At 69.8% G+C, this 48,802-nt stretch carries 51 protein-coding genes; 33 read left to right on the plus strand and 18 right to left on the minus strand.

Going from position 1 to position 48,802, the window contains the following annotated elements; genetic code table 11:
* Both GPY60_RS19530 and GPY60_RS19535 read left to right on the plus strand, forming a co-directional pair.
* The coding region (locus GPY60_RS19530; RefSeq protein WP_156689344.1) for an RDD family protein at positions 1–524 on the plus strand (524 nt) is incomplete at its 5' end.
* Between the two features lie 28 nt (positions 525–552).
* Positions 553–1,719 (plus strand): cystathionine gamma-synthase, encoded by a 1,167-nt coding sequence (locus GPY60_RS19535; RefSeq protein ID WP_156689345.1) that lies wholly within the window; start codon positions 553–555, stop codon positions 1,717–1,719.
* A 2-nt stretch (positions 1,720–1,721) separates the two neighbouring features.
* Here GPY60_RS19535 and greA read toward each other — a convergent pair whose 3' ends face one another.
* Positions 1,722–2,216, minus strand: coding sequence for a transcription elongation factor GreA (gene greA / locus GPY60_RS19540; RefSeq protein WP_156689346.1), 495 nt, complete (start codon positions 2,214–2,216; stop codon positions 1,722–1,724).
* Between the two features lie 217 nt (positions 2,217–2,433).
* Positions 2,434–2,868, minus strand: a complete 435-nt coding sequence (locus GPY60_RS19545) for a DUF4307 domain-containing protein (RefSeq protein ID WP_156689347.1) — start codon at positions 2,866–2,868, stop codon at positions 2,434–2,436.
* 122 nt (positions 2,869–2,990) lie between these two features.
* Between GPY60_RS19545 and mca the strand changes: the two genes are divergently transcribed.
* From mca to GPY60_RS19565, 4 genes are read left to right on the plus strand one after another with little or no spacing between them, the layout of a single operon-like run.
* Positions 2,991–3,863, plus strand: a complete 873-nt coding sequence (mca, locus tag GPY60_RS19550) for a mycothiol conjugate amidase Mca (protein WP_156689348.1) — start codon at positions 2,991–2,993, stop codon at positions 3,861–3,863.
* The gene (locus GPY60_RS19555) at positions 3,860–4,162 is read left to right on the plus strand and encodes a hypothetical protein (protein WP_156689349.1); all 303 of its coding nucleotides are present in this window, start codon (positions 3,860–3,862) and stop codon (positions 4,160–4,162) included. The genes mca and GPY60_RS19555 overlap by 4 nt, the downstream gene beginning before the upstream one ends.
* Positions 4,149–6,173: a thioredoxin domain-containing protein gene (locus GPY60_RS19560; RefSeq protein ID WP_156689350.1), complete on the plus strand. Its 2,025-nt coding sequence runs from the start codon at positions 4,149–4,151 to the stop codon at positions 6,171–6,173. Before GPY60_RS19555 ends, GPY60_RS19560 begins: the two co-directional genes overlap by 14 nt.
* Before the next feature lie 10 nt (positions 6,174–6,183).
* Positions 6,184–6,555, plus strand: a complete 372-nt coding sequence (locus GPY60_RS19565) for a nuclear transport factor 2 family protein (RefSeq protein ID WP_156689351.1) — start codon at positions 6,184–6,186, stop codon at positions 6,553–6,555.
* Here the strand turns inward: GPY60_RS19565 and trhA are convergent.
* Complete coding sequence (gene trhA, locus GPY60_RS19570; protein ID WP_156689352.1) at positions 6,552–7,319, minus strand: PAQR family membrane homeostasis protein TrhA; 768 nt, start codon at positions 7,317–7,319, stop codon at positions 6,552–6,554. The genes GPY60_RS19565 and trhA overlap by 4 nt on opposite strands.
* Positions 7,320–7,480: 161 nt before the next feature.
* Here trhA and GPY60_RS19575 point away from each other — a divergent pair, with 161 nt between their 5' ends.
* The 4 genes from GPY60_RS19575 (at position 7,481) to GPY60_RS19590 (ending at position 11,528) form a co-directional block, all read left to right on the plus strand.
* Complete coding sequence (locus tag GPY60_RS19575; protein WP_156689353.1) at positions 7,481–8,269, plus strand: (2Z,6E)-farnesyl diphosphate synthase; 789 nt, start codon at positions 7,481–7,483, stop codon at positions 8,267–8,269.
* Between the two features lie 42 nt (positions 8,270–8,311).
* Positions 8,312–9,685, plus strand: coding sequence for a hypothetical protein (locus GPY60_RS19580; RefSeq protein WP_156689354.1), 1,374 nt, complete (start codon positions 8,312–8,314; stop codon positions 9,683–9,685).
* A 145-nt stretch (positions 9,686–9,830) separates the two neighbouring features.
* Complete coding sequence (locus GPY60_RS19585) at positions 9,831–10,925, plus strand: methyltransferase (RefSeq protein ID WP_156689355.1); 1,095 nt, start codon at positions 9,831–9,833, stop codon at positions 10,923–10,925.
* 189 nt (positions 10,926–11,114) lie between these two features.
* A complete protein-coding gene (locus GPY60_RS19590; protein ID WP_156689356.1) occupies positions 11,115–11,528 on the plus strand; it encodes a hypothetical protein in 414 nt (137 codons plus the stop codon).
* Positions 11,529–11,687: 159 nt separating this feature from the next.
* On the opposite strand, the gene coaA is transcribed toward GPY60_RS19590, so the two are convergent.
* Positions 11,688–12,626, minus strand: a complete 939-nt coding sequence (coaA, locus tag GPY60_RS19595) for a type I pantothenate kinase (RefSeq protein ID WP_156689357.1) — start codon at positions 12,624–12,626, stop codon at positions 11,688–11,690.
* A 127-nt stretch (positions 12,627–12,753) separates the two neighbouring features.
* Between coaA and glyA the strand changes: the two genes are divergently transcribed.
* The 5 genes from glyA (at position 12,754) to GPY60_RS19620 (ending at position 19,019) form a co-directional block, all read left to right on the plus strand.
* A complete protein-coding gene (glyA, locus tag GPY60_RS19600; protein ID WP_156689392.1) occupies positions 12,754–14,034 on the plus strand; it encodes a serine hydroxymethyltransferase in 1,281 nt (426 codons plus the stop codon).
* A 120-nt stretch (positions 14,035–14,154) separates the two neighbouring features.
* A complete protein-coding gene (locus tag GPY60_RS19605; RefSeq protein ID WP_156689358.1) occupies positions 14,155–14,982 on the plus strand; it encodes an acyl-ACP desaturase in 828 nt (275 codons plus the stop codon).
* 213 nt (positions 14,983–15,195) lie between these two features.
* On the plus strand, positions 15,196–16,497 hold the full coding sequence (locus GPY60_RS19610; protein WP_156689359.1) for a PhoH family protein: 1,302 nt from the start codon (positions 15,196–15,198) through the stop codon (positions 16,495–16,497).
* 57 nt (positions 16,498–16,554) lie between these two features.
* Complete coding sequence (locus GPY60_RS19615; RefSeq protein WP_156689360.1) at positions 16,555–17,430, plus strand: polysaccharide deacetylase family protein; 876 nt, start codon at positions 16,555–16,557, stop codon at positions 17,428–17,430.
* A gap of 143 nt (positions 17,431–17,573) precedes the next feature.
* The gene (locus GPY60_RS19620; protein WP_197283748.1) at positions 17,574–19,019 is read left to right on the plus strand and encodes an adenylate/guanylate cyclase domain-containing protein; all 1,446 of its coding nucleotides are present in this window, start codon (positions 17,574–17,576) and stop codon (positions 19,017–19,019) included.
* Here GPY60_RS19620 and GPY60_RS19625 read toward each other — a convergent pair.
* From GPY60_RS19625 to glpX, 3 genes are read right to left on the minus strand one after another with little or no spacing between them, the layout of a single operon-like run.
* On the minus strand, positions 19,009–20,052 hold the full coding sequence (locus tag GPY60_RS19625) for a hypothetical protein (protein ID WP_156689361.1): 1,044 nt from the start codon (positions 20,050–20,052) through the stop codon (positions 19,009–19,011). The two genes, GPY60_RS19620 and GPY60_RS19625, sit on opposite strands and share 11 nt — an antisense overlap.
* Positions 20,053–20,083: 31 nt before the next feature.
* Positions 20,084–21,496 (minus strand): class II fumarate hydratase, encoded by a 1,413-nt coding sequence (locus GPY60_RS19630; RefSeq protein ID WP_156689362.1) that lies wholly within the window; start codon positions 21,494–21,496, stop codon positions 20,084–20,086.
* 28 nt (positions 21,497–21,524) lie between these two features.
* A complete protein-coding gene (glpX, locus tag GPY60_RS19635) occupies positions 21,525–22,601 on the minus strand; it encodes a class II fructose-bisphosphatase (RefSeq protein ID WP_156689363.1) in 1,077 nt (358 codons plus the stop codon).
* A gap of 55 nt (positions 22,602–22,656) precedes the next feature.
* Here glpX and GPY60_RS19640 point away from each other — a divergent pair, with 55 nt between their 5' ends.
* From GPY60_RS19640 to GPY60_RS19660, 5 genes are read left to right on the plus strand one after another with little or no spacing between them, the layout of a single operon-like run.
* Positions 22,657–23,370, plus strand: a complete 714-nt coding sequence (locus GPY60_RS19640; protein ID WP_370462769.1) for a DUF4245 domain-containing protein — start codon at positions 22,657–22,659, stop codon at positions 23,368–23,370.
* An 18-nt stretch (positions 23,371–23,388) separates the two neighbouring features.
* Positions 23,389–24,186: a dienelactone hydrolase family protein gene (locus tag GPY60_RS19645; protein ID WP_156689365.1), complete on the plus strand. Its 798-nt coding sequence runs from the start codon at positions 23,389–23,391 to the stop codon at positions 24,184–24,186.
* Between the two features lie 23 nt (positions 24,187–24,209).
* The gene (locus GPY60_RS19650; protein WP_231639735.1) at positions 24,210–25,637 is read left to right on the plus strand and encodes a sensor histidine kinase; all 1,428 of its coding nucleotides are present in this window, start codon (positions 24,210–24,212) and stop codon (positions 25,635–25,637) included.
* 53 nt (positions 25,638–25,690) lie between these two features.
* Positions 25,691–27,226, plus strand: a complete 1,536-nt coding sequence (locus GPY60_RS19655) for a carboxylesterase/lipase family protein (RefSeq protein WP_156689367.1) — start codon at positions 25,691–25,693, stop codon at positions 27,224–27,226.
* A gap of 15 nt (positions 27,227–27,241) precedes the next feature.
* A complete protein-coding gene (locus GPY60_RS19660) occupies positions 27,242–27,793 on the plus strand; it encodes a hypothetical protein (RefSeq protein WP_156689368.1) in 552 nt (183 codons plus the stop codon).
* Positions 27,794–27,818: 25 nt separating this feature from the next.
* Here the strand turns inward: GPY60_RS19660 and GPY60_RS19665 are convergent, their stop codons facing one another.
* The 4 genes from GPY60_RS19665 to GPY60_RS19680 all read right to left on the minus strand — a co-directional run bounded on the left by GPY60_RS19665 (position 27,819) and on the right by GPY60_RS19680 (position 31,062).
* Positions 27,819–28,925, minus strand: coding sequence for a 3-beta-hydroxysteroid dehydrogenase (locus tag GPY60_RS19665; protein WP_156689369.1), 1,107 nt, complete (start codon positions 28,923–28,925; stop codon positions 27,819–27,821).
* A gap of 61 nt (positions 28,926–28,986) precedes the next feature.
* Positions 28,987–29,220 carry an exodeoxyribonuclease VII small subunit gene (locus GPY60_RS19670; RefSeq protein WP_156689370.1) on the minus strand — a complete coding sequence of 78 codons (234 nt, stop codon included), beginning with the start codon at positions 29,218–29,220 and terminating at the stop codon, positions 28,987–28,989.
* Positions 29,210–30,460, minus strand: coding sequence for an exodeoxyribonuclease VII large subunit (gene xseA / locus GPY60_RS19675; protein WP_156689371.1), 1,251 nt, complete (start codon positions 30,458–30,460; stop codon positions 29,210–29,212). Before xseA ends, GPY60_RS19670 begins: the two co-directional genes overlap by 11 nt.
* Entirely contained in the window at positions 30,457–31,062 is a 606-nt protein-coding gene (locus GPY60_RS19680) for a lipid droplet-associated protein (protein WP_156689372.1), read from the minus strand. Before GPY60_RS19680 ends, xseA begins: the two co-directional genes overlap by 4 nt.
* A gap of 89 nt (positions 31,063–31,151) precedes the next feature.
* Here GPY60_RS19680 and GPY60_RS19685 point away from each other — a divergent pair, with 89 nt between their 5' ends.
* The gene (locus tag GPY60_RS19685; protein ID WP_156689373.1) at positions 31,152–32,150 is read left to right on the plus strand and encodes a 4-hydroxy-3-methylbut-2-enyl diphosphate reductase; all 999 of its coding nucleotides are present in this window, start codon (positions 31,152–31,154) and stop codon (positions 32,148–32,150) included.
* 35 nt (positions 32,151–32,185) lie between these two features.
* Here GPY60_RS19685 and GPY60_RS19690 read toward each other — a convergent pair whose 3' ends face one another.
* Positions 32,186–33,352 carry a sulfite exporter TauE/SafE family protein gene (locus GPY60_RS19690; protein WP_156689374.1) on the minus strand — a complete coding sequence of 389 codons (1,167 nt, stop codon included), beginning with the start codon at positions 33,350–33,352 and terminating at the stop codon, positions 32,186–32,188.
* A 217-nt stretch (positions 33,353–33,569) separates the two neighbouring features.
* On the opposite strand from GPY60_RS19690, the gene ychF reads away from it, so the two are divergent.
* The 3 genes from ychF (at position 33,570) to GPY60_RS19705 (ending at position 35,957) form a co-directional block, all read left to right on the plus strand.
* The gene (gene ychF, locus GPY60_RS19695) at positions 33,570–34,640 is read left to right on the plus strand and encodes a redox-regulated ATPase YchF (RefSeq protein ID WP_156689375.1); all 1,071 of its coding nucleotides are present in this window, start codon (positions 33,570–33,572) and stop codon (positions 34,638–34,640) included.
* A 96-nt stretch (positions 34,641–34,736) separates the two neighbouring features.
* Entirely contained in the window at positions 34,737–35,165 is a 429-nt protein-coding gene (locus GPY60_RS19700) for a hypothetical protein (RefSeq protein ID WP_156689376.1), read from the plus strand.
* 228 nt (positions 35,166–35,393) lie between these two features.
* Positions 35,394–35,957, plus strand: a complete 564-nt coding sequence (locus tag GPY60_RS19705; protein WP_156689377.1) for a dihydrofolate reductase family protein — start codon at positions 35,394–35,396, stop codon at positions 35,955–35,957.
* Positions 35,958–36,011: 54 nt separating this feature from the next.
* On the opposite strand, the gene GPY60_RS19710 is transcribed toward GPY60_RS19705, so the two are convergent.
* Positions 36,012–36,266, minus strand: a complete 255-nt coding sequence (locus tag GPY60_RS19710) for a DUF2510 domain-containing protein (RefSeq protein ID WP_156689378.1) — start codon at positions 36,264–36,266, stop codon at positions 36,012–36,014.
* A gap of 221 nt (positions 36,267–36,487) precedes the next feature.
* On the opposite strand from GPY60_RS19710, the gene GPY60_RS19715 reads away from it, so the two are divergent.
* Positions 36,488–37,015, plus strand: coding sequence for a peptidoglycan endopeptidase (locus tag GPY60_RS19715; RefSeq protein ID WP_156689379.1), 528 nt, complete (start codon positions 36,488–36,490; stop codon positions 37,013–37,015).
* A 234-nt stretch (positions 37,016–37,249) separates the two neighbouring features.
* Positions 37,250–37,573 (plus strand): putative quinol monooxygenase, encoded by a 324-nt coding sequence (locus tag GPY60_RS19720; protein WP_156689380.1) that lies wholly within the window; start codon positions 37,250–37,252, stop codon positions 37,571–37,573.
* Here GPY60_RS19720 and GPY60_RS19725 read toward each other — a convergent pair.
* Positions 37,570–38,250: a guanylate cyclase gene (locus GPY60_RS19725; RefSeq protein WP_156689381.1), complete on the minus strand. Its 681-nt coding sequence runs from the start codon at positions 38,248–38,250 to the stop codon at positions 37,570–37,572. The two genes, GPY60_RS19720 and GPY60_RS19725, sit on opposite strands and share 4 nt — an antisense overlap.
* Positions 38,251–38,334: 84 nt before the next feature.
* Here GPY60_RS19725 and GPY60_RS19730 point away from each other — a divergent pair, with 84 nt between their 5' ends.
* A complete protein-coding gene (locus GPY60_RS19730) occupies positions 38,335–38,544 on the plus strand; it encodes a hypothetical protein (protein ID WP_156689382.1) in 210 nt (69 codons plus the stop codon).
* Here the strand turns inward: GPY60_RS19730 and GPY60_RS19735 are convergent.
* Positions 38,496–39,329 carry an adenylate/guanylate cyclase domain-containing protein gene (locus tag GPY60_RS19735; RefSeq protein WP_156689394.1) on the minus strand — a complete coding sequence of 278 codons (834 nt, stop codon included), beginning with the start codon at positions 39,327–39,329 and terminating at the stop codon, positions 38,496–38,498. The two genes, GPY60_RS19730 and GPY60_RS19735, sit on opposite strands and share 49 nt — an antisense overlap.
* A 119-nt stretch (positions 39,330–39,448) precedes the next feature.
* Between GPY60_RS19735 and GPY60_RS27195 the strand changes: the two genes are divergently transcribed.
* Both GPY60_RS27195 and gnd read left to right on the plus strand, forming a co-directional pair.
* A complete protein-coding gene (locus GPY60_RS27195) occupies positions 39,449–40,840 on the plus strand; it encodes a glucose-6-phosphate dehydrogenase (RefSeq protein WP_231639732.1) in 1,392 nt (463 codons plus the stop codon).
* Positions 40,841–40,865: 25 nt separating this feature from the next.
* Positions 40,866–41,888, plus strand: a complete 1,023-nt coding sequence (gene gnd / locus GPY60_RS19745) for a phosphogluconate dehydrogenase (NAD(+)-dependent, decarboxylating) (RefSeq protein WP_231639733.1) — start codon at positions 40,866–40,868, stop codon at positions 41,886–41,888.
* An 81-nt stretch (positions 41,889–41,969) separates the two neighbouring features.
* Here gnd and GPY60_RS19750 read toward each other — a convergent pair whose 3' ends face one another.
* Positions 41,970–42,830 (minus strand): alpha/beta fold hydrolase, encoded by an 861-nt coding sequence (locus GPY60_RS19750; RefSeq protein ID WP_156689385.1) that lies wholly within the window; start codon positions 42,828–42,830, stop codon positions 41,970–41,972.
* A 151-nt stretch (positions 42,831–42,981) separates the two neighbouring features.
* Here GPY60_RS19750 and GPY60_RS19755 point away from each other — a divergent pair, with 151 nt between their 5' ends.
* The 3 genes from GPY60_RS19755 (at position 42,982) to GPY60_RS19765 (ending at position 45,818) form a co-directional block, all read left to right on the plus strand.
* Entirely contained in the window at positions 42,982–43,464 is a 483-nt protein-coding gene (locus GPY60_RS19755; RefSeq protein ID WP_156689386.1) for a VOC family protein, read from the plus strand.
* A gap of 186 nt (positions 43,465–43,650) precedes the next feature.
* Positions 43,651–44,559 carry an alpha/beta fold hydrolase gene (locus GPY60_RS19760; RefSeq protein WP_156689387.1) on the plus strand — a complete coding sequence of 303 codons (909 nt, stop codon included), beginning with the start codon at positions 43,651–43,653 and terminating at the stop codon, positions 44,557–44,559.
* 32 nt (positions 44,560–44,591) lie between these two features.
* A complete protein-coding gene (locus GPY60_RS19765; RefSeq protein WP_156689388.1) occupies positions 44,592–45,818 on the plus strand; it encodes a WS/DGAT domain-containing protein in 1,227 nt (408 codons plus the stop codon).
* Between the two features lie 16 nt (positions 45,819–45,834).
* Here the strand turns inward: GPY60_RS19765 and GPY60_RS19770 are convergent, their stop codons facing one another.
* Positions 45,835–46,449 (minus strand): MarR family transcriptional regulator, encoded by a 615-nt coding sequence (locus GPY60_RS19770; protein WP_156689389.1) that lies wholly within the window; start codon positions 46,447–46,449, stop codon positions 45,835–45,837.
* On the minus strand, positions 46,446–48,056 hold the full coding sequence (locus GPY60_RS19775; protein WP_156689390.1) for a pyruvate, phosphate dikinase: 1,611 nt from the start codon (positions 48,054–48,056) through the stop codon (positions 46,446–46,448). The genes GPY60_RS19770 and GPY60_RS19775 overlap by 4 nt, the downstream gene beginning before the upstream one ends.
* 124 nt (positions 48,057–48,180) lie before the next feature.
* Here GPY60_RS19775 and GPY60_RS19780 point away from each other — a divergent pair, with 124 nt between their 5' ends.
* Positions 48,181–48,690 (plus strand): DoxX family protein, encoded by a 510-nt coding sequence (locus GPY60_RS19780; RefSeq protein WP_156689391.1) that lies wholly within the window; start codon positions 48,181–48,183, stop codon positions 48,688–48,690.
* The last annotated feature ends 112 nt before the right edge of the window (positions 48,691–48,802 follow it).

Consider the following 48,802-nt stretch of genomic DNA (forward strand, 5'->3'; position numbering starts at 1 on the left):
GGTACGCCCCGCCGCCGCCCGAACCCGCGATCCGGACCCTGCCCACCGAGTCCTACGCGCCGTGGCTGACGCGCGCCCTGGCGTTCGTGATCGACTACCTGCCCTACGTCGTCATACTCGGCATCGGCTCCGCCATCTACTTCAGCACCATGCAGTCGACGTGCGTCACCGACATCACCCAGTACGACGTCAACCAGTACTGCGCGCAGCAGCCGTCGGTGATCGGCCAGCTGCTGCAATGGCTTTCGAACCTGGTCGGCCTGGCCTACCTCGTCTGGAACTACGGCTACCGCCAGGGCACCACCGGGTCGAGCCTCGGCAAGTCCGTCATGAAGATCAAGGTGGTCAGCGAGGTCACCGGCCAGCCCATCGGTTTCGGGATGTCGGTCGTCCGCCAGATCGCGCACTTCGTCGACGCGATCGTCTGCTTCATCGGATTCCTTTTCCCGCTGTGGGATTCCAAACGGCAGACGTTCGCCGACAAGATCATGACGACGGTCGTCCTGCCCATCGAACAGGGCTGACCCTCCGCCGGTCACTAGGCTGGCGTGGATGAGCCAGCACCGCGAGTTCTCCGGACTAGCCACCAAAGCCATCCACGCCGGCTACCGGCCGGACCCGGCGACGGGCGCGGTCAACGCCCCGATCTACGCCAGCAGCACCTTCGCCCAGGACGGCGTCGGGGGCCTGCGCGGCGGCTTCGAGTACGCGCGCACCGGCAACCCGACCCGGGCCGCGCTCGAGGCGTCGCTCGCGGCCGTCGAGGAGGGCTCCTTCGGACGGGCCTTCGGCTCCGGGATGGCCGCCACCGACTGCGCCCTGCGGGCCATGCTGCGGCCCGGCGAGCACGTCGTCATCCCCAACGACGCCTACGGCGGCACCTTCCGGCTGATCGACAAGGTCTTCACCCGGTGGAACGTCGACTACACGCCGGTCGCGCTGTCCGACCTGGACGCCGTCCGCGGCGCCATCACCCCCCGGACCCGGCTGGTCTGGGTCGAGACGCCGACCAACCCGCTGCTGACCATCGCCGACATCGCGGGCATCGCCGAGCTGGCGGCTCAGAGCTCGGCGAAAGTGTTGGTGGACAACACCTTTGCCTCGCCCGCGCTGCAGCGGCCGCTGACGCTGGGCGCCGACGTCGTGCTGCACTCGACCACCAAGTACATCGGCGGCCACTCCGACGTGGTGGGCGGCGCGCTGGTCACCAACGACGAGGAGCTCGACGAGGCGTTCGGCTTCCTGCAGAACGGCGCCGGCGCGGTGCCGGGTCCCTTCGACGCCTACCTGACGATGCGCGGGCTGAAGACGCTGGTGCTGCGCATGCAGCGGCACAGCGAGAACGCGATGGCCGTCGCGGAGTTCCTCGCCGGGCATCCGGCGGTCGGCGCGGTGCTGTATCCCGGTCTGCCCGGCCATCCCGGACACGACGTCGCGGCGCGGCAGATGAGCGACTTCGGCGGCATGGTGTCGGTGCGCCTGCGCGGCGGCCGCCCGGCCGCCGAGGCGCTGTGCGCGGGCACCGAGGTGTTCATCCTGGCGGAATCGCTGGGTGGGGTCGAGTCGCTGATCGAGCTGCCGAGCGCCATGACGCACGCGTCGACGGCCGGTTCGCAGCTCGAGGTGCCCGACGACCTCGTGCGGCTGTCCGTCGGGATCGAGGACGTCGCCGACCTGCTGGCCGACCTGGAAGGAGCGCTATCGCGCGTCGGGCAGTGAGCCTACGAGTGGTACGGCTCCGCGCTGACCAGCGTGACCTCGATGGTGCTGCCGTTGGGCACGGTGTAGCTGCGCGTCTCGCCGACCTTCGCGTCGATCAGCGCGCCGCCCAGGGGTGAATTGGGCGAGTACACCTCGAGCTTGCCGTCGTTGACGCCCTCCTGGCGGGTGGCGATCAGGAACGTCTCGCTGTCCGACTTGTCGCCGTTGTAGTACACCTTCACCACCGAACCGGGCAGCGCCACACCGGACTGCTTGGGCGCCTCGCCGACCTTGGCGTTGTTGAGCAGGTCCTGCAGCTGACGGATGCGGGCCTCCTGCTGGCCCTGCTCCTCGCGGGCCGCGTGGTAGCCGCCGTTCTCGCGCAGGTCGCCCTCCTCGCGGCGGTCGTTGATCTCCGCGGCGATGATCGGACGGTTGGCGATCAGCTGGTCGAGCTCGGCCTTGAGTCGGTCATGGGACTCCTGGGTCAGCCAAGTCACCGAAGTGTCCGTCATCTCGTCGTGCTCCTTGTTGTCGTTCCGCGCGTCCGCGCAAGCCTGTCAGCCCCGCTGCCGGGGTGCCCCCGGGTTTCCTCCCCGTCTGCTGCGCCCGGTCGTGCTCACGGCCTTTAATGCAGCAATACACGGTCCCAGCAGGAACCGTGCATTCATCCATGTTACCACCGTGCAAACAAATGATGACCCAATTCGGGCGGTTCCGCTTACCCGGGCGTCAGGCCGGGCGCAGGTAGGCGGGCACTTCGGTGCCGCAGCCGTAGATGTCGGCCATCGCCGGCGGCTTGCTCGACTTCACCGTCGTCGTCACCTGGACGGTCGCCTGCGCCGCGGGCGGGACCAGCACCTCGCGCCGGCCCGTCTCGCTGCCGTCCTTCGCGCGGACCCGCACGATGCAGTCCACGGGGCGCGACGGGTCGGATCGCGTCACGCTGATCGTTACCGACGCCGTCTCGTCGTCGACCACCCGGTAGCCCGCCAGCGACCCGGACACGTCGCTCGTGCCCAGCCGTCGGTAGCCGATGACGGCCACGACCAGTCCGGCCGCGGCGGCCAGGATCGCGAGCGTGATGACGACGCGACGCGTGGACACCGGGGCCGAACGCGAGCGGCCGTAGCGGGCCTCGGGGGGCTGAATGGGAGCTTCGGTCATGCCTGGGTATGCCTGGATTCTGTGTCGCCGGCGGTTCGCCGGGCACCTGCCGGCGGCGCGCAACGATCACCGAACTGGAATTATAGGGTCGAACAGGCGACCGGCGGACAGACAGGGGGCACGTGAGCGAGCTGCGGTTGATGGCGGTGCACGCCCACCCCGACGACGAGTCCAGCAAGGGAGCGGCCACCCTCGCCCGCTACGCGGCCGAGGGGCACCGCGTGATGGTGGTGACCCTGACCGGCGGCGAGCGCGGCGACATCCTCAACCCCGCGATGGACCTGCCCGACGTGCTCGAGCACATGGCCGAGATTCGCCGCGACGAGATGGCCAAGGCCGCCGAGATCCTCGGCGTGGAGCACACCTGGCTGGGCTTCGTCGACTCGGGGCTGCCGCAGGGCGACCCGCCGCCGCCGCTGCCCGACGACTGCTTCGCCCTGGTGCCGCTGGAGGTGTCCGTCGAGGCGCTGGTGCGGGTGGTGCGCGAGTTCCGCCCGCACGTGATGACGACCTACGACGAGAACGGCGGCTACCCCCACCCCGACCACATCCGCTGCCACCAAGTGTCGATCGGCGCCTTCGAGGCGGCCGGGGACCACCGCCTGTATCCGGACGCCGGCGAGCCCTGGACGGTCTCGAAGCTGTATTACATCCACGGGTTCCTGCGGGCGCGCATGCAACTGCTGCACGACGAGGCCGTCAAACACGGTCACGAGCCGCCGTTCAAGAAGTGGCTCGAGCACTGGGCCGCCGACCGCGACCCGTTCGAAACGCGGGTGACCACCCGGGTGGAATGCTCCGAGTATTTCGGCCAGCGCGACGACGCGCTGCGCGCCCACGCCACCCAGATCGACCCCAACCACGACTTCTTCGCCGCGCCGATCGAATGGCAGCAACGGCTCTGGCCCACCGAGGAATTCGAGCTGGCCCGGTCGCGCGTTCCGGTCCGGCTGCCCGAGGACGACCTGTTTGCCGGAATCGAGGACAACGGGTGAACCAGCTGCTCATCGCGGTGCTCGCCGACGACGCACCGCGCCACACGGGACCGGACTTCGGCAAGGCCAGCCCCGTCGGGCTGCTGATCGTCGTGCTGCTGCTGATCGCCACGCTGTTTCTGCTGCGGTCGATGAACCGGCAGCTCAAGAAGGTGCCCGAGTCGTTCGACCCCGTACACCCCGAGCCGGACCAGGCCGCCGACGAGGGCACCGACACGGTCGAGGATGGCCCGGGGCACGCGCCGGGCCCGGCCGACGGATCGCCGCGCAAGCCGGGGTCCGGTGATGGACCCGGCTGACCCCGCGGGGGCCAACACGCTCGGGCTGGCGACCAGCCCTTACCTGCGCCAGCACGCCGACAACCCGGTGCATTGGCAGCAGTGGACGCCGCAGGCGCTGGCGGCCGCCACCGAGCGCGACGTGCCGATCCTGCTGTCCATCGGCTACGCCGCCTGCCACTGGTGCCACGTCATGGCCCACGAGTCGTTCGAGGACGACCGGGTGGCCGCGGTGATGAACGCCGACTTCGTCTGCATCAAGGTCGACCGCGAGGAGCGGCCCGACATCGACGCGGTCTACATGAACGCGACCGTCGCGCTCAACGGGCACGGCGGCTGGCCGATGACCTGCTTCCTCACCCCCGACGGCCGCCCCTTCTTCTGCGGCACCTACTACCCGAAAGACGGCTTCCTGCAATTGCTTTCGGCCGTCAGCGCCACCTGGCGGGACCGCCGTGGCGAGGTCGAGGAGGCGTCCGACCGCATCGCTGGGGAGCTGCGCCGGATGGCGGACGGGCTGCCTTCGGGCGGCCCCGACGTGGCGCCCGCGCTGTGCGACCAAGCCGCCGCGGGCGTGCTGCGCGACGAGGACACCGCCCGCGGCGGGTTCGGCGGCGCCCCCAAGTTCCCGCCGTCGGCGCTGCTGGAGGCGCTGCTGCGCCACCACGAGCGCACCGGGTCGACGGCCGCCTTGGAGGCGGTGGAGCGCACCGGCAACGCGATGGCCCGCGGCGGCATCTACGACCAGCTCGCCGGCGGGTTCGCGCGCTACAGCGTCGACAACGCCTGGGTGGTGCCGCATTTCGAGAAGATGCTCTATGACAACGCCCTGCTGCTGCGCGCGTACGCGCACTGGGCGCGCCGCACCGGGGACCCGCTGGCGCGCCGCGTCGCCGCCGAGACCGCGCGGTTCCTGCTCGACGGGCTGGCCGACGGCGACATGTTCACCTCGTCGCTCGACGCCGACACCGAGGGGAGCGAGGGCTCGACCTACGTCTGGACGCCGGGTCAACTGACTGACGTCCTCGGAGACGACGATAGCGCCTGGGCCGCAACCACATTCGCGGTCAGCGCGTCCGGAACGTTCGAGCACGGCACCTCGGTGCTGCAACTACCGGTCGATCCGGATGACCCCGAGCGGCTGCGGCGCGTGCGGGCGGCGCTGCTGGCGGCGCGGCTCACCCGGGCGCAGCCCGGCCGCGACGACAAGGTCGTCACGTCCTGGAACGGCCTGGCGATCACGGCGCTGGCCGAGGCAGGGGTGGCGCTCGACGACCCGGGGCTGATCGACGCCGCGCGGCGCTGCGCGACCGCGCTGCTGGGGCTGCACCTGGTCGACGACCGGCTGCGGCGCGCCAGCCTGGGCGGCATCGTCGGTGACACCGCGGGCATCCTCGAGGACTACGCCATGCTGGCGACCGGCCTGCTGACGCTGCACCAGCTGACCGGCGACGAGTCCTGGCTCGCGGCGGCGATCGACCTGCTGGACACCGCCCTGCGGCACTTCGCCGACCCGCAGCGCCCCGGACGCTGGTTCGACACCGCCGACGACGCCGAGGCGCTGGTGCTGCGACCCGCCGACCCCCTGGACGGGGCGACCCCGTCGGGCGCGTCGTCGGTCACCGAGGCGCTGCTCACCGCCGCGCACCTGGCCGGCGGCGACCGTGCCGAGCGGTACCTGCGGGCGGCGGCCGACGCGCTGAAGGAGCACTCGCTGCTGCTGGAGCGGGCGCCGCGCTCGGCGGGACACTGGCTGGCCGTCGCGGAGGCGGCGGTCCGTGGGCCGCTGCAGATCGCGGTCGCCTGCGACCCGGCCCGTTCGCCGCTGCTGGCCGACGCGCGCCGCCTGGCGCCGGGCGGGGCGATCGTCGTCGGCGGCGAGAAGAACTCCTCGGCCCTGCTGGCGGATCGGGATCGCGTGGCCGGCGCCGACGCCGCCTACGTGTGCCGGGGACGCGTCTGCGACCTGCCGGTCACCACCGCCGAAGACCTGGCGGAGGCGCTGGCCGCGGGCCCGTCCGGGCCACGGTAGCGTCTGATCCATGCCCAGCGCCGAACACATCGCGGACACCGTCAAGCGCTACATCGACCTGGTCGCCAACGGCGGCGCCGACGACCTGGTCGAGCTGTACGCCGACGACGCGACCGTCGAGGACCCGGTCGGGGGAGAGGTGCACATCGGGCGGCAGGCGATCCACGGCTTCTACTCCGCGGTCGACAACGTCGAGCGCGCATGCGAATTGGTGACGCTGCGCGTGTGCGGCAACGAGGCGGCGTTCCACTTCCGCCTGACCGTTACCGCGGGCGAGCACCGGATGGTGATCGAGCCGATCGACGTCATGGTGTTCGACGAAGAGGGCAAGGTCGCGTCGATGAAGGCCTACTGGTCGCCGGCGGACGTCACGCAGCTCTAGCCGCCGAGCCAGGCCCCGGTCCCCGTGTAGAAGACCGCGAACCACATGGCGATGTAGTGCAGGATCGCCGCGACCACGGTGAACGCGTGGAAGATCTCGTGGTAGCCGAAGGTGCTGGGCCATGGATCGGGCCAGCGCAGCGCGTAGAAGATGCCGCCGAGGCTGTAGAAGACGCCGCCGGTGGCCAGCAGCACCATCGCGGCGACGCCCGCCTCGTGCAGGATCGTCGGGCAGAACCAGACGGCGACCCAGCCGAGCAGGATGTAGAGCGGCACGCCCAGCCAGCGCGGCGACGTCGGCCAGAACACCTTGAGCAGGATGCCCGCCGCCGCACCGCCCCAGACGATGCACTCCACGAACATCCCGGTGTTCTGCGGCATCGCCAGGCGGGCGAACGGCGTGTAGCTGCCGGCGATGAACACGAAGATCATCGAGTGGTCGAGCCGCTTCATCAGGTTGCGGGCGGCCGCGGACTTCCATTGCACCCGGTGGTAGGTGGCGCTGACGGCGAACATCGCCACCGTGGACGCGGCGTACACCAGCGTCGAGTGCCCGGCCCGGGGCGAGGACACCGCCCAGGACACCGAGACGAGCGTCGCGCCGGTGACGACGGCCAGCCACGCCGAATAGAAGTGGATCCAGCCGCGCATGCGCGGCTTGCTCAGGACGTGGGCGGCACCCTCGACGAGTTGGTCGACGGTATTGCCGGGCGCGATGGTCTCGTCGGGCTCTCTACCGGTGGCCGTGTCGATCTGGCTGCTCATGTCTGTTTTGGCCTTCTCCTGTGCGTGTCGTGGCAGTGGGCTTGCCAGTTTGATACCCGTCAACAGTAAAGGGGAACCGTCACGGAAGGGTCTCGACGTGCGGTGAGATTGGCGAGATTGCGGACCGGAATTTGGCGTCGCTCACAGTAGGGTGGTTGTTCGTGGAGATCATCCCGCCGCGTCTCAAAGATCCGCTGTATCGGGTCTACGAGCTGCGGTTGAGGCAGGAACTGGCGGCCGCCAAATCCCACCTTCCCCGCCACATCGCGGTGCTGTGCGACGGCAATCGGCGGTGGGCGCGCAACGCCGGCTATCACGACGTGAGCTACGGCTACCGCATGGGGGCGATCAAGATCGCCGAGATGCTGCGGTGGTGCCAGGAGGCGGGCATCGAGATGACCACCGTCTACCTGCTTTCCACGGAGAACCTGCAACGCGACCCGGACGAATTGGCCGGGCTCATCGAGATCATCACCGACGTGGTCGAGGAGATCTGCGCGCCGGCCAATCGCTGGAGCGTGCGCACGGTCGGCGACCTGTCGTTGCTCGGCGACGAACCGGCCCAGCGCCTGCGCACCGCGGTGGGATCGACACCGGGCGTCGCCACGTTCCACGTCAACGTCGCCGTCGGCTACGGCGGCCGCCGGGAGATCGTCGACGCGGTGCGCGCGCTGTTGAGCAAGGAGCTCGCCAACGGCGCGACCGCCGAGGAGTTGATCGACGCGGTGACGGTCGACGGCATCTCCGAGAACCTGTACACCTCGGGGCAGCCCGATCCCGACCTGGTGATCCGCACGTCGGGGGAGCAGCGCCTGTCCGGGTTCCTGCTCTGGCAGAGCGCGTACTCGGAGATGTGGTTCACCGAGGCGCACTGGCCCGCGTTCCGCCGGGTCGACTTTCTGCGCGCCCTTCGCGACTACAGCCAGCGACACCGGCGCTACGGCAAGTAACGACCCTCCCGAGGTGGGCATCTCGCGTGCCAGACTGGACGCATGGCTGCGCTGTCGGCGGTGGTGTTCACGCTGAGCGGCTGGCTGGGGTTGTACCTGCTGGCCCGCGACCCGCGTAAGCCGGTGCTCGCGTTGGCCGCGACCGGGCTCTGCGGTTTCGCGCTCGTCGTGGCCCTGGACGCCGTGCGCACCGCCGGGCCGCACACGCTCGCCGGCGTGCTCAGCCGCGTCGAGATCTATCTGGTTGCCGTCCCCAGCGTCGCCTGGTTCGCCGTCTTGATCGAGCTGTCCCGCCCGAGCGACCACTGGCGGACGCGCACCCGGGAGGCGCTGCTGGTGGGCGGGGTCGCCGCGCTGACGCTGCTGGGCGCCGCCGTGGCGGGCAGCGTCGACGGCCCGCTGCGCCCGGGCCATCTGCTGATGTTCGCGGTCATCTCGGTGTCCACGCTCGGCGCGATGGTGGCCGCGCTGCGGCGCCCGGCTCAGCCGGTGTCGGTGGCCGGCGTCGTGGTGGTGGCGACGCTGTTCTTCGCGCTGGCCAACGCCATCCTGATCATTCCCCTGGGGCTGGTGCCCAGCTGGCTGGCGCTGGCGTCCACCGGCTTCGACGTGCTGATGCTCGGTGTGGCGGTCGCCCTGTGGGACGCCTTCGACGAAGGGCAGGCGTTGCGCGCCGACATGCTGCGCTCGTTCGCCGGCACCAGCCTGGTGGCGGCGCTGTTGGGGGCGCAGGCGCTGATCGGGCTGGCGGCGACGCGCAGGGAGCCCTCCGCGCAGACGGTGCTGACAGTGCTTTTGTTCACCACGCTGGCGATCGCGCTGACGGTTCAGGTGCTGGCCGATCCGCTCGCCGGCCTCCTCGACCGGCTGGCCTTTTCGAAATCCCCCGCGCTGCGGGCGGATCGGGCAGCGCTGCGGCACACGGAGGCCGCGTTGCCGCTGCGCGCGGCCGATCCGTTGCACGACGTCGACGACGACACGTTCGCCCGGCTCACCCGCCGGGCGCTGGGCCACTACGGCGATCTGACGAAGCTGGTCGCCAGCCCGCTGACGGCGCTGCCGTGCATCGACGAGCGGCTGGCGGCGCGCGGTGCCCCCGACCACCCCCTGGAGCGCGCCAACGAGCTCAAGGCCGTGCTCGCCGACGCCATCGGGCGGCTCAAGCCCCGCGACGCAGGCGATTTCGGCACCACCGAGCAGTGGCGCCACTACAACTCGCTCTACTTCCCCTACGTCGTCGGCGTGCGGGCGTACGCGCAGAACGCCACGGCCGCCGGTCTCGACCCGACCGCGCGGCAGGCCTGGCAGTGGCTCGTCACCGAGGTCCCGCAGCGCTCGCTGCACAACTGGCAGAACGCCGCGGCGCGGCTCGTCGCCGCCGACCTGCGCGGTCGGGTGCCGGTGCCCAGCAAGTAAGCGTGGCGACAACGCGGGTCGTGAGGCGTCCGGCCGCGCACTGTCGCGGTGACGGTTGATTGCGTGATTCCCGCGCCGATGAATCGCGGGCTTCTCGCCGCGACGCTACGCTCGCGCCCGGGGGGATACCACCGAAAGGCGTTCGATGGCTTTGTCGACAATCCCGCCCGCAAAGGTCGTCCGGGCGATAGAACGGACCCGGCATCACCTTGGACGGCTGTACCGCCGATCGATTCCCGCCCCGGCGGGTCTGCTCGAGATGCTGATGGACGCGTTCGTCGCCCAGGCCATTACGACGGCGGCCGATCTCGGCATCGCGGACGCACTGGCGAACGGACCGCTTTCGCCCGAGGACTTGGCGCGCGCGGTCGACGCGGACACCGACGCGCTTCGCCGTCTCATGCGGGCCCTTATCTCCCGCGGCGTCTTCCGGCTACGCCGCGACGGCCGCTACGACCTCACCCCCTTGGCGCAGCCGCTGCGTCGCGACGCCGATGTCTCACTGGCCGCCTGGGCCCGCTGGGCGGGTTCGCCCCAGCTGCGCGAGCGGTGGAGCCACCTCACCGAGGGCATCCGGGCGGGCCGGTGCACCGCGGCGGAGATGCGGGATCAGAACATGTTCGACTACCTGGCCGAGCAGCCGGAGCTGCAGGACATCTTCAACGAGGCCATGACCAACGTCTCCGAGCTGTCGATCGCGCCGCTCATGGCCGCCTATGACTTCGGGCGCTTCGGCCCGACGATCGTCGACGTCGGCGGCGGGCACGGCCGCCTCCTTTCGGCCATCCTCACGGCCACACCGCACGCCTGCGGTGTGCTCTTCGACCAGCCGCAAGTGGTGGCGGGCGCCCCGGACGAACTGCGCAAGTACCGGGTCGACGACCGAGTCGAGATAGCCGAGGGATCGTTCTTCGACGCCGTCATTCCGACCGGGGGCGACGTCTACGTGCTCAAGAACGTGATTCACGACTGGCTCGACGACGACGCCGAACGCATCCTGCGCAACGTCCGCGCGGCATGCGGCACGGGCAAGCATGTGGTGCTCGTCGAACTGGTGATCCCCGCGCACAACCGGGACAACCCGGGCAAGTGGCTGGACCTGGACATGTTCGTCAGCGCCGCCGCCCGGGAACGCACCGCCGACGAATACGCGCGGTTGCTCGAGCGCGCGGGCTTCCGCTTGACGCGGGTGGTCGAGACGGCGTCGCCATTCAGCCTCGTCGAGGCGCAGGCGGTCTGACGGCGCCCGCCATTCCGGCCAACGGCCCCACCTTCCGGGACGTGCGGCGGCGACGCCGGAATAGCGAGACGAAATCCCTGGTCATGCCCGACGTGGCAGTGACTGGCAGTGCCACGGGTCGATATGGCAGTACTCCGGCGGAACGCTCGACACTGTTCGACCCAACCCGCTACCGCGAGGAGTAATCACATGACCGCCATCCCGGGTCAGACCACCCGACCCCTCTACGACTCGACCGACTCGCTGCTGCGTTTCGCCATGCGCGCCGATGCCACGCTGACCGGCCTGTGTGGTTTGGCCGTCGCGTTCGTCGCCGACCCGGTGTCGAAGCTGACGGGCCTCACGTCCCTGCAGGAGTACGCGCTCGGCGCGGCCTTCGTGCTGTACGGGCTCGTCGTGTTCAGCCTGGCCGCGCTGCCGAACCTGCGTCGTGTCGGTGTCGGCATCGTCGTCGCCAACGTCGCCTGCACCCTGGCCACCGTCGTGGCCGCGGAAGCCGTGCCGATGACGGCGACCGGGGTCGCCGCCACGCTGGCGACCGGCGTGTACACGGCGGCGTTCGGCGCGCTGCAGTACGTCGGCGTGCGCCGGCTCGCCGTCTAGCTTCCAGCCTGGTGCGGGGCCTCCGTTCGGGCGGGGCCCCGCTCACGGGTGTGTATCCACGGCTTTGTGCGTGTATCCAGGGCGACGACACGCCGACGGGCCCCGCCGCCTCTACACAGTCGACGCGGTCAGTTCGCACTCAACGGCCGCCGGCCCCGCTCAGAGCTTGCGCAGCCTCAGGCGGTTGATGGAGTGGTCGGCGTCCTTGCGCAGCACCAGGGTGGCGCGCGGTCGCGTCGGCAGGATGTTCTCCACCAGGTTCGGCCGGTTGATGGACCGCCAGATCTCGCGCGCGGCGGCGACGGCCTTGGCGTCGTTGAGCGCGGAGTAGTGGTGGAAGTGCGATTCGGGGTCGGCGAACGCCGTGCCGCGCAGGGACAGGAACCGCGACACGTACCACTGCTCGATGTCCTCGATCCGGGCGTCGACGTAGAGCGAGAAGTCGAACAGGTCCGACACCATCAGCGTCGGACCGGTCTGCAGAACGTTGAGCCCCTCGAGGATCAGGATGTCGGGATGGCGGACCACGTGCTTGGCACCCGGGATGATGTCGTACTTGAGGTGCGAATACACCGGCGCGCAGGCGTAGTCGGAACCCGACTTCACCGAGGTGACGAACCGCATCAGCGCCCGCCGATTGTAGCTCTCGGGAAAACCCTTGCGGTGCATCAGGTTTCGCCGGTCCAGCTCGGCGTTGGGGTAGAGGAACCCGTCCGTGGTCACCAGGTCGACGCGGGGGTGGTGGTCCCAGCGCGCCAGCAACGCCTGCAGGACGCGGGCGGTCGTCGACTTCCCGACGGCCACGCTGCCGGCCACCCCGATGATGAACGGCACCGGCCGGTCCGGATTTTGCTGGGGTTCGCCGAGGAACTCCGCTGTCGCGGCGAACAGGCGCTGCCGGGCGGCGACCTGAAGGTGGATGAGCCGGGCGAGCGGCAAATACACCTCTTCAACCTCGAGCAGGTCGATCTGCTCGCCCAGACCGCGCAGCCCGACCAGCTCTTCTTCGGTCAGCGGCAGCGGCGTCGACATGCGCAGCGCGCGCCATTGCTTCCGGTCGAACTCCACGTAAGGGCTCGGCTCGCTAAGCCGCGGCATGCAGCCAGTGTCGCAGGGGTCGGCGTGCCGCCGACGCTTGGGCCGGGCAAAACGGCCGCTCGATAGACTTGCCCGCGTGACCGCCGCACCTCATGCCCGCACCGCCGCCCCCGAAACCGCGTCCGTGATGTCCGCCCCGCTGTCCGAGGTGGACCCCGACATCGCCGAACTTCTGGACAAGGAGCTCGGCCGCCAGCGCGACACCCTCGAGATGATCGCCTCGGAGAACTTCGTGCCCCGCTCGGTGCTGCAGGCGCAGGGCAGCGTGCTCACCAACAAGTACGCCGAAGGCCTGCCCGGGCGGCGCTATTACGGCGGTTGCGAATACGTCGACGTGGTCGAGAACATCGCCCGCGACCGCGCCAAGGCGCTGTTCGGAGCCGAGTTCGCCAACGTCCAGCCGCATTCGGGCGCCCAGGCCAACGCCGCGGTGCTGCACGCGCTGATGACGCCGGGGGAGCGGCTCCTGGGCCTCGACCTCGCCAACGGCGGCCACCTGACGCACGGCATGAAGCTGAACTTCTCCGGGCGGCTCTACGAGGCCGGCTTCTACGGCGTCGACCCCACCACGCATCTGGTCGACATGGACGCGGTGCGGGCCAAGGCGCTGGAATTCCGTCCCAAGGTGATCATCGCGGGATGGTCGGCCTACCCGCGGATCCTCGACTTCGCGGCGTTCCGGTCGATCGCCGACGAGGTGGACGCCAAGCTGTGGGTGGACATGGCGCACTTCGCCGGCCTGGTCGCCGTCGGCCTGCACCCGTCGCCGGTGCCGCACGCGGACGTCGTCTCCACCACCGTGCACAAGACGCTCGGCGGGGCGCGCTCGGGCATGATCCTGGGCAAGCAGGAGTACGCCAAGGCCATCAACTCGGCGGTGTTCCCCGGCCAGCAGGGCGGCCCGCTGATGCACGTCGTCGCCGGCAAGGCTGTCGCCCTGAAGATCGCGACGACGCCCGAGTTCGCCGACCGCCAGCAACGCACGCTGTCCGGCGCGCGCATCGTCGCCGATCGCCTGACGGCCGCCGACGTGGCCAAGGCGGGGGTGTCGGTGGTCAGCGGCGGCACCGACGTCCACCTGGTGCTCGTCGACCTGCGCGACTCCCCGCTCGACGGCAAGGCCGCCGAAGACCTGCTCCACGAGATCGGCATCACCGTCAACCGCAACGCGGTCCCCAATGACCCGCGGCCGCCGATGGTGACGTCGGGCCTGCGGGTGGGCACGCCGGCGCTGGCGACCCGCGGTTTCGGGGACGCGGAATTCACCGAGGTCGCCGACATCATCGCCACCGCGCTGGCGGCGGGAACGTCGGCTGACGTGCCGGCCCTGCGGCAGCGCGTCACCCGCCTGGCCAGCGAGTTCCCCTTGTACGACGGCATCGAGGACTGGACGCTGGTCGACCGCTGACGGCGGAAAAAAGCGGGACAGCTTCCTCCGGAAAAGCCCGGGAAGGACCAAAGTCACAACTTGTCCCGACACGCTTCGGGAAATTTTACGACACCTGTACCCGGAGGTTACAGTAACCGCATGGCACAGAAACCTGTCGCTAATGCGCTGACCCTTGAACTCGAGCCCGTGGTCGAGCTGAACATGGACCGCCACCTCAACACCGAGGACCTGTGGTTCGCCCACGACTACGTGCCCTTCGAGCGCGGCGAGAACTTCGCCTTCCTCGGCGGCCGGGACTGGGATCCGTCCCAGGCGACGCTGCCCCGGCAGTTCACCGACGCGTGCGAGATTCTGCTGCTGCTCAAGGACAACCTCGCCGGTCATCACCGCGAGCTCGTCGAGCACTTCATCCTCGAAGAGTGGTGGGGCCGATGGCTGGGCCGGTGGACCGCCGAAGAACACCTGCACGCCATCGCCCTGCGCGAGTACCTCGTCGTCACCCGCGAGGTCGACCCGACCGCCAACGAGGAGGCGCGGGTCCAGTACGTGATGCGGGGCTACCGCGCCGACCACTACTCGCAGATCGAGACCCTGGTGTACATGGCGTTCACCGAGCGCACCCACGCCGTGTTCTGCCGTAACCTTGCCGCGCAGCTCGAAGAGCCGATCCTGGCCGGCCTGATCGACCGGATCGCCCGGGACGAGGCACGCCACGAGCTGTTCTTCTCCAACCTCGTCGCGCACTGCCTCGAGACCCACCGCGACGAGACGATCGCCGCGATTGCCGCGCGGGCCGCCGAGCTCCAGGTCGTCGGCGCCGACATCCTCGAGTACAAGGACAAGGTCCAGCACGTCGCCGAGGCCGGCATCTTCGGCGAGGCGGAGCTGCGCCAGGCCATCTCAGACCGCATCAAGGACTGGGGCGTCGCGGACGAGCCTGCGCTGCAACAGTTCGTCATCGCCTGACGCGGTAGGTCTCGGCGCGCGTCCGGCGCGCCTGCACGGCGGGCACGCGGCCACGAGAGTAGCGTCGTGGGCGATGGCCAGCGACATGCTCTGCTGCCAGGGCGGCACCTCCCGTCACGAGTACGGCAGGACCGGCCCCGGTCCTGGTGCCGCGGTTCCCGCCGACATGCCTGTGCGGGTCCGCGCGGGCTCATCCCGCTCGAGGAGCGCTACGTGACCGAAATCCGGACCTACGTGATCGATACGTCCGTGCTGCTGTCCGACCCGTGGGCGTGCAGCCGGTTCGCCGAGCACGAGGTGGTGGTCCCGTTGGTGGTGATCAGCGAATTGGAGGCCAAGCGCCACCACCACGAGCTGGGGTGGTTCGCCCGGCAGGCGCTGCGCCTGTTCGACGACCTGCGGCTCGAGCACGGACGGCTGGATCAACCGATTCCCGTTGGCGCACAAGGCGGTACGCTTCACGTCGAGCTCAACCACACCGATCCGGCGGTGTTGCCCGCGGGCTTCCGCACCGACAGCAACGACTCCCGCATCCTGAGCTGCGCCGCCAACCTGGCCGCCGAGGGCAAGCGAGTCACGTTGGTGAGCAAGGACATTCCGCTGCGGGTGAAGGCCGCCGCGGTGGGCCTGGCCGCCGACGAGTACCACGCCCAGGACGTGGTGGCCTCCGGATGGTCGGGGATGGCCGAGATCGAGACGGCCGTCGACGACATCGACGCGCTGTTCGCCGATGGCGAGATCGACCTGGTCGAGGCGCGAGACCTGCCCTGCCACACGGGAGTTCGGCTGCTGGGCGGCAGCTCGCACGCACTGGGCCGCGTCACCGCGGCCAAGCGCGTGCAGCTGGTGCGCGGCGACCGCGAGGTGTTCGGGCTGCGCGGCCGGTCGGCCGAGCAGCGGGTGGCGCTCGACCTGCTGCTCGACGAGTCGGTGGGCATCGTGTCGCTGGGCGGGAAGGCCGGCACGGGCAAGTCCGCGCTCGCGCTGTGCGCCGGCCTGGAGGCGGTGCTGGAACGGCGGACCCACCGCAAGGTCGTGGTCTTCCGTCCGCTGTACGCCGTCGGCGGCCAGGAGCTGGGCTACCTGCCCGGCAGCGAGAGCGAGAAGATGGGACCCTGGGCGCAGGCGGTGTTCGACACGCTCGAGGGGCTCGCCAGCCCGGCGGTGCTGGACGAGGTGCTCTCGCGGGGCATGCTCGAGGTGCTGCCGCTGACCCACATCCGCGGCCGCTCGCTGCACGACTCGTTCGTGATCGTCGACGAGGCGCAGTCGCTGGAGCGCAACGTGCTGCTGACCGTGCTGTCGCGGCTGGGCACCGGATCGCGCGTGGTGCTGACCCACGACATCGCGCAGCGGGACAACCTGCGGGTCGGGCGCCACGACGGCGTCGCGGCGGTGATCGAGAAACTCAAGGGTCACCCCCTGTTCGCCCACATCACGCTGCTGCGCAGCGAGCGATCGCCGATCGCGGCGCTGGTCACCGAGATGCTCGAGGAGATCGCGGGCCCGCACTGACGGTACGTAGGGGCGCAGTGGCGCCGGGTATGGTCGGCGCCTCGGTAAACTTCCTACGTGCCGAAACGACCCGACAGCCAGGCCTGGCGTTACTGGCGGACCGTCGCCGGTGTGGTGGCCGCCGCCGCGGTGCTGGTGATCGGCGCGCTGACCGGCCACGTGACGCGTGCCGACAACCTGAGTTGCTCGGTGGTCAAGTGCGTCGCGCTGACGTTCGACGACGGGCCCAGCCCGTTCGACGGCCGCCTCCTGCAGGTGCTCAAGGACAACGACGCCAAGGCCACGTTCTTCGAGATCGGCAACAAGGTGGCCGCCAATCCCGCCGGGGCCAGACAGGTCGCCGACGCCGGGATGGAGATCGGCAACCACACGTGGGAGCACCCCAACATGACGACGATCCCGGCCGACGACGTCGCGGGTCAGTTCTCCCGGTCCAACGAGGCGATCACCGCGGCCACCGGGCGGACGCCGACGCTGTGGCGCCCCGCCGGCGGCCTGTCCAACGACGCCGTCCGCCAGGTCGCCGGGAAGTACGGCCTTGCCGAAATTCTCTGGGACGTGATCCCTTTCGACTGGATCAACGACTCCAACACGGGCGCGACACGCTACATGCTGATGACCTACATCAAGCCGGGCTCGGTGGTGTTGTTCCACGACACCTACTCGAGCACCGTCGATCTGGTGTACCAGTTCATCCCGGTGCTCAAGGCCAACGGCTACCGCCTGGTGACGGTGAGCGAACTGCTGGGACCGCGGGCGCCCGGCAGCAGTTACGGCGGTCGCGACAACGGACCGCCGGTGAACGGCCTGCACGACATCCCGGCCAGCGAGATTCCCCCGCTGCCGAACACGTCGTCGCCGAAGCCGATGCCCAACTTCCCGATCACCGACATCCCGGGCCAGAACTCGGGCGGCCCGAACAACGGCGCCTGAGGGCGCCTGGCAGGACGCGCCGTTACCGTTAGAGCGTGATGACCGCGGGCTGGCTTCGGGCACGGCTTCCGTCGCGATCGGCCGGGGTGGACACAACGCGGCGAAAGTCCGCCCGCCGGTTGTCGATTCAGTACGGGTTCGACCTGGCCCTGGCGTACGTGTTGGCCGTCGTCGAGGCCGCCGCAATCTTGATCCCCCTGCGCGGGCACACCTCCACCCCGACCAACACCGACTTCATCGAGAACACCACGGTGGCGCTGCTGGTGCTCATCGCGGTCGCGATCGTCGGCGTCGCTGCGGCCGGAGCGGCGAGCCTCGCTCCCACGCTGCGGTGGTTCGTCGCCGGCGACGAACCGACGGCTGAGCAACGCGAAGCCGCCATGAAAATGCCCGGGCGGCAGTCCGTGATCCTGTTGGCGGCATGGGCCATCAGCGGTGGGATCTTCATGCTGCTCAACCTCCGCGGCGGCGCTCAGTTCCTGCTGCCGATCGCGCTCGGCGCGCTGTTGGGCGGACCGGCCGCCGCGGGAACGGGAATGCTGCTCTCGCAACGCATCCTGCGACCCATCATGGGGGCCGCCACGAGGGGTGGCGAGCCCCGGCTGACGGTGCCCGGCGTGTATGCCCGCCTGGTCCTGGTGTGGTTCATGGGCAGCGCGTTTCCGATCGGGGTGATCGCGGCCCTGGTGGTGCTGCGCTCGTACGGTTGGCTGATCGAGCGGTCGGCATCCCTGGACGTGCCGATCCTGGTGGTCTCGCTGGCGGCGCTGATCCTCGGGCTACCGACGATGATCCTGACCTCCCGGTCCATCTCCGACCCGCTCGCCGAGGTCGTCGATGCGATGGCCCAGGTGGAGCACGGGCAGATGGACACGCACGTGGGCGCCTACGAGCGCTCCCAAATCGGGCGTCTGCAAACGGGATTCAACCGGATGGTCACCGGCCTGGCCGAGCGGGACCGGGTGCGTGACCTGTTCGGGCGTTACGTCGGGGCCGACGTCGCGCACCGCGCGATCGAGGAGGGCGTGTCGCTGTCGGGTGACGTGGTCGACGCGGCGGTCCTCTTCATCGACCTGGTGGGATCGACGCACCTGGCGGAAAGCCGGCCACCGCAGGAGGTCGCCGAGGTGCTCAACGACTTCTTCCGCATCGTCGTGCGCGCCGTCGACGAGCAGGGCGGACTGATCAACAAGTTCGCCGGTGACGCGGCGCTCGCCGTCTTCGGGGCGCCCCTGCCGGCCGACGATCCGGCGTCGGCGGCGTTGGCGACGGCGCGCGCGCTGGGCACTCAATTGCGCACGCTCCCGGTCGATTTCGGGATCGGCGTGTCGGCGGGCCGGGTGTTCGCCGGCAACATCGGCGCCGAGAACCGTTACGAATACACGGTGATCGGCGACGCGGTCAACGAGGCCGCGCGCCTGGCCGATCTCGCCAAGACCGCCGACCGGCGCATCCTGTGCGCCGCGGGCGCGATCGACCGGGCCGGCGAGGCCGAGCGCCGGCACTGGGCCGAGTGCTACTCCACCGTGCTGCGCGGTCGCTCCGAGGCCACCCACGTCTCGGCCCCGACGGTGACGGCTACTTCCTGACCTTCAGCGCCGCGATCACCTTGCCGATGATGCCGGCCGAGCCGGCGTCGCCGATCGGGGTGGCGCCCATGAAGACGGTGACCGGCTTGGTGTCGACCGCGATGATCACGACCGAGTCGCCCTTCACGTTGCGCGCCGGGTCGGCGATCGTGATGTCGGCGTCGACGCGAGCCGCCTTGGTGCCGTCCACCGTGAGGGTCGACGTCTTGGTCGGGCCCAGAGTGGGCTGCGCGTTCGCGTAACCGGGGCCGCTGGCCACGCAGTCCATCAACTTCGATGCCTGCGCCGCGACGTCCATGCTCGTGACGAAGTTGGTGACGGCGACCTCGGCCTGCATCATCCACTGGTTCGCGCCGGGCACCTCCTGGCCGACGCCCACCGCGCCGATCAGGTTGGGGCTCTGATCATCCGAGAAGGGACCCCACCCCGGTGTCGCGCTGGCCGGGAAGGAGAGCTTGCCCGCGCTGATCGTGTCGCCGGTCGGCTTGTCGCCCCCGGAGACGTTCGGGGTGCATCCGGTCGCGGTCTGCTCACCGCTGCCCGGCGCCGACGTCGGGGCGGAGGTCGGCTGCGAGGTCGACGCCTTGTTCGACTTGCTTCCGCCGCCGCCGCTCAGCCCGACCACGAGGATGACGACGAGGGCGATGACGCCCACGAGCGCGACGCCGCCGAGGATCAGCCAGGGCAGCTTCGAGCGGGGGCCGCCGGGCGGAGGGCCGGGCTGGTACGGGCCGCCCCATCCCGGGCCCGGTTGGCCGGGGTACTGCTGGCCCGGATAGGGCTGGCCGGGCGGCGGGTACTGCTGGCCCGGCGGCGGGTATTGCTGCCCCGGTGGTGGCGGCGGATAGCCACCGGCCGCGTACGGATCGGTCCCGCCCTGCGGACTGGGGTACGCCCCGCCGGGCGGCGGGTACGGGTACGAACCCTCCTGCGGTTGGCCGCCCTGCGGCTGACCACCCCAATAGGGTTGCTGCCCATAGGGGTTCGACCCGTAGGGATCCTGACCGTAGGGACCCCCGGGAGGAGCCGTCATAAAAGAACCACCCTCACTCGCATCAACTTTTTCAGTCTTCCGGCTGAACCCGGGCCATCGCCAGGACGTCCAGGCGGCGGTCGAGTTCTTCTTCCGACAGCTTGTCGCCGATCAGGCCCCGATCGATGACGGTCTGCCGAATCGTCTTGCGCTCCTTGAGCGCCTGCTTGGCCACCGCGGCTGCCTCCTCGTAGCCGATGGCCGAGTTCAGCGGCGTCACGATGGACGGCGACGACTCGGCCAGCTCGCGCAGGTGCTCGACGTTGGCGGCCAGCCCGACGATGCAGCGCTCCGCGAACAGCCGGGACACGTTGGTCAGCAGCTTGAACGACTCGAGGATGTTGCGGGCCATCATCGGGATGTACACGTTGAGCTCGAAGGCGCCGTTCGCTCCGCCCCAGGCCACCGCGGCGTCGTTGCCGATCACCTGCGCCGCGACCTGCGTGACCGCCTCGGGCAGAACGGGATTCACCTTGCCGGGCATGATCGAGCTGCCCGGCTGCAGGTCCGGCAAGCGGATCTCGGCCAGGCCGGTCAGCGGGCCCGACCCCATCCAGCGGATGTCGTTGGCGATCTTGGTCAACGACACCGCGATCGTGCGCAACGCTCCGGACGCCTCGACGAGCCCGTCACGGGCGGCCTGCGCCTCGAACGAGTTCTTCGCCGGGCGCAGTTCGCTCAGGCCCGTCGAGGCGATCAGCGTCTCGACCACCTTGGCGCCGAACCCGTCCGGCGCGTTGAGGCCGGTGCCGACCGCCGTCCCGCCGATGGCCAGCTCGCCCAGGCGCGGCAGCGTGGCGCGGACCCGTTCGATGCCGGCCTCGACCTGCCGGGCGTAGCCGCTGAACTCCTGGCCGAGCGTCACCGGGACGGCGTCCATGAGGTGGGTGCGTCCCGACTTGACCACCGTGTGCCACTCGCGGGCCTTGCTCGCCAGGGCGTCGTGCAGGATCTCGAGCGCCGGAATGAGGTGGCGCACCGCGGCCTCGGTGGCCGCGATGTGGGTGGCGGTGGGGAAGGTGTCGTTGGACGACTGCGACATGTTGACGTCGTCGTTGGGGTGCACCGTCACGCCGGCCTTGGCGGCGACGGACGCGATCACCTCGTTGGTGTTCATGTTCGAGCTTGTGCCCGAACCGGTTTGGAACACGTCGATGGGGAACTGGTCGTCGTGTTGCCCGTCGGCGATCTCGGCCGCGGCCGCGATGATCGCGTCGGCCTTTTCGGGCGCGAGCAGGCCCAGGTCCTTGTTCACCTGGGCGCAGGCGCCCTTGAGCAGGCCGAGCGCGCGGATCTGCGTGCGCTCCAGGCCCCGCCCGGAGATCGGGAAGTTCTCCACGGCGCGCTGAGTCTGCGCGCGCCACAACGCCTTGACGGGGACGCGGACCTCGCCCATGGTGTCGTGCTCGATGCGGTACTCGGTGTCGTCGACTTCAGCGGCCATAGATGAGGCTTCCTCGCTTCGGATTCGGTCAGGGCAGGGGATAGGCGGCGGTGCTGTCGCCGGTGAAGTCGATGGCGGAGTACTCGTTGAGCTTCGAGAGCCGGTGGTAGGCGTCGACCATGCGCACGGTGCCCGACTTCGACCGCATGACGATCGACTGGGTGGTGCAGCCGCCGGGGTAGTACTGCACGCCCTTGAGCAGGTCGCCGTTGGTGACCCCGGTGGCGCAGAAGAAGACGTTCTCCCCGGACACCAAATCCTCGGTGGTCAGCACCCGGTCGACGTCGTGGCCCGCGTCGATGGCCTTCTGCCGTTCCTCGTCGTCCTTGGGCGCGAGCTGGGCCTGGATGGCGCCGCCCATGCAGCGGATGGCCGCGGCGGCGATGATTCCCTCCGGGGTGCCGCCGATCCCGGCGAGCATGTCGGTGCCCGACAGGTACCGGCACGCCGAAATGGCGCCCGCGACGTCGCCGTCGGTGATCAGCCGGATGCGGGCCCCGGTCGCGCGGACATCCTCGATGAGCTGGGCGTGGCGGGGCCGGTCGAGGATGCACACCGTCATGTCCCGCACCGACAGGCTCTTCGCCTTGGCGACCGCCCGGATGTTCTCGGCGATCGGGGCGGTGATGTCGAGGACGTCGGCCGCGTCGGGGCCGACCGCGATCTTGTTCATGTAGAACACCGCGGACGGGTCGAACATCGCCCCCCGCTCGGCCACCGCGAGCACCGAGATGGCGTTGGGCATGCCCTTGCTCATCAGCGTGGTGCCGTCGATGGGGTCGACGGCGAAGTCGCATTCCGGGCCGTCGCCGTTGCCGACTTCCTCGCCGTTGTAGAGCATCGGCGCGTTGTCCTTCTCGCCCTCGCCGATCACGACGACGCCGCGCATGGACACCGAGTTGACCAGTTCGCGCATGGCGTCGACGGCCGCGCCGTCGCCGCCCTCCTTGTCGCCGCGGCCGACCCAGCGGCCGGCGGCCATGGCGCCGGCCTCGGTCACGCGCACCAGTTCCAGGGCCAGGTTGCGGTCCGGCGCTTCCCGGCGCGGGCGGCCCTGCGACGAACCCGGGCCGGCGGCGGCCGAGTTGTCACCCTCAGCTGTCATGGTTCGAGATTGTCCCAGAAGCGGATCCCTTCCCTGGAACTGGGATACTCGGGGGGTGACCCAGGAGCCGCAGGGGAATCCCCGCTCGGACGCCGGGCCGTCCCCCGGTGTGGCCGACGAGCCGGCGGCGGCCGCCCGGCCCGTTCCGAAGCCGCCCAAACCGCGGCTGTTGCAGGACGGCCGCGACATGTTCTGGTCGCTGATTCCGCTGGTCATAGCGTGCATCGTGCTGGCGGGGCTGGTCGGCATGTGCTCGTTTTCCCCCGGCGGCGCCAACAAGGGGACGGTGCCGTCCTACGACGCGGCGGCGGCCCTGCGCGCCGACGCGCAGACGCTGGGGTTCCCGATCCGGTTGCCTGTGCTGCCCGCCGGCTGGCGGCCCAACTCCGGCAGCCGGGGCGGCATCGCGGACGGGCGGACCGACCCCCCGACCGGTCAGCGGCTCAACGCGGCGACCTCGACCGTCGGGTACATCAGCCCGACGGGCATGTACGTCGGCCTGACTCAGAGCAACGCCGACGAGGACAAGCTCGTCGGCTCCATTCACCACTCGGCATACCCGACCGGCGCCGTCGCGGTCGACGGCGTCAACTGGGTCGTCTACCACGGCACCGGCCAGAGCGGCGCCGACGCCGAGCCGGTGTGGACCACCCGGCTCGCCGGGCCCGGGGGCGCCACCCAGCTCGCCATCACCGGTGCCGGAGGCGACGATCAATTTCGTACGCTGGCCGCGGCGACGCAATCACAACCGCCGCTGCCAGCACGCTGAAACAACGAGGGAGGCCGCGTGACCGCACCCGCAGCAGACCTGTCCGGCTGGGCGGTGGCGCCCTTCACCGGCGGCGGTTTCACCCACGACGTCTACCGCAGGGGAGCAGGCCCCGGTGTGGTGCTCATCCCCGAGATACCCGGGATTCATCCCGGGGTGCTCGCCCTGGGAAACCACCTGGTCGACAACGGCTTCACCGTCGCCATCCCGTCGCTGTTCGGCGAGCCGGGCAAGCCCAAGACCGCCGGCTACATCGCCGCCTCGCTCAGCCGCGCTTGCGTCGCAAGGGAATTCGCGGCGTTCGCCACCAACAAACAGCGGCCGGTGTCGATGTTCCTGCGCGCGCTGGCCCGCGACCTCAACGCATCGACTCCCGGCAAGGGCGTCGGCGTCATCGGCCAGTGCTTCACCGGGGGTTTCGCGTTGGCCGCCGCCGTCGACGACAGCGTGCTGGCGCCGGTACTCAGCCAGCCGTCGGTGCCGCTGCCGTTGGGACGGGCCCGTCGGGCGGATCCGGGACTGAGCGAGGCCGAGCTTTCCGCGGTGGCAGGTCGCTGCGCGGACGAGGGCCTGTGCGCCATGGGGCTGCGGTTCAGCGAGGACAAGACCGCGCCGTCCGAACGATTCGCCACCCTCAAGGAGCGGCTCGGCGACTCCTTCGAGGTGATCGAAATCGACTCGCGCCCCGGCAATGCCGGGGGCTTCGGCAAGATGGCGCACTCGGTGCTCACCGACGAGGTCCGCGAACGCGACGGCCACCCCGCCTACGAGGCCCGTAAGCGGGTGGTCGAGTTCCTCACCCAGAGGCTCACCTAGCGTCCCGCCTACCCGTGAGCCACATGATGTCCGGCCAACGCCCCGCCCCCAGATTGTCGCTTCGGCAGCTCATCTGGATCTGCCTCGGCGCCATCACCGTCGTGTTCGTCGTCTCGACGGTGTTCTCGGTGTTCGGGCGCGTCAACGTGGCGCAGGCGATGGACCGGCTCAGCCAGCGCATGCTGCCCGCCCAGGAGCGCGTCGCGGCGCTGGGCAAGGCATATGTGGATCAAGAAACCGGGCAGCGCGGGTTCATGCTGACCGGGGATCCGTCGTTCCTCGAGCCGTATGCGGCCGGCAAGGCCGACGCCGATCGACTGCTCGCCGACCTCCACGGGGACCTGGCCGGCGATGCCGAGGCGAGCCGTCGGCTCGATGCCGTCGTCGCCGCCGCCGACGACTGGATCGTCGCGGCCGCCGACCCCCAGATCGCCGCCCGGCGGACGGGGCCGATCGGGCCGGAGCAGATCGAGGCCATGACGCTGTCGGGCAAGCGGTTATTCGACGAGCTTCGGGTGCGGTTGTCCGCCCTGCAGGCACGTACCGGCGAGCTGATCAGCCAGGAGCTGGCGAAAGTCCATGCCGCGCAACGGCTGGCCAACGTCGCGCAGGCGATCGCCGCGGCCCTGCTGCTGGCGGTGGTGATCGGGGCGGTGTGGCTGTTGCACCAGGTGCTGACGCGCCCGGTGAATCGTGTGCTGAGCGACGTGACCGCGGTGGCCGAGGGCGACCATGACCGGGCGATCCGCCGAGCCGGCGTGCGCGAGGTGGCCGTGCTGGCCGACGCGGCCGAAACGATGCGCGACAACCTGCGCACCAGCACCACCCGCCTGCTGGACGCCGAGCGCCGCGACGAACAGGCGAGGGTGGCCGCCGACCTCAACGGCCGCACCATCCAACGCGTGTTCGCCCTGGGTCTCGGGCTCACGTCGGCGGCGCAACGCCGCTCCCCGGACCTCAAACCGTTCGTGGACGAGACCGACAGGATCATCGCCGACCTCCGCAAGATCGTGTTCAACCTCGACGTCGCGGCCGCCGAGGATGACAGGACCGGACTGACCGGTGAGGTGATCGACGTGGTGAACCGCAGCGCGACGGCCCTGGGCTTCGCACCGGACCTGGAATTCGACGGGCGGATCGACTCGCGTGCCGCGCCGACCGCCGTGCGGGCCGCCGTCACGGAGGTGTTGCGCGATTCGCTGAGCGCCATCGCCCGCCACGGCCGGGCGACCGCCGTCGCGGTGCGCTTGGCCGCAACCGACGGCCAGCTCGTTCTGGCCTTGCGGGACAACGCAGTTGGCGGCTCGGAAGCCGACCCCGACGGCGAGTTGCTCCGGAGCATCCGGCAGCGGGCCGAACGGCTCGGCGGATACGCGACGAGGCGGGAAGCCGGCGACGGCGAAGGGAGCCTGATCGAGTGGGCAGTCCCGTTGGCGTCGGTCGCAGATTAGCCGCCCGTTCGTCGTTAACCTGAGGTGGAGCAGCGAAGGGAAGCGCACAACGCATGGCGATCGACGACCTCGTGGTCGACACCACCCACGGCCCCGTCCGCGGCGCCGACCTGGGCCGGGCCAAGGCGTGGAAGGGCATTCGCTACGCCGCCCCGCCCGTCGGCGACCTGCGCTTCCGCGCGCCGCAACCACCGCGGCGGTGGACGGAGGTCGCCGATGCCACCCGCTACGGGCCGGCCTGCCCGCAGCCGGTGTTTCCCAACATGCCGCTCGACCTGGGCGCTCCGCAAGGCGAAGACTGCCTGCGGCTGAACGTCTGGGCGTCGCCCGGCACCCGACCGGGCGACCGCAAGCCGGTGATGGTCTGGCTGCACGGCGGGGCCTACGTCCTCGGCGCGGCCAGCCAGGCGCTGTACGACGGGCGGCGGTTGGCCGGCGGCGGCGAAGTCGTCGTGGTCACGGTCAACTACCGGGTCGGGGCGCTCGGCTTCATGGATTTGTCGTCGTTCTCGTCCTCGCGGCGGCGGTTCGATTCCAACGTCGGCCTGCGCGACGTGCTGGCGGCGCTGGCCTGGGTCCGCGACAACATCGCGGCGTTCGGCGGCGACCCGGGACGGGTCACGCTGTTCGGGGAGTCCGCCGGCGCGGGGATCGTGACGACGTTGCTGGCCTGCCCGGCGGCCGAGGGCTTGTTCGCCCGCGCGATCGCCCAGAGCTCGCCCGCCACGTCGGTCTACGACCGGCGCAGGGCGGAGCGCGTGGCCGAGACCGTCCTCGAACGGCTCGACGTCGACGCCGACCGATTGCCGGACGTGCCCACCGCGGTGCTGCTGGCCGCGTCCCAAGAGGTGTTCGACGAAGTGCCCGTGCGCAATCCCGGCATCCTGGCGTTCGTCCCGATCATCGACGGAGAGTTGCTGGACGACTACCCCGTCAAGCGGGTGCAGGAGGGTCGCTCGCTGGCCGTGCCGCTGATCATCGGAACAAACAAGCACGAGGCGGCCCTCTTCCGGTTGATGCGGTCACGGCTGATGCCGATCACCCCCCGCGCGATCACGTCGATGTTCGACCAGATCGCCGCCGAACAACCCGACCTGGAGCTGCCCAGCGAGGAGCAGATCGGGTCGGCGTACTCCCGATTGGGGCGCAGGTCAAGGAGTTTGAGCATCGCGACCGACGTCGGGTTCCGGATGCCGTCGGTGTGGCTGGCCGAGGGGCAGGCGCGCGTGGCGCCGGTGTACCTGTACCGGTTCGACTACGCCACCCCGCTGCTCAAGCTGTTGTTGGTGAACGCCGCCCACGCGACCGAATTGCCTTACGTGTGGGGCAATCTCGGCGGTCCGAAGGACCCGACGCTGAAGCTCGGCGGGGCCAAGACGGCCAGGGCGGTCTCCCGGAGGATGCGGACGCGGTGGATCAACTTCGCCGCGCACGGCAATCCCGCGGGCCCGCCCGGCGAGCCCGACTGGGCGCCGTACCGGGCGCCCGAGCGCGCCTGCCTGGTGGTCGACAAGCGCGACACCGTCGTTCACGACGTCGACGCCCGCATCCGTGCCGCGTGGGGCAGCGAGATGGTGAGCTTCCGTTAGCCCCCGGCGATGGACTTGATTCCGGTCGACTCTGCGTTGGACCCGGCGCTCACGCCGCCGGCCCTGACCCTGCAGTTCGCGGCCGACGGTGCGATCGAAGTCTCCGATCCCAGCACCGCGGCCATCGTCGCCTCGGTGGGGCCCAACCAGGTCACCGCCACACCGGCGACGTACAAATGCATCCTGGACGAGGGGTTCGAAAGCCCACCGAAAAAGCTGTACACGCAAGCTCTGTTACTCCTGCAGGTTCCCGGCATGCCGAGCCTCAGGATCGGAACGTCGCCCCTGCGGGATGCCGTGTGGAGCGGCCAGCAGTTTCGCTACGCCTGGCGCGGTCGCCCAACTCGTTCGTCGACCCAAGGTCCCACCCACCTGGTCATCGAGGCCGACTGGATCGCCCTTGTCGAGAGGCTCGGGCTCGGCGCCCGCATCGCCGACGAGTATGCCTCCGGGGCGCTCGACCGAAGGGAACGATTGGCGAAGGTCTACGGGCTCGCCTTGATAGCCGTGTTTCTCGCCGTGGTCGCCGCGTTGCTGGTGTGGCTGATCGTCTATCTGACGCGCTGAATCCGCGGCCACACGCCTCGCCGAATTACTTCGTCCCGCCGCCCGTCGGCTTGGCGGCACGGGCCCTGTGCTCGTTCTTCATCCGGTGGAACATGTCCACGTAGTACGGCAGGCACTCCGACATCGCCTTCTCGGTGGTGAACAGCGGCTCGTAGCCGAGGTCGCGGCGCGCCTTGGCGATCGAGAAGTAGTTGTCCAGGTACAGCCGCTCGACGGCCAGGGGCTCGAGCAGCGGAGCCGGGATCCCGAACCGGAAGTGCAGGCGCTGCCAGCCCGTCATCGCCGCGCGCACCATGGGACCGTTCACCCGTGCCCGCGGCCAGTTCTCGCCGCACGCCTCGATCACCGGCCGGGCGAACTCGAACATGTTGATCGGGTCGTCGTCGTTGATGAAATACGCCTGACCGGGCGCGGTCCCGCCGGGCACCAGGTGCTGCGCGGCCAGGATGAAACCATGAATCAGGTTGTGCACGTAGGAGTTGTCGAGCCTGGCCGACTTGCGGCCGATCAAGACCTTGACGTGTCCGGCGACGACGCTTTCGAACAGTCGGCGGAACATCGTCTGGTCGCCGCGGCCCCAGATGCCGCTGGGCCGGATCGCACACGTCAGCATTTCCCCGACGCCGTTCTGCTCCAACACGAAGCGTTCTGCGACCACCTTGGTCTCGGTGTAGAGGTCGTTGAAGCGGGTGGTGTAGGGAAGGGTCTCGTCGCCACCGGCGATGTTCTGGCCCCCCATCACCACGCTGTTCGACGAGGTGTAGACGAACCGCTTGACGCCCGCCGCCTGACCCGCGTGCACCAGGTTCTGGGTCCCGCCGACGTTGACGGCGAAGCTGCGTTGGCGGTACTCGTCGGAGACCGACGCGCCGCCCATCAGTTCGATGATCGCCGCCGTGTGAAAGACGGTGTCGACGCCGTCGACGGCGGCGGCGCAGACCTCCGGGTCGGTGATGTCGCCCTGCAGCACCTCGAGCTTCGGGTGCTGCGGCAACGGCGACGGGGCCCGGTCGAAGGAGCGCACCCGGTAACCGCGGTCGAGCAGCGTGGTGACCAGGTTGGCGCCGACGAATCCCGAGCCGCCGGTGACGAGGGCGTGGCAGATGTCGGTTGTCAGTGATGGATCACCCATCGGCGAAGCATAACTGAAACGTGTTCCAGTTCGGGAGTGCCTTCACGGGACCGCTGCCGGCTCAGTCGTCGTCGGCCTGCCCCGACGCCAGCGCGTCCTCGATGCGCTTGCGGGCCCCAGCTAAGTGCTCCTCGCACCTTCGGGCCAGCTGCTCGCCCCTTTCCCACAGTTGCAGCGACGCATCGAGGTCCAGGCCCCCCTGCTCGAGCAGGCGCACGACCTCCATCAGTTCGTCGCGGCACGCCTCGTAGCCAAGCTGACTAATGGGAGTAACGGAGTCGTCGCTACGCGCCATCGGTGTGCCCCTCGCTCACGGCCGTCACGGCGCCGTCGGCCACTCGCACCCGCAGGCGGGTGCCCGCCGGGGCGTCGTCGACCGACCGCAGCACCGCGGCGGGCCCCTGGTCGGGGACCGTCTGCACGACGGCGTACCCGCGGGCCAGCGTCGCCGCCGGGCCCAGCGTCGCCAGGCGTGCCCCCAGGTGGCCGATCCGGTCGCTCTCGCCCGCCACCAGCCGGGTGACGTCGCGGCGCACCGCCGAGCGGGCGCGGTGGATCTCGTCGGCCCGCGCGGTGAGCGCCCGCAGCGGCTCGGCCAGCACGGGGCGGCTGCGCAGCTGGGCCAGGGCCCGTTCCTCGCGACCGACCCAGCTGCGCAGCGCCCGGGCGCTGCGCCGGCGCAGGTCGTCGACCAGCCGTTGCTCGGCGGCGGTGTCGGGCACCACCTTCTTGGCGGCGTCGGTGGGGGTGGCGGCGCGCAGGTCGGCCACCAGGTCGCACAGCGGGTTGTCGGGCTCGTGACCGACGGCGGTGACCACCGGGGTGCGGCACGCCGCGATCGCCCGGCACAGCGTCTCGTCGGAGAACGGCAGCAGATCCTCGACGCTGCCGCCGCCGCGGGCCAGCACGATCACGTCGACCTCATCGTGGCGGTCGAGCTCGCGCAGCGCCTCCACGATCTGCGCGACCGCGTTCGGCCCCTGGACCGCGGTGTTGCGCACCGCGAAGCGCACCGCCGGCCATCGCGCACCGGCCACCGTCCGCACGTCGTGCTCGGCGGCGCTGGCCCGCCCGGTGATCAGGCCGATCATGTTGGGCAGGAACGGGATTGGCCTCTTCAGCCGCGGGTCGAAGAGGCCCTCGGCGTCCAGCAGCCGGCGCAGCCGGTCGATGCGGGCCAGCAACTCGCCGACGCCGACCGCACGAATCTCGCTGAGCCGCAACGAAAACGTGCCGCGCCCGGTGTAGAACGAGGGCTTGCCGCACACCACCACCTGGGTGCCCTCCGTCAGCTTGACGGGCGCTCCCAACACCAGGTCACGCGGGCAGGTCACCGTCAGCGACATGTCGGCCGCCGGGTCGCGGAGCACCATGAACACCGTTTTGGAATCGGGCCGCATCGAGATCTGCGCAAGCTGGCCCTCCACCCACACCGTGCCCAGCCTGTCGATCCAGCCCGCCACCCGGATCGCCACCGCGCGAACCGGAAACGGGTTCTCGGCGGAATTGGGTTCCGAATTCGCCGCTGGCGTCACTTCGCGTTCGCGCGGGTGATCCTGTTGGCGAGCAGCGTCTGAAACGGCGCGCGCGCCTTGGTGGCCTGCTCGTAGGCGAGCAGGGCCTCGAGCTCGTCGACGCTCAGCGATTGCAGCCGGGCGCGCAGCTGGGCCAGCGTCAGCGTCGGGTAGTCCAGCTCGGCGACCACCTCGGGTTGTGGGGCGTCGGGCGTCACCTTCTTGGACCGCTTGGCCGGCCCCTTGCCGGGCGCCGCCGCGATGCCCTTGGCGTCGGCCGCGTCGGCCACCGAGTACAGGGCGAACCGGCCCTCGGTCAGGCGGTCACCGTCCTCGGCGGAGCCGGCAGGGATCGCCGGCGCCTCGGCCGCCTCGGGCAGGTCTTCGTCGAAGGTGGCCCACTCCGGCTTCTCGTCCTTGGGCGGGAAGATCGACTCCAGGGTGCTGTCGCCCTTGTTCACCAGCTCGGCGAGGTTCTGCTGGAACCGCATGACGATCTGCGCCGCCTGGCTGGCCAGCGTCATCGGGTACATCAGGATGGTCTTCGGCAGCCGCATCGTCTCCTCGACGGCGACCGTCGCCGCGCCGACCAGCAGGCGAACTCCGTACGGTGCAGTAGCCATGGCACCAAGACTGCCTCACGCGGCGGCTCACGCCAAGCTGACTGCCGCGAGCTGGCGGCCCCGTGTCGGCAGTCAGTACCCTGGACGGCATGGCGCCGACCGTAGACATGGGAATTCCCGGCGCGTCCAGATCGGTGGCCACCGACCCCACCCGCAAGCGGGTGCTCCTGGCGGAGCCGCGCGGCTACTGCGCGGGCGTGGACCGGGCCGTCGAGACCGTGGAACGCGCGCTGGAGAAGCATGGCGCCCCGGTGTACGTGCGGCACGAGATCGTGCACAACCGGCACGTCGTCGACACCCTGCAGAAGGCGGGCGCGGTGTTCGTCGAGGAAACCGACGAGGTTCCCGAAGGCTCCATCGTGGTCTTCTCCGCGCACGGCGTGGCGCCGACGGTGTACGCGTCCGCCGCCGAACGCAACCTGCACACCATCGACGCCACCTGCCCGCTGGTCACCAAGGTGCACAACGAGGCCAGGCGCTTCGCCCGCAACGACTACGACATCCTGCTCATCGGGCACGAGGGCCACGAGGAGGTGATCGGGACCTCCGGTGAGGCCCCCGACCACGTCCAGCTGGTCGACGGCATCGCGTCCGTGGCCAACGTCACCGTCCGCGACGAGGACAAGGTGGTCTGGCTGTCACAGACCACGCTCTCGGTCGACGAGACGATGGAGATCGTCGAGGCGCTGCGGCGGCGGTTTCCCAAGCTGCAGGATCCGCCCAGCGACGACATCTGCTACGCGACGCAGAACCGGCAGGTGGCCGTCAAGGCGATGGCGCCCGAGTGCGAGCTGGTGATCGTGGTGGGGTCGCGCAACTCGTCGAACTCGGTGCGACTGGTCGAGGTGGCGCTGGGCGCCGGCGCGCGGGCCGCTCACCTGGTCGACTGGGCCGACGACATCGACGCGGCGTGGCTGGAGGGCGTCACCACCGTGGGCGTCACGTCCGGTGCGTCCGTTCCCGAGGTGCTGGTCCGGGGCGTGCTCGAACGGCTCGCCGACTGCGGTTACGGCGTGGTGCAGCCCGTCACGACGGCGCAGGAGACGCTGGTGTTCGCCTTGCCGCGGGAGATCCGCTCGGTTCTTTAGACGGGCTCAGCCATATGGCGGCGCCCCGCTAGCCGCTAGCCGTCGTACTCCCACGGGCGGCCGTTGCCGCGGCCCGGAGCCCGCGATCGGCTCGGCCGCTCGGCCCGCAGTTCGTCGCGCGGGGGCGCCCCGCGGTAGCGAACCTGCGAGATGGGATGGTGCGTCGGGTCGGCGCCGTTGGCCCCGCGCGGTGCCCGGCGGCGCGGGGGCTCGTACGCGTCGTAGGGCTCGTACCGGTCGTACCGGTCGAAACGCTCGGGCGGCCCCGGCGGGTCGTACCTGTCGTACCCGTCGAAGCGGCCGCCGCGCGGCGCCGGGCGCTCGTACGGGCTGCGGCGCGGGCGCGGCTCGCCGCGGGGCGCCTGGTCGCGGTCGGAATCCGGCTGCGGCCTGGGCCGGCGCGAGCGACGGGGCGGATCGGCGGGGTCGAAGTCGCGGGGCGCCGGCTGGCCCCTGCGGCCGGGACGCCGGGGGCGTTCGGTCTCCGGTTCGTACGCGTCGTTCGGCGAGGGCCGGCTGTGCCGCGAATGCGTCCGGGCGGCGCGGGCGCTCGACCGGGCGCGCGCCTTCTCGCGGGCCTTCTCGGCCCGTCGGGCGACGCGGTCGCGTTTGGCGTCGACGGGGGGCTCACTGCCGGCGTCCTCGGCCTCCCCGTCAGAGGGATCGCGGTGCACGATCGACGTCAGCTTGCCCACGATGCCGCCGACGAAGGAGGTCCGTTCGCCGGCCTCGTCGGCATCGGCCTTCGGGGTGGCCACCGTCGTCCGGTGCGAGGCGCCGAAGTACCACCGGATCAGCCCGATCAGCAGCACGCCGCCCGCCGTTCCCAGCATCAGCGGGAACCGTTCGATCAGGGGATATCCGCAGTTGATCAGGAGGTCCTTGAGGTGGCCGACCTTGCGTCCGTGGAACATCCAATAGGCGCCAGGCACGGCGCAGAACAGGATCAGCGGGGGCTGGATGACCGCGGTGAAGATGCCGTCCTGGCGCACGGCCAGCACGCCGGCCACGCACCCCGCGATGTAGAGGCCGGCGAAGACGTGTGTCAGCTCCTTGTGACCGGAACCGGCGTCGATGGCGTAGCCGATGGCGGTCGCGCTGACGGCGATGAGCAAAGCGGCCCACCATGGCACGCCCGGGATATTCGGGTGAACCGATCGGTGGGAAGCCTCGACCGTCGACCTTCCCCGCTGTGGTGACACATGTAGACCGTACCGGGAATCGGCCGCGAGGCCCGTATATAGGCGGGCGCGTGCCCCGCCGTCGAGGCGGTGTTGGCCACATCCGCCACATTGGTACCGCCTCGGTACGACTATGTGACTCTGCAAAGCGATAGCGCCGGCGCTAGCGGATTGCGGGACCGCCGAGGGACCCGGCGCGAAACGTCCGCCGGCCCGGCGCGCCTAGACTTGATTCCCCGTGAGCTTGAGCCTGGGAATCGTGGGGCTGCCCAACGTCGGCAAGTCGACCCTCTTCAACGCCTTGACCCGCAACGACGTGGTGGCGGCCAACTACCCGTTCGCGACGATCGAGCCCAACGAGGGCGTCGTGTCGCTGCCGGACCCGCGACTGGACAAGCTGGCCGAGCTTTTCGCCTCCGAGCGCGTCGTTCCGGCGCCGGTCACCTTCGTCGACATCGCCGGCCTGGTCCAGGGCGCGTCGGAGGGGGCGGGGCTTGGCAACAAGTTCCTGGCACACATCCGCGAGTGCGATGCCATCTGCCAGGTGGTGCGCGTGTTCTCCGACGACGACGTCACCCACGTCGCCGGGCGGGTGGATCCCAAGTCGGACATCGAGGTCGTCGAGACCGAGCTGATCTTGGCCGACCTGCAAACGCTCGAGCGGGCGCTGCCGCGCCTCGAGAAGGAGGCGCGCACCAACAAGGAGCGCAGGCCCACCTACGATGCGGCAGTGAGCGCCCAGCAGGTGCTCGACGGCGGCAAGACGCTCTTCTCCGCCGGGGTCGACGTCTCGCTGCTGAGGGAGCTGAACCTGTTGACCACCAAGCCGTTTCTGTATGTCTTCAACGCCGACGAGTCGGTGCTGACCGACGCCGCCCGGGTGGCCGAGCTGCGCGAGCTCGTCGCGCCCGCCGACGCGGTGTTCCTCGACGCGGCCATCGAATCGGAGTTGGCCGAACTCGACGAGGAGTCGGCCGCCGAGCTTCTGGAGTCGATCGGGCAGAGTGAACGCGGGCTCGACGCGTTGGCGCGGGCCGGGTTTCACACGCTCAAGCTGCAAACCTTCCTGACGGCGGGCCCAAAGGAGGCGCGCGCGTGGGTGATTCACCAGGGTGACACCGCTCCGAAGGCCGCCGGGGTGATCCACAGCGACTTCGAGAAGCGCTTCATCAAGGCCGAGATCGTGTCCTACGACGACCTGATCGCGGCCGGGTCGATGGCGGCGGCCAAGGCGGCCGGCAAGGTCCGCATGGAGGGCAAGGACTACGTCATGGCCGACGGCGACGTGGTCGAGTTCCGGCACGGATAAACGTCTACATCGCAAGCCAAGGCGTAGACCCTTTCCGCCTGGACAGGTGTCCAGTTATTGTGGTCATCACGTTGGCGGGAACGGAGATGGCCAGAGATGAGCAAGGTTCCGAGCCGGAAGGCCCGCTTGGCGCACGCAGCCAAGCACGCCGAGCTGTGGAATGCGGGCAAGAAGGACGAGTGGGTGGAGTCCTGGCGCACCATTTGTCCTGGCGAGGTTCGCATGTTCGACCCGGTCGGCACAGAGGAGAAGCACGGTTTCGCCGCCGCCACCTCGGACGCCTTCGACATGTTCCAGTCGATTCTGAAGATCAAGATGATCACGGTTCAGGTCAACGGCAATGAGATGGCGTGGGTATGTGAGAACCACTTTGGCACGGAGCCGAACGTCGGGGTTGCGCACAGTATCGAGACCTTCGCCTGGGATGACGACGGCAACCTTCTCATTAAGACCTACTATCCGATGCCGGAATCTGTTGGCGGCGATGCCGACCCGTATGCCCACCTGCTTGAGGGGCAGGCATAGTCAGCGTGGACCGGGGCCGTTGTCGAGTTCCGTTTCAGCGTCAGCCGGCAACAACCTCACCGAGCAGGTCGGCGGACACCGATGTCAACTCGGTGTGATCCACGGCGCGATGAGTTCCGGCGAGTCCGCGGGTCCTTATATCGAAGTAGCCACGTTGTCGGGGAGGAGAACCGTGAGCGACGATAGCCAAACCAGGTGGGCCGCAAAAGAATTCGAGGGAAGGTCAGCATGGGAATTCTGACTTTCACCGCGACGGTGTCCCTGGATGGCTACGTCGCGGACGCCGATGGCGACTTCCAGTGGTCGGCCCCGGGTACGGAGGTCTTCGACGTCCACGTCGACCGGATGGCCGAGGTGTCGACCGAGGTGCTGGGGCGCAGGACCTATGCGTTGATGGACTACTGGGAGACCTACCCGGACGACGAGAACAGCTCGCCCGCCGAACGGGAGTTCGCCCGGCGCTGGCAAGGAATCGACAAGGTGGTGGTGTCGTCGACACTGACCGCCGACGAACTCGGGTCGAAACGCGCCCGCCTCGTCCCTCGACTGAGCCTGGACGAGTTGCGGCGCATTGTGGACGAGGCGGCGGGCGTGGTCGAGATCTTCGGTCCCACGGTCGCGGCCGCGCCGATCCGGGCGGGCCTGGTCGAGGACTTCCGATTCTTTGTGGTTTCCAAGGTGGTCGGCGGCGGTCTGCGCGCACTGCCCGACGGGGTGCGCCTCGACCTGAGACTCGTCGAGCACAGGGTGTTCGACGAGGGGACCGCGCTCCTGCGCTATTCGTCCCGCTAGGGGAGTTGCCCGGCGACCCAGGGTGGTCGGGTTCCGGGCCGACGGGCAGTCAGCTCACGTGTGGGGCTGGGTCTGCGCTGTCCACACCCGCCCGTCGTAGTAGCGCATCAAACTCGGATCTTGTTGGTCCGGGTACCACCCCGGTGCCAGGCCACTGGTCGCCACCGGCGGGGCCTGGCGGACGACGGGCTGCTCGACGACGGTGGACTCACGGGGCCGCGCCGCGGCCCGGACGACGGCGACCACCACCGCGATGACCGCGATGAGGATGAGAATCCAGACGAGGGAGTTGATGGCGCCGGACAACATCGGGCATGCACCTCCGTAGGTGGGAACTGCGCAACGGCGGCTAATTACCCGGCGCAGATCGTGGCGAAACGCGGCGGAACTCCGCCGACTGCTCGGCCCTTGACGGTTCCGGACCCGGTAAGAAATTTGCTGGTATGCGATCCACGCCATTGTCCGCATTACGAATGAACTAGTTCACAAAATTTTGTCGGGCAATTAATCCATTGCTAGCCTCGCTGCCCATGGTTGTTCTTGCTACACTCGTGTCGCTCATCAATCAGGTTTCCGGCACGCCCTATATCCCGGGCGGGGATTCTCCTGCCGGGACCGATTGCTCCGGCCTCGCCTCGTGGGTCGCGAATGCGGCAACTGACAGGCCGATCTTCGGCAGCCGCTTCAACACGGGCAACGAGGAAGCCGCACTGCTGGCGCGGGGATTCCAGTACGGAACCGCTCCCAACGCCGTGGTGATCGGCTGGAACGGCGGGCACACGGCGGTAACCCTGCCCGACGGCACCTCGGTGTCCAGCGGCGAGCATGGCGGCGTCCACATCGGCGGAGCCGGCGCCTACCAGGCGGGATTCACTCACCACATGTTCCTGCCGATGCCGCCCGACGGCGACGGCGCGCTTCCTCCGCCGCCCGACGCGCCGCCCCCGCCGCCCGACGCACCGGTCCCGCCGCCGGTCCTCGTCGACGCTTCGGTGCCGGCGCCACCGCCGGCTCCCGATGCGCCGCCGCCGGGCGATCCCGCGAATCCGAACCCGTAGATCGAATTGCGCCGCGCGGCCGTATCTCGAATTGATCGCAATTCGAATTCTTTTACAATTGTGATGTGAATCGAATCGACCGCGATTGTGGTGCGCGTCACTTGTGGCATTAGCTGGACTGGCGCACGTCCAATAACAAATTTCGCCTGAGCGTCAAAGGAGACGCTCAGGCGAAATTTGCTGAGTCGGCGTCATCGTCTGGGCCCAGCGTCGACGGGGACGTATCCTGCGGCCATGATCTTCATCGTCGTCAAGTTCGAAACGAAGCCCGACTGGACCGATCGGTGGCCCGGCTTGGTGGCGCCGTTCACCGAGGCCACCCGCGCCGAGGAGGGCAACCTCTGGTTCGAGTGGTCGCGGAGCCTGGACAACCCGGCCGAGTACGTCTTGGTGGAAGCGTTCCGCGACGGCGAGGCGGGCGGCGTCCACGTCAACAGCGAGCACTTCAAGCGGGCGATGCGGGAACTGCCGCAGGCGCTGCGGTCCACCCCCAAGATCATCAGCCAGACCATCGAGGCGACGGGGTGGTCGGAGATGGGGGAGATGTCGGTCGGCTAGCCGACCACCACCTCGATCTCGCCGCCGAGCCGATAGCCCGGTGCGAGCGGCAGCTTGTCACCGCTCCAGAACGAGCCGGGGTCGAACCAGTTGGAGTACTTCTCCGTGGTGAGCAGGCCCATCTCCTCATACGTGATCGCGACCGTCTCGGCGCAGTAGGCGGCTTCCACGCCTACGCGCCGCTGGGCCTTCCGCTGCCGCGTCGTCTCGCGAACCTTGTTGTCCAGCACGGGGATTCCCCGGATCCAGTCATAGGCGGTCGGCAACCGGCCCCGCAGCCACCGGCCGGTGAGGCGCGCGGTGGCGGGGAACGGCGTGCCGTCCAGCCGCGCGATCACCCGCAGCAACGCATTCTCCTGGGTCCGGTTCGCGTACGGTTCCAGCTGTCGCAGCCAGCACCGCTGGTGGTAGCGCTCCATCCACTGCCGAACCCCGTCGCGAAGGTCGTTGAGCTGGACCCCGCGGTGATTCGTGCCGGTCCACACGTCGACGAGCTTGTCGCCCAACTCGGCATGCCAGATCAGCGGCGGCAGATCGTCGATGGCGACGGTCATCCCCACATGATTGACGGGGCTGTTGGTCAGCGTTTGAATGGCGCGGTCGGGACCGGAACCGCCGCGGAACAACCAGAGGTCGCCCGTGCGGGTCTCGTCCAGCGCTTGGTCCAGGGTGAGCATCGCCGTAACCGTGAAAAGTTGTCAGGGCACACAAGTTAACCACAACGCCGCACGGCGGCCCCCGATCGCGAATAGCCTGTCGACGTGCGCAGCATCTGGAAGTGGCTCGGGCTGGCCGGGATTGCCGGCGTCGTAGCGGGTGGAGCCCTGGTGGTCCGCGACCAACGCAAACGCCGCGCCTACACGGCCGACGAGGTGCGGGCCCGCCTGCACCAGCGGTTGGCCGAGGCCGACGGCGAGGGGTTTCAGTCGAGGTCCGGGTCGGGCTCGGCGTCGACGCGATACAAGCGGTAGCTGCCCGAAAAGCCTTTCAGGTCAACGTCGCGTCCGTCATCGCAGCGGATGTCGTCACACCCGCGCACCGCGTCCCGCACCGTTTCGCTCACCAGGATCTCGCCGCCGGTGGCCTGGGCGGCCACGCGGGCGGCCATCGCGACGTTGCGCCCGAACAAATCGTCACCCCGTCGCACCGAGCGGCCCATATGGATGCCGATTCGAACGCGAATTTCGTTGTGGCGCTTACGTTTGGCGTCCTTTTGCAACTCGTCTTGGAGGTCGATCGCGCAGCGCACCGCCTCCTCGGCGCGCGAGAACGCGATCATGAAGCCGTCGCCCTGGCTTTTCACCACATGCCCCTCGTGCCGGTGCACGAGCCTTTGCACCAGCTTGTCGTGCGAGCTGATGAGCTTGACCCACGCCCGGTCGCCGATCTTCTCGTTGAGGGCGGTCGACTCCTCGATGTCGGAGAACAGGATCACCACCCGGCCGTCGGGTGTGACGCGCGCGAGGTCCGGCCGCTCCACCTCGGCCCAGTCGGCGAGGTCCTCGATGGAGCTGCGCACCACCGCGCCGAAGCCCTCCTTGCGCATCAGGTTGGCGGTGTTCCAGACCCGTTTGACGGCCTCGCGGCCGCCCGACAGGAGCTGATTGCGGGTGTCGGTCCGTTGTTTCAGCTCTTCGATCTCCTCGCGGCTGCGCACAAGCAGCCTCGACAGCACCACGATCGCGCCGGCCTCGGTCACCGCCACCGCGGCCGCGACATAGACCGCGATGTGCAGCGCAGAATCCACGCCGACCATCCTTCCAAGGAGGTGCCGTCGCGCGGTTGTCGCCCCCATCGGCAGTGTCTAGTGTTGGAACCGGCCGCCGCGGGTAGTGGATCTCGTGAGCCCATTGGATGACTTCCGGGAGGTGCGGTTTGGCCGACGGCGGCGATAGCGCCTCAGACTTGCTGGTCATCTTCGGTATCACCGGCGATCTCGCCCGCAAGATGACATACCGGGCGCTGTACCGGCTCGAACGCCGCGGCCTGCTGGACTGCCCGATCGTGGGAGTGGCCGGCGATGACATGACCCTGGACCAGTTGGTCGACCGGGCCCGGAACGCCGTCAAGGACTCCGGCGAAGACTTCGACGACGCGGTGTTCGACCGGCTGGCCGGCCGGCTGTCCTACCTGCACGGCGACGTCACGGACGCCGCGCTGTATTCGGACCTGGCCGACCGCATCCCCAAGGAGGCCCGCCCCCTCTACTACCTCGAGATGCCACCGGCACTGTTCGCCCCCATCGTCGAGAGCCTCGCCAAGGCCGACCTGCTCGAGCGGGCGCGCGTGGCCATCGAGAAGCCGTTCGGCCACGACCTGGCCTCGGCGCGCGACCTCAACTCCCGGCTGCGGGCCGTGCTCGACGAGGGCCAGATCCTGCGCGTCGACCACTTCCTGGGCAAGCAACCCGTCGAGGAACTGGAGTACCTGCGGTTCGCCAACCTGGGGCTGGCCAAGCTGTGGGACCGCAACAGCATCTCCGAAATCCACGTCACGATGGCCGAGAACTTCGGGGTCGAGGACCGCGGGAAGTTCTATGACGCGGTGGGCGCCCTGCGTGACGTCGTGCAGAACCATCTGCTGCAGGTCCTCGCGCTGGTCGCGATGGATCCGCCGGTCGGCCCGGGCGCCGACGACCTGAATGACAAGAAGGCCGAGGTGTTCCGCGCGATGCCCGCGCTGGACCCCGAGCGCTGCGTGCGCGGCCAGTACCGCGGGTACACCGACGTCCCCGGCGTCGCGAAGGACTCGCAGACCGAGACCTACATCGCGCTGCGCACCGAGATCGACAACTGGCGCTGGGCCGGGGTGCCGATCTTCCTGCGCGCCGGCAAGGCGTTGCCGCAGAAGGTCACCGAGGTCCGGATGTTCCTGCACCACGTGCCGGGCCTGGCGTTCCTGCCCAACCGCCGCCCCAGCGAGCCCAACCAGATCGTGCTGCGCATCGACCCCGATCCCGGCATGCGCCTCCAGCTTTCGGCCCAGGTGGACGATTGCTGGCAGGACGTGCACCTCGACTCGTCGTTCGCCAAGGATCTCGGCGAACCGGTCCGGCCCTACGAACGTCTGCTCTACGCCGGATTGACCGGCGACCACCAGCTTTTCGCCCGCGAGGATGGGATCGAGGAGACGTGGCGGATCGTGCAGCCGGTGCTCGACCGGCCCGGACGGATCCACCACTACGAGCCCGGCTCCTGGGGACCCGACGCCGCGCAGTCACTCCTGCACGGCCACCGCAGTTGGCAACAGCCGTGGCTGCCGCAGTAATCGCCAAGTGAGGAGAACAGGACACATGCAGCTAGGGATGATCGGCCTGGGCCGGATGGGCGCCAACATCGTCCGCCGGGTGGTCACGGGGGGACACGAATGCGTGGTGTACGACCACAACCCCGACGCGGTCAAGGCGATGGCGGGGGAGGACCACATCACGGGGGTGGGGTCGCTCAAGGAGCTCGCCGAGAAGCTGACGCAGCCGCGGGTGGTCTGGGTCATGGTGCCGGCCGGGACCATCACCACGGGCGTGATCGACGAACTGGCCACCACGCTCGATTCGGGTGACATCGTGATCGACGGCGGCAACTCCTACTACCGCGACGACATCACTCATTGCAAAACGTTGTCCGAGAACGGCATTCGCCTGCTGGACTGCGGCACCAGCGGCGGCGTCTGGGGACGCGAACGCGGCTACTGCCTGATGATCGGCGGCGACGACGACGCCTTCGCGCACGCCGAGCCGATCTTTGCCACCGTCGCGCCCGGCGTCGACGCCGCGCCGCGCACGCCGGGCCGCGACGGCGAGATCGCCCAGCCGGAGAAGGGCTACCTGCACTGCGGGCCGTCCGGCGCGGGGCACTTCGTCAAGATGGTGCACAACGGCATCGAGTACGGGATGATGGCCTCGCTCGCCGAGGGGCTGAACATCCTGCGCGGCGCCGACATCGGCAAGGAGATCCAGCAGGGTGACGCCGAAACCGCGCCGCTGGCCAACCCCGAGTTCTACCAGTACACCTTCGACATCCCCGACGTCGCCGAGGTGTGGCGCCGGGGCAGCGTCATCGGGTCGTGGCTGCTGGACCTGACCGCGATCGCTTTGCAGGAATCACCTGACCTGGAGGAGTTCTCGGGCCGGGTGTCCGACTCCGGGGAGGGCCGGTGGACGTCGATCGCGGCGATCGACGAGGGAGTCCCCACGCCGGTGCTGACGACGGCGCTGCAATCCCGCTTCGCGTCGCGCCAGCTCGACGACTTCGCCAATAAAGCCCTGTCGGCGATGCGCAAGCAGTTCGGCGGACACGCGGAGAAGCCGGCGAACTAGGAGCGATCGCGGCGAGAGTGCACTTTGCGACGCATCGGCGGCCTGTCGCGTCGTGGAACGCACAGTCGGCGCGCGATCGGGCTAGATCCGCCTGACGAAGCCGACGACGACGTCGCTGAACGCGTCGTTGTCGTCGCCGGCCGCGGTGTGCCCCGCGTTCGACAGCTCGACGAACTCGGCGCCCGGCACCGTCTCCAGGAAGTGCTGGACACCCTCGGGGCTGACGACGTCGGAGAGCTTCCCGCGGATCAGCAGGACCGGGATCGTCAGGTTGCGGGCGGCGTGCTCGAACTTCTCGGTGCGAAGTTCGGGGTCGTCGCCCGGCTTGGTCATGAATGCCGGGTCCCAGTGCCAGTACCAGCGGCCGTCACGCAGGCGCAGGTTCTTCTTCAGCCCCTCCGGGCTGCGCGGCTTGGTGCGGTACGGCAGGTAGGCCGCGACGGCGTCGGCGGCCTCGTCGAGCGAGTCGAAACCGTCGAGGTTGCCCATCATGAACTCGCGGATGCGCGCGCTGCCGTTCTTCTCGAACCGGGGTACCACGTCGACGAGGACCAGCTGGGTCACCCTGTCGGGCCCGGCCTGGTCGGCGGCGAGGATTCCGGTCAGGCCACCCATGCTCGCCCCGATGATCATCACCGGGCGGCCGATGGCGTCGAGGACGCGCATCACGTCGGCGGTGAGGGTGTCGACGTCGTAGTCGGCGTCGGGGGCGCGGTCGCTGTCGCCGTGCCCGCGGCTGTCCAGCGCGACGACGTGGAACCCCGCGTCGGCCAGCACCTGACCCGTGTTCTTCCAGGAGAACCGGTTCTGGCCCCCGCCGTGCAACATCAGGACGCTCGGGTGCGAGGAGTCAACCCCGCGGTTCCACTCGTCGGCGACCAGCGTGATTCCGTCCTTGCCGGAGAAGTGGACCGTCTGGGGGATGCTGGTCACGGCGCTCACGGGGGTCCTCTCGGTAGATCGTTCCCCGACGTTACCTAGGTTGTCTATTGATTGGGGCGCTGACCCCCCGATGGCCCCGATGAGTTTTGGCCGTCGCCGCGGTCTGTCTCTTCGGAACAGACGCGCAACCCCAACTCGAGGAGGCCCCGGAATGCCATCCATCACGCCCACGCTGTGGTTCGACCACGACCTGGAGGACGCCGCCACCTTCTACACCTCGGTGTTCCCCAATTCCCGCATCGAGGGCTTCAACCGAACCACCGACGCGGGGCCGGGCGAGCCGGGCACCGTGTTGTCGGGCAGCTTCGTGCTGGACGGCACCCGGTTCCTCGGCATCAACGGCGGCCCGATGTTCCCGTTCAGCGAGGCCGTGTCGTTCACCGTGCACTGCAAAGACCAGGGCGAGGTCGACTATTACTGGGACCGGCTGACCGACGGCGGCGAGGAGTCGCAGTGCGGCTGGCTCAAGGACCGCTTCGGGCTGAGCTGGCAGATCGTGCCGGACCGGCTCTACGAGTTGATCAGCGACCCCGACCGGGATCGGGCGGCCGCGGCCACCAGGGCGATGTACGGCATGCGCAAGATTGTGATCGCCGATCTCGAAAGGGCGGCCGCCGGCGAGCATGCCCACTGAGGCGCTCGCCGAAGGCGTTGTGCTGCAGACGCTTTGTTCGTACTCGATAGCTCCCGGTGCATCGCGCGCCGGCAGGGGTAGGTTAGTCCCTGCGGTGCGGCGAGCAGGGAGGGTGCATGGCGGACGCGGCGGAACGGGCGATCCCGGTCGGGCGGATCGCGCCGGGATGCAACCGGGCGGCCCGTCGTGGGTGACCCGGGCTGGATCGACGTCCCCGGCCGGGCCGGTGATCTCAAGGCCCTCTGCTGGGGTCCGCGGGACGCCCCGATCGCGCTCTGCCTGCACGGCTTCCCCGACACCCCGTACGGGTGGCGCAAGGTCGCGCCCCGGCTGGCCGACTCGGGATGGCGGGTGGTCGCGCCGTTCATGCGGGGATACGCGCCGTCGTCCATTCCCGCCGACGGCAGCTACCACATCGGTGCGCTGATGGACGACGCGCTGCGGGTGCGCGAGGCCGCGGGCGGCACCGAGCACGACGTCGTCATCGGGCACGACTGGGGGGCGCTCACCGCGACCGGGCTGGCCGCGATGCCCGACAGCCCGTTCACCCGGGCGGTGATCATGTCGGTGCCGGTTTCGGCGGGGCTTCGTCAGTCCGCGGGGGCGGCCGACCGGGCCCACCTGGCCGCCCTGCTGCCACGCCAGCTGTTGCGCAGCTGGTACATGTTCTACTTTCAATTGCCTTACCTGCCGGCCCGATCCGCGGCCTGGGTGTTGCCGCTGCTCTGGCGGCGGTGGTCACCCGGCTACCGCGGCGCCGAGGAGGACCTGCGCCACGTCGACGCCGCGATCGGCACCCCGGAGAGCTGGCGGGCGGCCCTGGGCCCGTATCTGGCCACCATCCGCAACACGCGGCCTCCGGCGCAATACGCCGAGCTGCACGAGCTGTGGACCCAGGCGCCGCTGTTGCCCTGCCTCTATCTGCACGGCCGCGACGACGGTTGCATGACACCGGCTTTCAGCCGCTGGACGGAACGGGCGCTGCCCCCGGGCAGCGGGGTCGAGATCGTCGAACGCGCGGGGCATTTCCTGCAACTCGAACGGCCGGACAAGGTCGCCGACCTGATCCTCGAGTTCATCGGCGCGGCGGGCTGAGCGCCGCGGCGGAGATGGTAGCCGGGCACCGGATGGCGGCCGTCGACGCGCAGTTTTATTGGATGTCCGCCAAGATCCCGAACGACCAGTTCCTGCTGTACGCGTTCGACCGCGAGCCGGCGGACAGCGCGCTGGCGATCGAGGCGGTCCTGTCGCGGGCGCGGGCCTGCCCGGACCTGTCGATGCGCGTGAGCGACGGAAGCGTCCTCACCTATCCACGCTGGGTGCCGGCGACCGTGGGGCCGGAATGCGTTGTGCGCCATCCGTTCAACGGGTCCGACTGGAGCGTATGCCTGGCGGCCGTAGCCGGCCTCGCCGGCGACCAGCTCGACGCGCGCGAGATGCCCTGGCGGCTGCATGTGTTCACCCCGGTGCGGGGCATCCCCGGGGTCGGCGGCACTGGCTCGGTGGCGGTGTTGCAGGTCACGCACGCCCTGGCCGACGGAGCCCGCGCCTCGGCGCTGGCTGCCTGGTTGTTCGGCCGACCCACGCTGGTGCCGCGCCTGCCGCGGCCCCGGCCGACCTTCCTGCCGTGGCGCGCGCTGGAGGCCGCACGCGCCCATCGCCGGCTCGAGCGCGACATCAAAGCGGGCCGGCTGGCTCCGGGCGCGGGGCCGCGCCCCCCGCTGCCGACCAACTCCCGCCCGGACGGCGTCAGATCGGTCCGCACGATCGTTCGCCCCCGTTCACAGCTGCGGGGTCCGACCGTCACCGTGGCCGTGCTGGCCGCGGTGTCGACGGCGCTCTCCGACCTTTTCGGCGACGCTGCGGACGCGCTCGGCGCCGAGGTGCCGATGGCGAAAGGCGGTGCTCGACAGGCGCACAACCACTTCGCGAACGTCACCGTCGGCCTCCACCCGGACCTCGACCCGGACGTTCGCGCCGGCAGGATCGCGGCCGACCTGGCCGCGGCGCGGCGCCGGCTCGAGCACCCGGCGTCGCGGGCCGGTGATCGGGCGTTCGGGGCGGTGCCGGCACCGCTGCTGCGGTGGGGCGTTGCCCAGTTCGACCCGGCCGCCCGGCCGTCCCAGGTGGCCGGAAACACCGTGGTGTCCAGCGTTCACCGGGGCCCCGCGGATCTGCGCTTCGGGAACGCCCGGGTGGTGCTCACCGCCGGGTATCCGGCGCTGTCGCCGGCGATGGCGCTGACGCACGGTGTGCACGGCATCGGCGATACCGTGGCGATCAGCGTGCACGCGGCGGAGTCGGCGATCGGAGACGTCGACGCGTACGTGCGCCTCTTGGATGCGGCGCTCTGATCTAGGGCGCCGTAATCTATTGCGCCCCTTCGGATTTCTCCGCCTCTTCGCGGGTCAGACCCACGGCGACGATCAGCTCTTCGTGGAGCTCGAACCACACGGTGTGGTAGGAGTCGACCAGCGGCTTGCTGAGCCACGCCGTTTCGCCGGAGTCGATCTTGTTCAGCGCCGCAGCGAGTTTCGCCGAGTAGCCGCGCAGGCGGGGCAGCTGGGCGGCGGCCGCCTCGATGATTGGCGTCACGCGCGCGTGCACCGACCTCAGGCGTGCCAGGACGGCGCCGTCGTACTCGGCGTCGTCGTGCGTGTTGGGGGTCCCCGTGGGGCCGCCCTTGAGTTGCCAGTCGGTGATCAGGGACTTGAGGTCGGCGTTGACGGGCCGAAAGTCGTTGTAGGCGGCGAGCAACACCTCGCGGTCGATGCCCCTGCGCTCCTCGGCGAGCAACTCCTCGAGCCGGGCGCGGCCGGCGGGGCTGATTCTCAGCGCGGCTCCGTCGAGAAGCAGGCCCGAGCCGATCAGCCGCTCGACCGTCCCGGCGATGTCGCCGGGTCTCGCGTTCAGGGTGGCGGCCAGGTCCGCGGCACTCACCCGGCCTTTGAGCCGGACCGCCTGCAACACCTCGAGTTCGGTCAACCCGGCCCCAGCCTCAGCGCGGTAAGCATGACGATCAGGGGGGTGTCCGACACCACGTCGGTGTGGCCGGCAATCATTGCCGCGCGCACCGCGCCGTCCGAATTGTCCTGCAGCCGTGGGTATGCACCCGTCGCGTGGGCGCGCAGCGGGCTGAGCGCGCGGGCGATGCCGGCCAGCTCGCGCAGTTCCGGTGTGTCGTCCTCCGACCACGCGGCGAGGGGCAGGATGCCTTCGCGCACTTCACCTTCGGCGCCGTCCACCGTGATCTGCCTGCCGGCCAACACCGCCGCCGCCCCGCGGCCGCAGCCGACCACGGCCACCCGGCCCAGTTCACGGCTGACCACGGCGGCATGGCTCGCGGCCCCCCCGACCTCGGTGACGATGCCCTGCGCGGCCAGCATGCCCAGCACGTCTTCCGGCCTGGTGTGATCGCGCACCAGGATCACCCGTTCGCCGCGATCGGCGGCGTCCAGCGCCTCGTCGACGTCGGTGTACGCCTTGCCCGTCGCGACACCCGGGCAGGCCGGCAGTCCGCTGGCCAAAAGTTGTGCCGCCAAACGGGTTTCGGGCTGTAGGGCCGGGCGCAGCAAATTCTCGACGTGCGCCCGCGTCACGCGGCGCAGCGTCTCGGCGTCGTCGATCAGGCGCTCGTGGCGCAGTTGCAGCGCGAGTCGCACCGCCGCCTGCGCCGACCGTTCGGCCGCCCGCGTCTGCAGCAACCACAGCTTGCCGTCCTCGACGGTGAACTCGATCTCCTGGACGTCGGCGGCGACCCGTTCCAACGTCCCTGCGGCGTGCATCAACTCGTCGTACACGGCCGGTTGCTCGTCGTGCAGGGCGGTGATCGGTTCGACGTCGACCGACCCGGACACCACGTCGTCACCCTGGCCGCCCGGGAGCCATTCGCCGAACGGCTCGTTGGCGCCGGTGATCGGGTTGCGGGAGAAGAGCGCCCCCGCACCCGATTTCGAGCCGTGGTTGCCGAACACCATCGCCTGCACGATGACGGCGGTGCCCAGATCGGCGAGACCGTAGTGAGCGCGGTAGGCCACCGCGCGGGGCGAGTTCCAGGAGTCGAACACGGCCGTGATGGCGGCGCGCAGCTGGGCGTGGGGGTTCTGAGGCGCGGGGTCGCCGACGATGTCGGAGTACATGCGGTCGAACCGCTCGCGCGTGTCGCGCGCGAAGCTCGCCGTGCCGGCGGCCGCGAGGGCGCGTTCGACGACGTCGTTGATGCCGACGTCGAGGATGGTGTCCATCATGCCGGGCATGGACTGGGTGGCTCCCGAACGGACGCTCACCAACAGGGGCCGCGGCCCGCGCCCGAACGCGCGCCCGGTCTCGCGCTCCAGCCAGGCCAGCCCGCGCAGCACGTCGTCCCAGATCTCGTCGATCGCCGCCTCGGGCTCGGCGAGAAACCTCAGGCCGACATCGGTGGTGATGCAGAACGCGGCCGGCACGGGCAGGCCGTGCCGGCGCATGACCTCGACGCCGTAGCCCTTGTTGCCGAGCACCTGCCGGGGCTGGCCGGCTCGGCCGTCGAGCAGCACCACGGCGCTTCGCCGGGCGGCCTCGGGGTGCGTCGTGCCTCGCGGGACACGAGCCATGGTGCACCCCCTGATGTCGTGGTCAGTGGTCCGGCAAACGCCGCAATGTTCGCACACCGATCACGGCAAACCGCGGTTCGTCGCTTCTGTCGAGGGCCGCGCCGGATGCTCTAACTTTATCGGTATGACTCCCTACGACGTCGGATTGCTGATCCTGCGGCTGGTGCTGGGCCTGACGCTCGCCGCGCACGGCCTGAACAAGTTCTTCGGCGGCGGCCGGATCCCCGGCACCGCGCGGTGGTTCGAGAGCATCGGCATGAAGCCCGGGAAGTTCCACGCCACCGTGGCGGCCTGCACCGAGACGGCCGCCGGGTTCGGCTTGGCGGCCGGGCTGCTCACACCGATCCCCGCGGCGGGTTTCGTCTCGTTGATGCTGGTCGCGGCGTGGACCGTGCACCGGGCCAACGGCTTCTTCATCGTCAAGGAGGGCTGGGAGTACAACCTGGTGCTGGCGGTGAGCGCCGTGGTGGTGGCCACGCTCGGTGCCGGGCGGCTCAGCCTGGACTGGGCGATCTTCGGCCACAACTGGCTGGACGGCTGGAAGGGCCTGCTGATCTCGCTGGGGCTGGGCCTCGCGGGGGCGGTCGGTCAGTTGCTGATCTTCTACCGGCCGCCGGTCAAGCAAGCCGGGTAGTCATCCGGCGCGACCGTCGGGTCACGCCATCCCGTCGTTGCCGTTCGCTCCGCGCAGCAGCCCGCCGGTGCCCCCGGTGCCGGCCGCGCCGCCCGCCGCTCCGGTGCACCGG

The sequence above is a fragment of the Mycobacterium sp. Marseille-P9652 genome, from assembly GCF_902652685.1.
Lineage (GTDB): Bacteria > Actinomycetota > Actinomycetes > Mycobacteriales > Mycobacteriaceae > Mycobacterium.

Coding starts and splice junctions, on each gene's coding strand:
- GPY60_RS19565 (WP_156689351.1), top strand. CDS start 6,184: ATGCCCAGCGCCGAACACATCGCGGACACCGTCAAGCGCTACATCGAC.
- GPY60_RS19650 (WP_231639735.1), top strand. CDS start 24,210: ATGATGTCCGGCCAACGCCCCGCCCCCAGATTGTCGCTTCGGCAGCTC.
- GPY60_RS19585 (WP_156689355.1), top strand. CDS start 9,831: ATGGCTTTGTCGACAATCCCGCCCGCAAAGGTCGTCCGGGCGATAGAA.
- GPY60_RS19655 (WP_156689367.1), top strand. CDS start 25,691: ATGGCGATCGACGACCTCGTGGTCGACACCACCCACGGCCCCGTCCGC.
- GPY60_RS19755 (WP_156689386.1), top strand. CDS start 42,982: ATGCCATCCATCACGCCCACGCTGTGGTTCGACCACGACCTGGAGGAC.
- GPY60_RS19630 (WP_156689362.1), bottom strand. CDS start 21,496: ATGGCCGCTGAAGTCGACGACACCGAGTACCGCATCGAGCACGACACC.
- GPY60_RS19735 (WP_156689394.1), bottom strand. CDS start 39,329: ATGGTCGGCGTGGATTCTGCGCTGCACATCGCGGTCTATGTCGCGGCC.
- GPY60_RS19775 (WP_156689390.1), bottom strand. CDS start 48,056: ATGGCTCGTGTCCCGCGAGGCACGACGCACCCCGAGGCCGCCCGGCGA.
- trhA (WP_156689352.1), bottom strand. CDS start 7,319: ATGAGCAGCCAGATCGACACGGCCACCGGTAGAGAGCCCGACGAGACC.
- gnd (WP_231639733.1), top strand. CDS start 40,866: ATGCAGCTAGGGATGATCGGCCTGGGCCGGATGGGCGCCAACATCGTC.
- coaA (WP_156689357.1), bottom strand. CDS start 12,626: ATGCCGCGGCTTAGCGAGCCGAGCCCTTACGTGGAGTTCGACCGGAAG.
- GPY60_RS19665 (WP_156689369.1), bottom strand. CDS start 28,925: ATGGGTGATCCATCACTGACAACCGACATCTGCCACGCCCTCGTCACC.
- GPY60_RS19705 (WP_156689377.1), top strand. CDS start 35,394: ATGGGAATTCTGACTTTCACCGCGACGGTGTCCCTGGATGGCTACGTC.
- GPY60_RS19725 (WP_156689381.1), bottom strand. CDS start 38,250: ATGCTCACCCTGGACCAAGCGCTGGACGAGACCCGCACGGGCGACCTC.
- glpX (WP_156689363.1), bottom strand. CDS start 22,601: ATGACAGCTGAGGGTGACAACTCGGCCGCCGCCGGCCCGGGTTCGTCG.
- GPY60_RS19605 (WP_156689358.1), top strand. CDS start 14,155: ATGGCACAGAAACCTGTCGCTAATGCGCTGACCCTTGAACTCGAGCCC.
- GPY60_RS19720 (WP_156689380.1), top strand. CDS start 37,250: ATGATCTTCATCGTCGTCAAGTTCGAAACGAAGCCCGACTGGACCGAT.
- greA (WP_156689346.1), bottom strand. CDS start 2,216: ATGACGGACACTTCGGTGACTTGGCTGACCCAGGAGTCCCATGACCGA.
- GPY60_RS19670 (WP_156689370.1), bottom strand. CDS start 29,220: ATGGCGCGTAGCGACGACTCCGTTACTCCCATTAGTCAGCTTGGCTAC.
- GPY60_RS19590 (WP_156689356.1), top strand. CDS start 11,115: ATGACCGCCATCCCGGGTCAGACCACCCGACCCCTCTACGACTCGACC.
- glyA (WP_156689392.1), top strand. CDS start 12,754: ATGTCCGCCCCGCTGTCCGAGGTGGACCCCGACATCGCCGAACTTCTG.
- GPY60_RS19765 (WP_156689388.1), top strand. CDS start 44,592: ATGGCGGCCGTCGACGCGCAGTTTTATTGGATGTCCGCCAAGATCCCG.
- GPY60_RS19715 (WP_156689379.1), top strand. CDS start 36,488: ATGGTTGTTCTTGCTACACTCGTGTCGCTCATCAATCAGGTTTCCGGC.
- GPY60_RS19680 (WP_156689372.1), bottom strand. CDS start 31,062: ATGGCTACTGCACCGTACGGAGTTCGCCTGCTGGTCGGCGCGGCGACG.
- GPY60_RS19560 (WP_156689350.1), top strand. CDS start 4,149: ATGGACCCGGCTGACCCCGCGGGGGCCAACACGCTCGGGCTGGCGACC.
- GPY60_RS19710 (WP_156689378.1), bottom strand. CDS start 36,266: ATGTTGTCCGGCGCCATCAACTCCCTCGTCTGGATTCTCATCCTCATC.
- GPY60_RS19780 (WP_156689391.1), top strand. CDS start 48,181: ATGACTCCCTACGACGTCGGATTGCTGATCCTGCGGCTGGTGCTGGGC.
- GPY60_RS19580 (WP_156689354.1), top strand. CDS start 8,312: ATGGCTGCGCTGTCGGCGGTGGTGTTCACGCTGAGCGGCTGGCTGGGG.
- GPY60_RS19700 (WP_156689376.1), top strand. CDS start 34,737: ATGAGCAAGGTTCCGAGCCGGAAGGCCCGCTTGGCGCACGCAGCCAAG.
- GPY60_RS19685 (WP_156689373.1), top strand. CDS start 31,152: ATGGCGCCGACCGTAGACATGGGAATTCCCGGCGCGTCCAGATCGGTG.
- GPY60_RS19545 (WP_156689347.1), bottom strand. CDS start 2,868: ATGACCGAAGCTCCCATTCAGCCCCCCGAGGCCCGCTACGGCCGCTCG.
- GPY60_RS19625 (WP_156689361.1), bottom strand. CDS start 20,052: ATGACGGCTCCTCCCGGGGGTCCCTACGGTCAGGATCCCTACGGGTCG.
- GPY60_RS19535 (WP_156689345.1), top strand. CDS start 553: ATGAGCCAGCACCGCGAGTTCTCCGGACTAGCCACCAAAGCCATCCAC.